The 57,671-nt window shown below is 51.8% G+C and carries 53 protein-coding genes and 6 tRNA genes; 27 read left to right on the top strand and 32 right to left on the bottom strand.

The genetic code is table 11. The annotated features are described in order from the left end of the window. Positions 1 to 10 precede the first annotated feature (10 nt). Positions 11 to 982 (top strand): GlxA family transcriptional regulator, encoded by a 972-nt coding sequence (locus tag N8M53_RS03980; RefSeq protein WP_269579562.1) that lies wholly within the window; start codon positions 11 to 13, stop codon positions 980 to 982. A gap of 144 nt (positions 983 to 1,126) precedes the next feature. Here N8M53_RS03980 and N8M53_RS03975 read toward each other — a convergent pair whose 3' ends face one another. From N8M53_RS03975 to N8M53_RS03960, 4 genes are read right to left on the bottom strand one after another with little or no spacing between them, the layout of a single operon-like run. Beyond that, on the bottom strand, positions 1,127 to 2,878 hold the full coding sequence (locus tag N8M53_RS03975) for a BCCT family transporter (protein WP_269579561.1): 1,752 nt from the start codon (positions 2,876 to 2,878) through the stop codon (positions 1,127 to 1,129). A gap of 29 nt (positions 2,879 to 2,907) precedes the next feature. After that, complete coding sequence (locus N8M53_RS03970) at positions 2,908 to 3,369, bottom strand: thioesterase family protein (protein ID WP_269579560.1); 462 nt, start codon at positions 3,367 to 3,369, stop codon at positions 2,908 to 2,910. After that, positions 3,369 to 4,325, bottom strand: a complete 957-nt coding sequence (locus tag N8M53_RS03965; RefSeq protein ID WP_269579559.1) for an L-carnitine dehydrogenase — start codon at positions 4,323 to 4,325, stop codon at positions 3,369 to 3,371. Before N8M53_RS03965 ends, N8M53_RS03970 begins: the two co-directional genes overlap by 1 nt. Continuing rightward, positions 4,322 to 5,233, bottom strand: coding sequence for a 3-keto-5-aminohexanoate cleavage protein (locus N8M53_RS03960; RefSeq protein ID WP_074213135.1), 912 nt, complete (start codon positions 5,231 to 5,233; stop codon positions 4,322 to 4,324). Before N8M53_RS03960 ends, N8M53_RS03965 begins: the two co-directional genes overlap by 4 nt. A gap of 173 nt (positions 5,234 to 5,406) precedes the next feature. On the opposite strand from N8M53_RS03960, the gene N8M53_RS03955 reads away from it, so the two are divergent. Next, positions 5,407 to 5,634, top strand: coding sequence for an addiction module antidote protein (locus N8M53_RS03955; protein ID WP_269579558.1), 228 nt, complete (start codon positions 5,407 to 5,409; stop codon positions 5,632 to 5,634). Positions 5,635 to 6,011: 377 nt separating this feature from the next. On the opposite strand, the gene N8M53_RS03950 is transcribed toward N8M53_RS03955, so the two are convergent. The 6 genes from N8M53_RS03950 to N8M53_RS03925 form a co-directional block, all read right to left on the bottom strand. Next, positions 6,012 to 7,817 carry an ATP-binding protein gene (locus N8M53_RS03950; RefSeq protein WP_269579557.1) on the bottom strand — a complete coding sequence of 602 codons (1,806 nt, stop codon included), beginning with the start codon at positions 7,815 to 7,817 and terminating at the stop codon, positions 6,012 to 6,014. Continuing rightward, complete coding sequence (locus N8M53_RS03945) at positions 7,818 to 9,011, bottom strand: hypothetical protein (RefSeq protein WP_269579556.1); 1,194 nt, start codon at positions 9,009 to 9,011, stop codon at positions 7,818 to 7,820. It lies immediately after the preceding gene. Positions 9,012 to 9,164: 153 nt separating this feature from the next. Continuing rightward, complete coding sequence (locus tag N8M53_RS03940; protein WP_025674526.1) at positions 9,165 to 9,587, bottom strand: CBS domain-containing protein; 423 nt, start codon at positions 9,585 to 9,587, stop codon at positions 9,165 to 9,167. Continuing rightward, positions 9,584 to 9,934, bottom strand: a complete 351-nt coding sequence (locus N8M53_RS03935) for a P-II family nitrogen regulator (protein WP_069587355.1) — start codon at positions 9,932 to 9,934, stop codon at positions 9,584 to 9,586. The genes N8M53_RS03940 and N8M53_RS03935 overlap by 4 nt, the downstream gene beginning before the upstream one ends. A 9-nt stretch (positions 9,935 to 9,943) precedes the next feature. After that, positions 9,944 to 10,726, bottom strand: coding sequence for a DUF1538 domain-containing protein (locus N8M53_RS03930; RefSeq protein WP_069361068.1), 783 nt, complete (start codon positions 10,724 to 10,726; stop codon positions 9,944 to 9,946). Next, positions 10,723 to 11,448: a DUF1538 domain-containing protein gene (locus N8M53_RS03925; RefSeq protein WP_269579555.1), complete on the bottom strand. Its 726-nt coding sequence runs from the start codon at positions 11,446 to 11,448 to the stop codon at positions 10,723 to 10,725. The genes N8M53_RS03930 and N8M53_RS03925 overlap by 4 nt, the downstream gene beginning before the upstream one ends. A 226-nt stretch (positions 11,449 to 11,674) precedes the next feature. Between N8M53_RS03925 and N8M53_RS03920 the strand changes: the two genes are divergently transcribed. After that, entirely contained in the window at positions 11,675 to 12,571 is an 897-nt protein-coding gene (locus N8M53_RS03920) for a TIGR01777 family oxidoreductase (protein ID WP_269579554.1), read from the top strand. Positions 12,572 to 12,690: 119 nt separating this feature from the next. Here the strand turns inward: N8M53_RS03920 and N8M53_RS03915 are convergent, their stop codons facing one another. Both N8M53_RS03915 and N8M53_RS03910 read right to left on the bottom strand, forming a co-directional pair. Continuing rightward, positions 12,691 to 15,132: an ABC transporter permease gene (locus N8M53_RS03915; RefSeq protein WP_269579553.1), complete on the bottom strand. Its 2,442-nt coding sequence runs from the start codon at positions 15,130 to 15,132 to the stop codon at positions 12,691 to 12,693. Beyond that, positions 15,122 to 15,808, bottom strand: a complete 687-nt coding sequence (locus tag N8M53_RS03910) for an ABC transporter ATP-binding protein (protein ID WP_077479687.1) — start codon at positions 15,806 to 15,808, stop codon at positions 15,122 to 15,124. Before N8M53_RS03910 ends, N8M53_RS03915 begins: the two co-directional genes overlap by 11 nt. On the opposite strand from N8M53_RS03910, the gene tesA reads away from it, so the two are divergent. The 3 genes from tesA (at position 15,807) to N8M53_RS03895 (ending at position 18,565) form a co-directional block, all read left to right on the top strand. Further along, positions 15,807 to 16,421: a multifunctional acyl-CoA thioesterase I/protease I/lysophospholipase L1 gene (gene tesA, locus N8M53_RS03905; protein ID WP_269579552.1), complete on the top strand. Its 615-nt coding sequence runs from the start codon at positions 15,807 to 15,809 to the stop codon at positions 16,419 to 16,421. The two genes, N8M53_RS03910 and tesA, sit on opposite strands and share 2 nt — an antisense overlap. An 11-nt stretch (positions 16,422 to 16,432) precedes the next feature. After that, entirely contained in the window at positions 16,433 to 17,278 is an 846-nt protein-coding gene (locus N8M53_RS03900; protein ID WP_269579551.1) for an SDR family oxidoreductase, read from the top strand. Positions 17,279 to 17,710: 432 nt separating this feature from the next. Beyond that, a complete protein-coding gene (locus N8M53_RS03895; protein WP_269579972.1) occupies positions 17,711 to 18,565 on the top strand; it encodes a co-chaperone YbbN in 855 nt (284 codons plus the stop codon). Positions 18,566 to 18,568: 3 nt separating this feature from the next. On the opposite strand, the gene cueR is transcribed toward N8M53_RS03895, so the two are convergent. Continuing rightward, positions 18,569 to 19,030 (bottom strand): Cu(I)-responsive transcriptional regulator, encoded by a 462-nt coding sequence (gene cueR, locus N8M53_RS03890; RefSeq protein ID WP_269579550.1) that lies wholly within the window; start codon positions 19,028 to 19,030, stop codon positions 18,569 to 18,571. 103 nt (positions 19,031 to 19,133) lie between these two features. On the opposite strand from cueR, the gene N8M53_RS03885 reads away from it, so the two are divergent. Beyond that, positions 19,134 to 21,947 carry a cation transporter gene (locus tag N8M53_RS03885; protein WP_269579549.1) on the top strand — a complete coding sequence of 938 codons (2,814 nt, stop codon included), beginning with the start codon at positions 19,134 to 19,136 and terminating at the stop codon, positions 21,945 to 21,947. 12 nt (positions 21,948 to 21,959) lie between these two features. Then, complete coding sequence (locus tag N8M53_RS03880; protein ID WP_269579548.1) at positions 21,960 to 22,397, top strand: DUF411 domain-containing protein; 438 nt, start codon at positions 21,960 to 21,962, stop codon at positions 22,395 to 22,397. 53 nt (positions 22,398 to 22,450) lie between these two features. Here the strand turns inward: N8M53_RS03880 and N8M53_RS03875 are convergent. The 3 genes from N8M53_RS03875 to N8M53_RS03865 all read right to left on the bottom strand — a co-directional run bounded on the left by N8M53_RS03875 (position 22,451) and on the right by N8M53_RS03865 (position 22,875). Next, positions 22,451 to 22,527: transfer RNA gene (locus N8M53_RS03875), tRNA-Pro, on the bottom strand. 126 nt (positions 22,528 to 22,653) lie between these two features. Further along, positions 22,654 to 22,730: transfer RNA gene (locus tag N8M53_RS03870), tRNA-Pro, on the bottom strand. A gap of 53 nt (positions 22,731 to 22,783) precedes the next feature. Further along, positions 22,784 to 22,875, bottom strand: a tRNA-Pro gene (locus N8M53_RS03865). A gap of 308 nt (positions 22,876 to 23,183) precedes the next feature. Between N8M53_RS03865 and N8M53_RS03860 the strand changes: the two genes are divergently transcribed. Both N8M53_RS03860 and smrA read left to right on the top strand, forming a co-directional pair. Beyond that, positions 23,184 to 23,321: a DUF3149 domain-containing protein gene (locus tag N8M53_RS03860; protein WP_046073685.1), complete on the top strand. Its 138-nt coding sequence runs from the start codon at positions 23,184 to 23,186 to the stop codon at positions 23,319 to 23,321. Positions 23,322 to 23,466: 145 nt separating this feature from the next. After that, positions 23,467 to 24,051 (top strand): DNA endonuclease SmrA, encoded by a 585-nt coding sequence (smrA, locus tag N8M53_RS03855; protein ID WP_077667491.1) that lies wholly within the window; start codon positions 23,467 to 23,469, stop codon positions 24,049 to 24,051. A gap of 69 nt (positions 24,052 to 24,120) precedes the next feature. Here the strand turns inward: smrA and N8M53_RS03850 are convergent, their stop codons facing one another. The 10 genes from N8M53_RS03850 to hemA form a co-directional block, all read right to left on the bottom strand. Beyond that, entirely contained in the window at positions 24,121 to 24,738 is a 618-nt protein-coding gene (locus N8M53_RS03850; RefSeq protein ID WP_077605845.1) for a LysE family translocator, read from the bottom strand. Positions 24,739 to 24,755: 17 nt separating this feature from the next. Beyond that, positions 24,756 to 25,229: a Cys-tRNA(Pro) deacylase gene (ybaK, locus tag N8M53_RS03845; protein ID WP_269579547.1), complete on the bottom strand. Its 474-nt coding sequence runs from the start codon at positions 25,227 to 25,229 to the stop codon at positions 24,756 to 24,758. A gap of 98 nt (positions 25,230 to 25,327) precedes the next feature. Beyond that, positions 25,328 to 27,001 carry a bifunctional UDP-sugar hydrolase/5'-nucleotidase UshA gene (gene ushA, locus N8M53_RS03840; RefSeq protein WP_269579546.1) on the bottom strand — a complete coding sequence of 558 codons (1,674 nt, stop codon included), beginning with the start codon at positions 26,999 to 27,001 and terminating at the stop codon, positions 25,328 to 25,330. A gap of 272 nt (positions 27,002 to 27,273) precedes the next feature. Beyond that, on the bottom strand, positions 27,274 to 28,620 hold the full coding sequence (locus N8M53_RS03835; protein ID WP_269579545.1) for a Na+/H+ antiporter NhaC family protein: 1,347 nt from the start codon (positions 28,618 to 28,620) through the stop codon (positions 27,274 to 27,276). Between the two features lie 252 nt (positions 28,621 to 28,872). Continuing rightward, positions 28,873 to 29,724, bottom strand: a complete 852-nt coding sequence (gene kdsA / locus N8M53_RS03830) for a 3-deoxy-8-phosphooctulonate synthase (RefSeq protein WP_269579544.1) — start codon at positions 29,722 to 29,724, stop codon at positions 28,873 to 28,875. A gap of 31 nt (positions 29,725 to 29,755) precedes the next feature. Further along, positions 29,756 to 30,565, bottom strand: a complete 810-nt coding sequence (locus N8M53_RS03825; protein WP_269579543.1) for a SirB1 family protein — start codon at positions 30,563 to 30,565, stop codon at positions 29,756 to 29,758. Between the two features lie 2 nt (positions 30,566 to 30,567). Then, complete coding sequence (locus tag N8M53_RS03820; RefSeq protein WP_269579971.1) at positions 30,568 to 30,951, bottom strand: SirB2 family protein; 384 nt, start codon at positions 30,949 to 30,951, stop codon at positions 30,568 to 30,570. A 31-nt stretch (positions 30,952 to 30,982) separates the two neighbouring features. After that, a complete protein-coding gene (gene prmC / locus N8M53_RS03815) occupies positions 30,983 to 31,828 on the bottom strand; it encodes a peptide chain release factor N(5)-glutamine methyltransferase (protein WP_269579542.1) in 846 nt (281 codons plus the stop codon). Beyond that, entirely contained in the window at positions 31,828 to 32,916 is a 1,089-nt protein-coding gene (gene prfA, locus N8M53_RS03810; RefSeq protein WP_269579541.1) for a peptide chain release factor 1, read from the bottom strand. Before prfA ends, prmC begins: the two co-directional genes overlap by 1 nt. 11 nt (positions 32,917 to 32,927) lie before the next feature. Then, positions 32,928 to 34,187 (bottom strand): glutamyl-tRNA reductase, encoded by a 1,260-nt coding sequence (gene hemA / locus N8M53_RS03805; RefSeq protein ID WP_269579540.1) that lies wholly within the window; start codon positions 34,185 to 34,187, stop codon positions 32,928 to 32,930. Positions 34,188 to 34,485: 298 nt separating this feature from the next. On the opposite strand from hemA, the gene lolB reads away from it, so the two are divergent. From lolB to N8M53_RS03765, 8 genes are all read left to right on the top strand, one after another. After that, on the top strand, positions 34,486 to 35,076 hold the full coding sequence (gene lolB, locus N8M53_RS03800; protein WP_269579539.1) for a lipoprotein insertase outer membrane protein LolB: 591 nt from the start codon (positions 34,486 to 34,488) through the stop codon (positions 35,074 to 35,076). Then, on the top strand, positions 35,069 to 35,926 hold the full coding sequence (gene ispE, locus N8M53_RS03795; RefSeq protein ID WP_269579538.1) for a 4-(cytidine 5'-diphospho)-2-C-methyl-D-erythritol kinase: 858 nt from the start codon (positions 35,069 to 35,071) through the stop codon (positions 35,924 to 35,926). The genes lolB and ispE overlap by 8 nt, the downstream gene beginning before the upstream one ends. A 32-nt stretch (positions 35,927 to 35,958) precedes the next feature. Further along, a complete protein-coding gene (locus tag N8M53_RS03790) occupies positions 35,959 to 36,906 on the top strand; it encodes a ribose-phosphate pyrophosphokinase (protein ID WP_046073862.1) in 948 nt (315 codons plus the stop codon). 193 nt (positions 36,907 to 37,099) lie between these two features. After that, on the top strand, positions 37,100 to 37,690 hold the full coding sequence (gene pth, locus N8M53_RS03785) for an aminoacyl-tRNA hydrolase (protein WP_077599571.1): 591 nt from the start codon (positions 37,100 to 37,102) through the stop codon (positions 37,688 to 37,690). 24 nt (positions 37,691 to 37,714) lie between these two features. Continuing rightward, positions 37,715 to 38,806, top strand: a complete 1,092-nt coding sequence (ychF, locus tag N8M53_RS03780; protein ID WP_077599572.1) for a redox-regulated ATPase YchF — start codon at positions 37,715 to 37,717, stop codon at positions 38,804 to 38,806. Between the two features lie 267 nt (positions 38,807 to 39,073). Further along, positions 39,074 to 39,150 (top strand) — tRNA-Met (locus N8M53_RS03775). 51 nt (positions 39,151 to 39,201) lie between these two features. Further along, positions 39,202 to 39,288 (top strand) — tRNA-Leu (locus N8M53_RS03770). 17 nt (positions 39,289 to 39,305) lie between these two features. Continuing rightward, positions 39,306 to 39,380, top strand: a tRNA-Gln gene (locus N8M53_RS03765). 62 nt (positions 39,381 to 39,442) lie between these two features. Here N8M53_RS03765 and N8M53_RS03760 read toward each other — a convergent pair. Next, on the bottom strand, positions 39,443 to 40,054 hold the full coding sequence (locus N8M53_RS03760; protein ID WP_269579537.1) for an HAD family hydrolase: 612 nt from the start codon (positions 40,052 to 40,054) through the stop codon (positions 39,443 to 39,445). Between the two features lie 21 nt (positions 40,055 to 40,075). Then, entirely contained in the window at positions 40,076 to 41,236 is a 1,161-nt protein-coding gene (locus tag N8M53_RS03755) for a 2-octaprenyl-3-methyl-6-methoxy-1,4-benzoquinol hydroxylase (RefSeq protein WP_269579536.1), read from the bottom strand. Positions 41,237 to 41,519: 283 nt separating this feature from the next. Here N8M53_RS03755 and miaB point away from each other — a divergent pair, with 283 nt between their 5' ends. From miaB to N8M53_RS03725, 6 genes are all read left to right on the top strand, one after another. Continuing rightward, entirely contained in the window at positions 41,520 to 42,944 is a 1,425-nt protein-coding gene (miaB, locus tag N8M53_RS03750; protein ID WP_077599575.1) for a tRNA (N6-isopentenyl adenosine(37)-C2)-methylthiotransferase MiaB, read from the top strand. A gap of 54 nt (positions 42,945 to 42,998) precedes the next feature. Further along, positions 42,999 to 44,084: a PhoH family protein gene (locus tag N8M53_RS03745; RefSeq protein WP_077771038.1), complete on the top strand. Its 1,086-nt coding sequence runs from the start codon at positions 42,999 to 43,001 to the stop codon at positions 44,082 to 44,084. Then, positions 44,081 to 44,551 carry an rRNA maturation RNase YbeY gene (gene ybeY, locus N8M53_RS03740; protein WP_077599577.1) on the top strand — a complete coding sequence of 157 codons (471 nt, stop codon included), beginning with the start codon at positions 44,081 to 44,083 and terminating at the stop codon, positions 44,549 to 44,551. Before N8M53_RS03745 ends, ybeY begins: the two co-directional genes overlap by 4 nt. Positions 44,552 to 44,569: 18 nt before the next feature. Further along, a complete protein-coding gene (corC, locus tag N8M53_RS03735; RefSeq protein ID WP_077771039.1) occupies positions 44,570 to 45,442 on the top strand; it encodes a CNNM family magnesium/cobalt transport protein CorC in 873 nt (290 codons plus the stop codon). Continuing rightward, positions 45,429 to 46,994: an apolipoprotein N-acyltransferase gene (gene lnt / locus N8M53_RS03730; protein ID WP_269579535.1), complete on the top strand. Its 1,566-nt coding sequence runs from the start codon at positions 45,429 to 45,431 to the stop codon at positions 46,992 to 46,994. The genes corC and lnt overlap by 14 nt, the downstream gene beginning before the upstream one ends. Before the next feature lie 72 nt (positions 46,995 to 47,066). After that, on the top strand, positions 47,067 to 47,645 hold the full coding sequence (locus tag N8M53_RS03725) for a lipid-binding SYLF domain-containing protein (RefSeq protein WP_269579534.1): 579 nt from the start codon (positions 47,067 to 47,069) through the stop codon (positions 47,643 to 47,645). Between the two features lie 115 nt (positions 47,646 to 47,760). Here N8M53_RS03725 and N8M53_RS03720 read toward each other — a convergent pair whose 3' ends face one another. Next, on the bottom strand, positions 47,761 to 48,933 hold the full coding sequence (locus N8M53_RS03720) for a DUF2066 domain-containing protein (RefSeq protein WP_269579533.1): 1,173 nt from the start codon (positions 48,931 to 48,933) through the stop codon (positions 47,761 to 47,763). A gap of 291 nt (positions 48,934 to 49,224) precedes the next feature. On the opposite strand from N8M53_RS03720, the gene N8M53_RS03715 reads away from it, so the two are divergent. After that, positions 49,225 to 50,475 carry a uracil-xanthine permease family protein gene (locus N8M53_RS03715; protein ID WP_077771043.1) on the top strand — a complete coding sequence of 417 codons (1,251 nt, stop codon included), beginning with the start codon at positions 49,225 to 49,227 and terminating at the stop codon, positions 50,473 to 50,475. Between the two features lie 73 nt (positions 50,476 to 50,548). Here the strand turns inward: N8M53_RS03715 and gltX are convergent, their stop codons facing one another. The 3 genes from gltX to zipA all read right to left on the bottom strand — a co-directional run bounded on the left by gltX (position 50,549) and on the right by zipA (position 55,223). After that, on the bottom strand, positions 50,549 to 51,973 hold the full coding sequence (gltX, locus tag N8M53_RS03710; protein ID WP_269579532.1) for a glutamate--tRNA ligase: 1,425 nt from the start codon (positions 51,971 to 51,973) through the stop codon (positions 50,549 to 50,551). 163 nt (positions 51,974 to 52,136) lie between these two features. Further along, positions 52,137 to 54,152: an NAD-dependent DNA ligase LigA gene (gene ligA, locus N8M53_RS03705; protein WP_269579531.1), complete on the bottom strand. Its 2,016-nt coding sequence runs from the start codon at positions 54,150 to 54,152 to the stop codon at positions 52,137 to 52,139. 111 nt (positions 54,153 to 54,263) lie between these two features. Next, entirely contained in the window at positions 54,264 to 55,223 is a 960-nt protein-coding gene (zipA, locus tag N8M53_RS03700) for a cell division protein ZipA (protein WP_269579530.1), read from the bottom strand. Positions 55,224 to 55,532: 309 nt separating this feature from the next. Here zipA and cysZ point away from each other — a divergent pair, with 309 nt between their 5' ends. Together cysZ and cysK are read left to right on the top strand one after the other, a co-directional pair. Beyond that, a complete protein-coding gene (gene cysZ / locus N8M53_RS03695) occupies positions 55,533 to 56,291 on the top strand; it encodes a sulfate transporter CysZ (protein ID WP_269579529.1) in 759 nt (252 codons plus the stop codon). Between the two features lie 181 nt (positions 56,292 to 56,472). After that, on the top strand, positions 56,473 to 57,441 hold the full coding sequence (gene cysK / locus N8M53_RS03690) for a cysteine synthase A (protein ID WP_269579528.1): 969 nt from the start codon (positions 56,473 to 56,475) through the stop codon (positions 57,439 to 57,441). The last annotated feature ends 230 nt before the right edge of the window (positions 57,442 to 57,671 follow it).

Here is a 57,671-nt window from a genome sequence, read left to right as displayed (position 1 = left end):
GTGTGCGGTCATGCGTCTTGAATACACAGGCCCGATGCCAGAATGTATCGGCTTTCTTTTACTGCCCCGCTTCTCGATGATGGCCTTTTTCTCTGCCGTCGAGCCACTGCGTATTGCCAACCAAATCAGTGGCAAGCCGCTATTTGATTGGCAAATGATCAGTGAGGATGGCAAACCGGTGAAGGCGTCTAACGGCATGTCATTGCTGGCCGACAAAGCCATTGATGCGGTGCATGACCTGCCCTCACTGGCCGTGTGTAGCGGCTTTGATCCTGAAGCCTATTTAAGCCGCCCCTTAATGCGCTGGCTGCACCGTCTTGATGCGGCAGGCTGTGCACTCGGTGGGCTCGATACCGGCTGCTTTTTGCTTGCCGCTGCCGACTTGCTCAAGGGTGAGCGAGTCACCTTACATTGGGAAAGCCTGCCCTCGTTTCAAGAGCGCTTTCCGGAGGTGAAAACCTCAGATGAGCTATTTGAGCTGGGACAACGGCGTTTTTCATGCGCAGGGGGCGCAGCGGCGATGGACATGGCGCTGGATGTGATTGCGCGTCGCCATGGCACCCAGTTAGCGATCGATGTCTCTGAGCAGCTAGTGCACGAGCGCATTCGTACTCGACGTGATCAACAGCGAATGACACTCGCCCGCCGTTTAGGCACCCATCGCCGACGTCTGGTCGAAGCGGTGGATGTGATGGAACGCCATATAGAATCCCCGCTGCCTTTATCGGAGGTGGCTCAGCGCAGTGGTATCTCGCTTCGCCATCTGCAACGGCTTTTTGACAGCGAGCTGAACCAGTCACCACGAAGCTGGTATTTGGGATTGCGGCTAGAGCGTGCCCATTATTTGCTAAAAGAAACCGATCTTGATGTGTTATCGGTGGGATTGGCGTGTGGCTTTAGCTCAAGCTCGAGTTTTTCCCGCGCGTTTCGCACCCACTACGGTGTGTCACCGCGCCAGACGCGCAAAGCCCAAAGCCAGTAAAAGAAGAAAGGCAAGATAGATACAAAAGCCGCTCACCCCACTACCTTGATCGGTAACGGAGTGAGCGGATATCGCGTTCAAAGCGTCACAAGGCGACGCCCTAAGCCACTCTTTTTGGGCAGCCCGCTACTTTTTGGCGAATCGCTATTTTTTCGCCGCCACTAGCGAGCGGCGCGATTCACCAAACAGTGAGATCAGCACCCCGGCAGTCATCACTAGGATCACCACGCTCAGTGGCAAGGCTGCCGCGATCAACGCCGTCTGTAGCGCCTTAAGGCCGCCGGCCATTAGCAGCGTCGCCGCCACCAAGCCAATTACCACGCCCCAGATAATACGGAAACGCCGCGGCGGCTCCTCGTCACCCAGAGATAAGATGGTTGTCAGCACCAAGGTGCCCGAGTCCGACGAGGTCACAAACCAGCTCATCAGCAAGAACACCATCAGAGCCGAGAGTATCCAGCCGAACGTCCCGGTACCGACAATGCCATCAGCTGCCGCAAATAAGGCCGCTGGCAGCTCCCAAGCATTAACCAAGTCGATAATGCCGGCACTGCCCACACCACCACTGGCATACAGCTCTTGATAGATAGCATTGCCGCCAAAAATCACCAACCAAACAAAGATCAGTAAGGTAGGCACAAACAATACCCCCAACACGAACTCACGCAAGGTGCGCCCTTTGGAAATACGCGCAATAAACAACCCTACAAACGGCGCCCAGGCAAGCCACCAGCCCCAATAGAAAATAGTCCAAGCCTGCTGCCAATCTACCGTACCCGGCTCATCGGCAAACCACAGCCCCATCGGGATAAAGTTAATCGCATAGTCGAGTAAGGTCTCGCCAAACGCGCCGAACAGCCACAGTGTGGGGCCGCCAATTAAAAAGACGCCAACCACAAACACCGACACCCAAATATTCATCTGCGAGATAATACGGATCCCGCGGCGCACACCAGAGACCGCCGAGACAATCGAGATAAACGAAATTACCGCAATCAACACCAGTTGGGTCGATAAGCCAGAGGCGATACCCATCAAGCGCTCCAGCCCCACGGCCATTTGACTCACGCCAAGCCCGAGTGAAGTCGCCACGCCAAACACGCAACCCAGCACCCCGAGGATGTCAAACAGATGGCCCCAGGCGCCGAAAATACGATCACCGATAAAAGGATAAAGCGCCGAGCGCAGGGCCAAAGGGAGTTGCTTACGGTAGGCAAAATACGCCAGCGACATACCGACAATCACATAGATGGCCCAGCCATGCAGCCCCCAGTGGAACACGGTGACCCGCAGCGCATCGATCGCGCGCTCATAGCCAATGGCCGCCGCGCCCGCCATATCGGCGTGGGGATTGTTGGGGTAACCAAATCCACCGGTGTTATCGAGATAAAAGATGGGTTCGGCCACCCCAAAAAACAGGATGCCAATACCAATGCCGGCAGAAAACAGCATCGAGAACCAGGAGAAGTTACTAAACTCCGGGCGACTGTCATCAGGGCCGAGGCGCACGTTGCCATACTTGCTGAAAACGATAAAACCGCACACGGTCAATAGCAGCATCACGGTGACCAGGTAGTAGCCACTAAAGGTACTTTCAATCCAGGTGCGCGTGGTGCCAAACAAGACACTGGCCGTCTCGGATTGAAATCCTGTGAACAATACAAACGCCAGTACCAATACGGCTGAACAAATGGTCATGCCGCGGTGCATGCCTTGGAAGAAGCCACCTTGCGCAAGCTCGGTGACCATATAATCGGTCGAGGTAGCAGCCTGCTGGCTGTCACCGCGTTGGGGTGAGTTTGGGGGTGTTGAAGTAGCGATAATGATTCCTCCTTGAGCCGGAAGTCGGGCCGGCGATCCCGTAATCCGCCCAGGCTCTGCTGGGCGGGACCTCATGATGGCTCACCATCTCGGTGACGACGCGCTCACTGCCTACTGGGTAGGCCGATGCGACGCCCAGCAAGCTGGGGCCACTCATTGTCGGATGCGGCAGGCAGCCGCTCAATCAAGCTGGCGACAGCATCCGGAAACGGCGCGGGGCGACCGGTTTGCGTATCGATGCCCATCAGCATCTGCTCGCTGGTGGCCAGCACCTCACCTTGGCTATCACACATTTGCATAAACACGTGCAGGCGCTTTTGATCCCGCGCTAACACAGTCACGTCGACCACCAAGGTCTGGCCTTGATGCGCCTCACGTCGATAACACAAATGGGTTTCTAGGGTATAAATGGTATAGCCATGCTGGGTGCGGCCGGCGTCATCCAAGCCAATGGTGGCCATTAGCGCATCGACACCCAGCGAGAACACGCGCGCATACTCGGCATCATTCATGTGCCCGTTATAATCGACCCATTCGGTCGCGACGTCTATCGTTAACAGTGCCATTAGATGCGCCCTTCCAAACCTTCAGCCTCTGGCCAGTACTTCTGCGCCAAGTCTAAAAGCTCGACCAAAAACGCATCACGGCGACGATCTAGCTCAGAGACGGGACGACCCGCGGCTTGGTGTTCACAGCCTTCGACCACTTTATCAATCAGCTCATCGGTGAGCTCTGGCGCTTCGAGTTTGGTCCACGGCAGTTTTAGCGCCGGGCCGAACTGCTCTAGCATATGGCGCATGCCCTGCTCGCCACCGGCCAAGTGGAAGGTTAAGAAGGTGCCCATCAGTGACCAGCGCAGACCACAGCCATAAACCACTGCCGCATCAATCTCTTCAGTCGTGGCCACCCCGTCGTTCACCAGGTGCAAGGCTTCACGCCATAGCGCTTCCATCAAGCGGTCAGCAATATGCCCCTCGATTTCGCGCTTAACCACCAAGGGACGCATTGCCAGCGCTTGGTAAAGTGCATGGGCGCAGTCAATATGATCCGATTGAGTGGCTTCGCCGCCGACTAGTTCGACTAGCGGCAGCAAGTACACCGGATTGAATGGATGCGCCACCATCACCCGCCCTGGGTGGTTATGGCAATCCGTCTGCAGCTCAGTGGGTTTAAAGCCAGAGGTCGATGAGCCAATAATCGCGCTTGGCGCCGCGGCAGCATCAATCGCCGCCAAGGTCTCACGCTTAATATCGATGCGCTCCGGCACATTCTCTTGGATCAGATCGGCCTCTTTCACCGCCTGCTCAAGGCTATCGACAAAGGTTAACCGGGCAGGATCTGCGCCGTCGGCGAGCCCGAGTTTTTCTAACGATGGCCAGGCATTGGCCACAAAGGCACGGGTGCGAGTGGGCGCTTGTGGGTCAGGGTCATAGGCAACCACGTCCCAACCTTGCGCCAAAGCACGCGCAATCCAGCCATTACCAATCACACCGGTGCCGATAACCGCTAACTGCTTGCTCATTGGTCACCTCCTTCAACCGGCTTGCCCGTCTTAGGGTCAACCAGTTTCAGCGCGGCGCGCGTTTGTGCGGGTGTCATAATGCGACCACCAAGGTTTTCAATAATGGTGCTCGCCTTTTCTACCAAGCCACCGTTGGTCGCCATTACCCCTTTTTCTAAATAGAGGTTATCTTCCAAGCCCACGCGCGCATGGCCACCCAGCAACATGGCTTGCGCCACCATCGGCATCTGATGACGACCAATTCCAAACGCCGCCCAGTTGGCGTTTTCGGGCAACTTATTGCGCATGGCCAGCATGGTTTCGGTGTCTGCTTCCGCGCCCCACGGAATGCCTAAGCAAAGCTGAAACAACGGATCGCCCTCAAGCAAACCTTCTTTTTGTAGCTGGCGGGCAAACCAAACATGGCCTAAGTCAAAGCACTCCAGCTCGGCTTTCACGCCAGCAGCCTGCACCATACGGGCTTGCTCACGTAGCCAGTCAGCAGTGTTGATGTACACCATGTCGCCAAAGTTCAGGCTGCCGCAATCTAGGGTACACAGCTCAGGCAATAGCTCGCCCACTGGCGCATGACGCTCGGCTGGGGTTTGCATATCGGTGCCCGGGCCACCACGGCTTGGGTCTTGGGCATCCGGCACCCAATCACCGCCGCCACCGCCAGTGATATTCATGACAATATCGACGTCTGATTCGCGAACGCGCTCCATCACCTCACGGAAGTGATCAATATTGTGGCTAATGCCGCCTGTTTCAGGGTCACGCACGTGAATATGAGCGACACTGGCACCAGCACGCGCCGCCTCAATACAGTTGTCGGCAATCTGTTTTGGCGTAATTGGCACATTGGGGTTTTTGCCCGTGGTATCGCCCGCACCGGTAACGGCGCAGGTAAGAATGACGCTGCGATTCATGTTCGGCCTCTTGTCGCTTGATTAAACTGGCCACAGTGTGTCGGGAATACAGCGTCAAAACTTGACACTAAGCGACATAAAAACAGCAAAAAGAGACATTGTGAGTTACTGGCAGGCTGACGGAATGGCGCAAACAAATCACGGTAGAGCGCTAAACGTGATAGCGGTTACCGATGATAACGACACCCCCATTTGACCCAGCAGAGTTCTTGGACAACCAAGAAGTACTTCAAGCTTACTTAGACGAAGCGGTGCAAACGGGCGATCCCGCATTTATCGCCGATGCGTTGGGTGTGATCGCACGTGCCAAAGGAATAGCTGATATTGATAAGCAAACCGGTCTTTCACGAGAAACGCTCTACCGTACTCTCAGCCAAAAAGGCAATCCCTCAAGGCACTGATCGCGATTGTGAATGCGTTAGGGATGGAGTTGAGGCTTGGTGGTTCGAAGTCAGTGAAGTCATAGTGGCTATTGCGGTGCTGCTATCAAATTTAGAATGTCACTCAGCTGGCCATACTGTGAAATGAACAAGCCCGCACTAAATAATTCGGGTTTTGAGTGGAGTGACACGAAAAGGATAAGTCGGACGTCATTATGGCTTGGCAATGGACAATGCCTTATTATTATTTTTGCTAAATTAGCATATAACGGATTATTCAAGGCATTGCAAAATCTCTTATCTAGTGGCCAATTTTACTCATCCACTACAGTACCCGATGCTCACATGGAAAAGATATAGCAATAGCCGCCAATAACTGGCGGCTTTTTAATAATGGCTTAATCTTCGTTATTCCTCTCCTCGTTAAGTCCCCATAGCTCAACGAGGTCAACGTCATCACTATCAGGTCGACTTCCTTTGTTCTCGATATATTCAACCTGCATGACTATTGGTAAATCGAAGGCTGTACCAGTAACAACACATGCACCTTTGGATAGGTTTGGTATCAGGCTCTTAGACATTTTATCTAATGTGCTTATTGTGTTGTCGATAAGGAACAAATCTCTATCGTTCACTAGCCTATGAATAAAGAAGTTATGCAATTGTGACATTATTGTTGGTGATATGTCTGCGGGTCTTTGACTAGACAAAGTAAGGTAGATTCCAAACTTACGTCCTTCTTTAATTATCTCCTCAAACATCTCTAGTCTGTAATCTTTCCATATTTCTCGTTCACGATTTGATTGATGTGACAAAATGTTATGCGCTTCATCAATTATGAAGTGCAAAGTTTTGTCTGGTGGGGCTTTCACGCTATCACGATGACTTTGATAAAACATTTTGGCAAGTAACAACGGAACAACTTTCTTTACATCCTGATTACAGTCCCTTAGCGATATGACGTTTAGTAATTCAAAATCAGCGTCGATAGTGTCTTGTACTGTGAAAATTTTTCTTAAATCGTAAACGGAGCTTTCGACTCTCTTCAATAGAGGTTGGATGTGCTCAAATTGAATGTGTCCGCGCAAAAGATCTCTAAGAAGTTGAACGTTAATACGGACTATTAACTCGTCAAACTCATCAATTTCCGTAAGATTAATTCTATCTATGAGTGGTGCTATGTGGACATCAAAAGACTCCTGTTTGCCAAACCATATCCAACTTTCATAAGGCCCAATATCTATTACAAACTTGTCGTTACGCCAACCAACTTGGTTTAGCTTCTGAATAAGTGGTTCGTGTTGGAGATGCTTTGCTATTACTTTAAGATGAATTAAGGATTCATTGTTGTGTGCAGTTGTCACGAAGCATAATTCGAAAGTTTTTTTAACATAATTCTTTATGCTACTCGCTAAATTCTTGTACTTATTTCTTCCTTCAATCACTCGATTTATGAATGGTGTTTGTGTGTTGGCAGTTGCTTGAAATAGTAGTGCTAAGATTTCAGTGTTCCACAACTGAGCGCTTGCCAAAGGAAGTTTATCTCCAGCTTTCTTTCCAGTACTCAGCTTGAATGAATTCTTGTTATCAGCATTTTTAATAAGCTGGTTGCCAGTGTATTCACCGTTAAAATCAACTAGTAGAAACTGACTCTTTTCTTTCAGATTATCTTCAAAGTTAGTGAATAATTCAGCGTATAGTTTTGTAAGCGTGTTTGACTTACCGCTTCCAGTGTTACCGAAAATGCCAATATGACTATTAAAGATCTTATTCCAAGGGAGGAATACAGGAAGTTCTTCTTTAAGCATCGTACCAATCTTGAACTTTCCATCGTTTTCCTGACTAAAGACTTTTATAACCTGACTTTCATTAAGTAGATAGGCCTGATCTTTGATCATTGGCATGAGTTTGATGCCGTCTTTGAAATTACCTTGTTCAAAGTAACCTATTGGTTTTGCTTCTACCTTACGGATGTATTGGATCTTGGTGTCGTCTAGCTCAAATCGTTTCTCATCTAGATATTCACCTTCAACGACACAAACGATTAGACAGAAACCACGCTTAATGCCGATGTATTCACGTATAGAAACACCTTTGTACTTCTTTCCATCGTGAAACATAGTTTCCAAGCTTGATTCATCATAGATGCGTAGAGTGACTTGAGTACCACGAACCGCAATGACTTCACCTACGTTAATGCTCATTTAGACATCATCCCTGAGCAAGTCAGCATTGAATACTGCTTTGTTGAATTTAGTGAAATCTAAATTTTCACCGTCGAACTTTATTAGTGTGACGTTTTTATAACCACTAAAGTACCTATGCATAGTTTCATGCTCTTTGTCATTAAAGCAGCAAACGAATACTTGTAGAGTGCTGTTAGACAGTGAACGTTTAATCAAGTTACGGATGTGTTCATCAGCGAATGAAAAAGCAAAGCTAATTAAAATTGAATTTTTCTCTTCCAAACGATAGCTAAGCAATCGAAGCATTTGGTAATAATGCTCTTCAAAGACGGTCTCGTGAAACTTCCACTTAGTTGGATTTACAATAGGAAGTCTATAGTAAGACTCCCAAAATTCATTTCGAACTTCTTCACTAATCTCCACATTAAGGCCTAGTAAATCTTGTGTTGTTTTGTTTTCATTGTTTAGTATTTTACTGAGTTCATCAAGGCTTTCTCTAGCTTGCTCAGGAATGACAACGGCAGTATCAAGGGAGTTGTATTCTACCTTTATAGTATCCCTTGATTTACGCCAATAAACAGAGCCATGTAGATTGATAAAGTTGATTTGTGGAATATCAGATGAGTTTCGTCCAAATATCCCTGATTGACATACGTAATTATTAAAGTTTCGCGCTGATAGCGTTCTTTCGAGGAAGCCACTTGAACCGTCATTGATGTGGAATTCAAGATTCCCTTTCTTAATCAGTTTGTCTGCTACTAATGGTACACAGCCATCGTAGTTAGTAGTAAAAAGGTTACAACGCCTTTGAAAGTCACTTTTCTGTTGCAACAGCCTTACTATAGAGTCAATGAAAGTCGCATAATTTTTGATAACACCTTTTCTTCGCTCTATTTTTTTACAGACTTCACACTGCTCGTCGTTCGTACATTCATCATCATGAGGAATACGAATATCGACAAGATGAAAATCACACACTGGCTTTATAATATTTTCGTAATAGTACATAAACAGCAAAGCATGATGACTTTTATACTTCTCCCCAAGGTTATCTAGCTTAGTTGCGAGCGTTTCAATCGTTTCATTATTTTTGTCATTGTCAGAGTCTTTGAGAGGCAACCATAGAGTCGGGAATAAACCACTGGAGGCTCCCGCACCGATAAGAAAGTTGAGTTTGTGTTGGTAGATCTCGTTTAAGGGTATAGTTGCCATTTAGACTCATCACTGAATTGATAAACTTAATATGTAATAGTAAATCTATTAGATGAAGTCAGTCAAAGAGTAACATTTATAAATAGCGTATATATCCGCTAACATAAGGAGTTGTGCACAAACAACTCCCAAACAAAACATCTACCTACTCCCCTAATCCTTCCTATGCTGGCTCTCTACTTCTTCGGCGAGCATGCCGTAGATCACGATCAGGTTATAACTGACCATACCGAGGACTTGGCCGTTTTCGATAACAGGAGCGCGGCTGATGCCGAAGCGTTCGAATAAACGGGCGCAGTATTTCACATTCATATTGGGGGAGACGCTAAGCGCGGGTTTGGTCATAATTTCATAAACATTCACCCGTGATGGCGCGCGGTTTTTGGCGAGCACTTTTTTGGCAATATCGTTCATTAACACAATGCCGAATTCGTCATGCTCATCGCGTTTATTGACGATAATCGCTTTCACTTCTTGTTCGCGTGCAATGCGGATTGCTTCTTCGACCGTGGTGAGCCCATCAATACACACGGCATGGGCATGCATCACATCTCTTACCGTTTTATGTTGTTTCATAACTCGTCCTTCACCACTTCGGTTAATTCTCGCATTTGGTGGGCCACGCCCACGGCATCTTCCACATCTATTTGCACCGCAATGCCACTGCCGGAGGTGGCATCAAACTCGCCCACGTCATTAATGGTTTCGAGTATGGCGCGTGATAAGTGCTCTTCCACCAGGAAGATGGCCACGTCTCGCTGCACATCCAGCGTCAGCCCTAAAAAGGTTTTCTTTTTCACCAAGCCTTCGCCACGCGCGTTGTTAATAATAGTGGCGCCGGTAGCGCCGGCTTGTCTGGCGGCATCGAGCACCGCATCGGTTTTGGCATCTTCAATAAACGCCATGATTAACTTGAACCGCATAGGCTCTCCTTACGATGAACGCTGTGCGTGCTTTTTCTGTAAATAGGCTGTGATTTGGGCATAGCCCATCACGGTGATCATCGGAAACAAACTGGCAAACGCAATTAAGCCAAACCCATCAAGCATCGGGTTTCTTCCCGGTACGGTGGATGCTAGCCCCAACCCCAGCGCCGTCACCAAGGGTACGGTGACGGTTGAGGTGGTCACCCCGCCAGAATCATAGGCCAAAGGCACGATAAACGGCGGGGCAAAATAGGTTTGGATCACCACCACTACATAGCCGGTGATGATGTAATAATGGAGCGGATCGCCTACCACAATGCGATAGCACCCCAAGGCAATCCCCATGGCGACTCCGAGCGCCACCGAGGCGCGCAACCCATTCACCCGAATCGCGCCGCCCGACACTTTAGCCGCTTTGATTGCCACCGCAATTAACGAGGGCTCAGCCACCGTGGTACTAAAACCAATCGCCGCGGCAAACAGATACACCCAGTAATAGGCTTGCCAGTTAATCTCGCCGCCGGCTTTAAGCGCTGCGCCGACAAAATCGGGAGCGGTCAGCTGCTCGGCCATCGACGAACCGAGCGGGAATAGCGCCAGCTCCAGCCCCATTAAAAACAGGCTTAAGCCCAAGATGACATAAAAAAAACCGAGAAAGATCCGTTTGGGGTTGTTTAGCGCTTTGCGCAATACAAACAGCTGAAAGCCAAAGATGATCGCGATAATCGGGATCACATCGCGCACGGTGGAGAAAAAGGTGTCGAGAAACAAAGTGAGTGGATTGTTCATGCCACCACCATGCCGTAGACCATCACGAAGATCATCGGTGACAAGGAAGCAAAGGCAATCAAGCCAAAGCCATCCACCATGGGGTTGCGCCCTTTAATCACGGTCGCCAGCCCAACGCCGAGCGCGGTGACCAATGGCACTGTAATGGTCGAGGTGGTCACCCCACCCGAGTCGTAGGCAATACCGATAATACTCGGCGGTGCGACCATGGTCATCGCTACCACCAGCAAATAACCGCCAATAATTAAACGGTGGATCGGCCAGCCTTTCATGATCCGAACCACACCCAGCACGATCGCAAAGCCGACCGAGAGCGCTACGGTTAACCGCAGGCCGTTGGCATAGCTGTCTTTGGCCGCTTCGCTGGTGTGTATCATCCCACCGTTAGCGGCGACATCTGCCGCCTCTGCCGCCACTGCGGTGAGTGCGGGTTCGGCAATGGTGGTGCCAAAGCCGAGCAAAAACGCGAACGCCACCAACCAGCCTAAGCTGCCTTTATGTGCAAGAGAGTGCGCCATCGATTCGCCAATCGGGAATAGCCCCATGTCTAAGCCGTATACAAATAGAGTCAGTCCCACGACCACCAGCACTAACCCAAAGGTAATTGAAATCCAGTTGGGCAGCGGTTGTTGCAGGACAATCACCTGAAAAAAGCCAATCACTAGGATGATGGGTAACAGATCGCGAAAGCTTCCTAGCAATGATTTGAATAACGCTTGCATGTAGGCGACATGACTCCCTGCGTAGTAAAATGAAAAACACACCTTTTATGTGCCTATTTATGTTAGCACTCCCAATTTGGCGTGCGAGAGGCAGAAGAGAAAACTGCGCGATCAAACCGATTTTGGTTGCGGTACGTAACAGGATACAAAGCAATCACTTGCGCTAAGTCTAAAACCCTCTTAGCGTTATCTATATCACCCATTACTCGACGTTAGGACATCAGGCATGAAACTCTTAATCACTGGCGGCACTGGCCTGATTGGTCAGGCGTTAATTCCTCGCTTGCTGACCGAGCATCAGGTCACTGTGTTATCGCGCTCCAAGCAAAAGGTCACCCAGTGCTTTGGCGATAAAGTCACGCCGTTAGAGCGCCTTGATGATCTCCCCCACCTGAATGATATTGATGCGGTCATCAATCTGGCGGGCGAGCCGATTGCCGACAAACGCTGGAGTGAACAGCAAAAAGGGATCATCTGCACCAGCCGCTGGGGATTAACAGAAAAACTGGTGGAGAAAATCCATGCCAGCAGCACGCCACCTCACACCTTTATCAGCGGCTCGGCAGTAGGGTATTACGGCGATCAGCAAGATCGCAGCTTTGATGAAACCTTGGTGGTCCATGCCGATGATTTTGCCCAGCATGTGTGTCATCAATGGGAGAAAATTGCCTTGAAAGGCGCGTCGCAACAAACGCGCGTGTGCTTGCTGCGCACCGGCGTGGTGTTGAGCGCTGAGGGTGGCGCACTAAAGCGGATGATGCTGCCGTATAAACTCGGGCTAGGCGGTCCAATTGGTAAAGGCCAGCAATACATGCCCTGGATTCATATTGATGATATGGTCGGCGCGATTATCCACCTGCTCAATACCCCTGAGCTTAAGGGGCCGTTTAACTGCACCGCGCCAGAGCCGGTCACCAATAAACGTTTTAGTCAGGCGCTTGCCCGTGCCTTAAAACGTCCACACGTGTTCTTTGTCCCTACTTTGGCGATTAAAACCATGATGGGGGAAGCCTCGCACTTGCTGCTCGATAGCCAGCGCGCCCTGCCCCACGCACTCGAAGATGCGGGCTTTGAGTTCCAGCACCCCAAGGTGGAAGAAGCCATGCAGTCTTTGTTTAAGTAGCGGCTTTTGCCTTTCGCACAAGCGGTGTTGTTAGCTAGACGTTGTACACAAAAAAGCGGGTATCAACTTTCTTGATACCCGCTTTGCTATGTGTGAAGCGAAGATGCTTACCGCCCCTGTTAACGCCGTTGCGGATCAATCAGTTTGCGCAGCATCGAGGCGACCGTGACAAACACCAACGCCACCGCCAACACCGGCAACACCGCCCAAAGCTCAGGGTGCAGGCGTACCTCCATTTCAAAGCCCCATTTCAGCAGGCCAACCATCGCCGCTTCTGCGCCGAGCACCGCCATCAGGCCAGACACAAAGGCCATCACGCCGTACTCGCTCCATAAGGTGCGCTGAATACGGGTGCGACTCGCGCCCAAGGTGCGATAGAGATTTATCTCCTGCTGACGCTCGCTCAGGCTGATACGCAGCAAGGTAAGCAACAGTAGTAAGCCGCTGATCACCGCCAGCCCCGCTAACACCGAGAGCGACAAGCCAATTTGACGCAAAATCGACTGAATACGGCTGCTCATGGTACGCAAATCAAGTAGCGTAACGGTCGGATATTCCCGCGCCAAGCGATTGAGCAGCGGCGTTTGCGATTCATCGAGCCTGAAGCTCACCAGCCAGTTGGCGGGTTTGTCGGCAAGCGTCTCGCGGTCGAAAATAAAGTAGAAGTTAGGCCGCATATTGCGCCACTCGACTTCACGAATCGAGTTCACCGTGGCGGTAAAGTCTTGGCCGGTGACGCTAAAGGTCAGGCTGTCGCCAATCTCAATCTCCAAGCGCTCGGCAATGTCCGCCTCCACTGATACACCATTCTCGGTTGGCCAGTCTCCGGCAATCACCTCATTGTGCGACGGTAGGCTATCTCGCCAAGTGAAATTAAGCTCGCGGCGCAAGGCCTCATCCGCTTCATCGCGTTCGGCTTCATCGGTGGGGATCTGGTAACGCTCACCGTTTTTGCCCACCAGCCGGCCACGCACTATGGGGTAGGCATCAGAGCGCATCAGGCTGGCGTCGTCGAGTTCACCCACATAGTCTTGTTGCTCACTCGGGGCGATATTCAGCGCAAACACATTAGGCGCATCGGGCGGCAGCATCCGTCCCCAATCAGCGAGCAAATCGGTACGCAGCAGCCAGATGATCGCCAAGAGCATAAAGGAGATCGCCAGCGCCCCTAATTGCACGCTGCTAGCCAGTTTGTTGCGGGTAATTCGGCTAAGGGCCAATTTCACCGAGGGTGCGCGTACCCGTGATTTCACCAACCGGAGCAAACCTAACCCTGCCAGCGCCAACAAGACGATCATCACTGCCATCGCCCCCAGCACTGTCCATAGCAAGGTGTTGTCAAACGCCCACAGTGCAAGCGCTCCCACCGGTATCGCGATTAAGATCGCCGCAGTGCCGCGACGTTGACGCCCACGGGCAGCCTGCGATTGCACGGCGGCCAACGCAGGCGCATCCAGCAATTTAAGCAGCGGCACGCCCAAGGCAGGCAGCGCCACCAAAAGCGCGACACCAGGCGCAAGCACCCAAGGCACCCAGCCATAGCTTGGCAGCGGTGAAGGCAGCACATCAGTCAGCGGCAAGCGCAATAACACTTCAAGTGTGTAACCAGCGGCCAAGCCTACGGCGGTGGCAAGGACAAACAATAAGGTTAACTGCCGTGCCAGCCAGCGTCGCACCCATTGTTGGCTGGCACCTAAGCTTTTCAGCATCGCCACCAAATCCGCGCGGCTTTTGGCATAGTGCTGACAGGTTAAGGTTAAGGTGGCCGCGGCCATCACAATCACCAGCACCACGGTTAACGATAGATATTGACGGCTGCGGTCCAGCATATCGCCAGTGCGATCGGAGGTGTTTTCATCCACCCAGCGCTCACCATCTTGCAGCGTGTAGCTGGCTTTAGCCGCGCTTAGGCTGGGCTCGTCACCGGTTAAAAAGTAGCGATAGCGCACCCGACTGCCTTCACGCACCACGCCAGCGGCAGGCACATCAGCACGATGCATCATCACCGCGGGCATTTGGCTAAAGGGGTTAAACGACAGCTCCGGCTCGGCGGCCAAGGTGCCGCTGACGTTGAGATCGAGGTTACCAATCGATACGGTGTCGCCCGGTTTCACATCCAGCAAACTGAATACCCGCTCAGACAGCCATAGCTCACCGGGTTGAATGCGTCGATCACCGCCAATGGCTTGACCGTTTTGTTCCAACACCAAGTCACCGCGTAGCGGATACCGACTATCCACCGCTTTCACGCTGACCAGCTGCATTTTTTGCTCGCTGAACGCCATGGTGCCAAAACGGGTTTGGGCAGATACCGTGGCGCCAGCTTGTTTAAACGCCTCAATTTGCTCGGTGTTAAGCGGCTGACGAGTACGCAGCACGGTATCGGCGGCAATCAGGTTGCGCCCTTGCTGGGTGAGTACGTTTTCAATGCGATCGGCCAATGCTGACAATGCAAACACACAGGTGATGATCAGCGCCAACGCCACCGCCACTGGCCAAATTTGCCCGTGTAACAGTTCACGCCACGCCCAGCGATTGAGTAGTCCGTTGTTACTCGCCATTCACTCGCTCCTGTAGTTTGCCGCTGTCCATCATCAAGGTACGCTGACAACGCTTTGCCAGCGCCGGATCGTGGGTAACCAACACCAAAGTGGTGCCGTGCTTTTCGTTCAGCTCAAACAATAAATCGATGATGGTCGCCGCGGTTTTTTGGTCAAGGTTGCCGGTCGGCTCATCGGCAAACAGCACCTGTGGGCGGATAATAAAGGCACGCGCCAAGGCCACCCGTTGTTGCTCCCCGCCAGAGAGTTGCGACGGCAAATGGCTTTCGCGCCCTTGCAAGCCCACCGAGGCCAACAGTTGCTTGGCGCGGGTTTCGTCTTCTTCCTCACCGCGAATGGTCAGCGGCAGCATCACGTTCTCAAGCGCGTTCAGTGACGGCACCAGTAAAAAACTTTGGAACACAAACCCCACCGATTCGGCCCGCAGCGCCGCGCGCGCATCTTCATCCAAGGTGGAAAGCTTGTGGCCGAGCAGATCGACCTCGCCTTCACTGGGCGTATCTAGTCCTGCAAGCAAGGTCATTAAGGTAGATTTTCCTGCGCCGGACACGCCCATCAATGCAATCGACTCGCCTGCCTCGATTTGTAGCGAGACATCCTGCAGAATGGTAAGCGGCTGTTCGCGTGTCACGACATGTTTTGCAATTTTTTCGGCTCGAATAACAGGAGAGGCCATGTTACGCATCCTTACTTTGTTGTGTTTTTTGTGGGTGAGCAGTGCCAGTGCACAAACGCTACTTGTCCTTGGTGACAGCTTAAGCGCTGGCTACCAAATGGCGGCTGAACAAGCCTGGCCTGCGAAGCTGCCGCGCGCGCTCAACGACCATGATGTCGAGGTTGAGGTGATTAACGCCAGCATTTCCGGCGATACCACCGCCAATGGCCTGCAGCGTCTGCCTCAATTGTTAGAACGCCACCAGCCCGAATGGGTGCTGATTGAACTCGGCGGCAACGATGGCCTACGTGGGTGGCCCTTTAACCGTATACGAGATAACCTCGAGCAATTGATCACTCAAACTCGCGCGGCCGATGCCACGCCGTTGTTGGTGCAAATTCAAATCCCGCCTAATTATGGCCAGCGCTATGCACAAGGATTTGCTGATATTTATCCTACACTGGCAGAGCAAACACAAACCCCCTTACTGCCCTTTTTTATGGAGACTGTGATCCAAAAGCCTGAATGGATGCGTGATGATGGCATTCACCCGATGCCGGCCGCACAACCTTGGATTGCCGATTTTATGGCGGAAAAGCTCGCGCCTTATTTGTCTGATGCGCCACAATCATGAGTGAGGATGTCATGGAAACGACTTTGCCATTAAACAACGCCATTTTAATCACCGGCTGCTCTACCGGCATCGGCTATGCCTGCGCCAAGGCCTTGCATGAGCAAGGGCACACGGTGATCGCCAGTTGCCGAAAGGCTGACGATGTCAGCCGTTTACAGCAAGAAGGCTTAACCTGTATCCAATTGGATGTATCAGACACGGCCAGCATCAACCAAGCAGTCGAAGCGGTCGAGCAAATGACAGGTGGCAAACTCTTTGCACTGTTTAATAACGGCGCTTACGGCCAACCGGGCGCGCTGGAGGATTTGCCCACCGATGCCTTACGCGCCCAGTTTGAGACCAATGTGTTTGGCTGGCACCATTTAACCCAAGCCTTGCTGCCGATGCTGCTCAATTATGGCGAGGGGCGCATTGTGCAAAACAGCTCGGTACTGGGCATCGTGGCATTGAAATATCGCGGCGCCTATAACGCCAGCAAGTTTGCCCTCGAAGGTTGGACCGATACCTTGCGTTTAGAGCTCAGTGATACGCCCATTAAGGTGAGCTTGATTGAGCCTGGTCCAATTGAAACCGCGTTTCGTGCCAATGCCCTCAGCGCCTTTAAACACTGGGTCGACCCCAATAAAAGTCGCCATCAGCAGGCCTATCAATCCCAACTTGACCGTCTTGCTGCAGACGAGGGCGGCAACAAATATACCCTGCCCGCCGACGCGCTTGTCGCACCATTGACGCATGCGCTGTTCTCGCCGCGTCCCAAGGTGCGTTATCGCGTGACCCAACCGACAGTGTGGATGGCAATCCTCAAACGGATCCTTCCCAGCCGTTGGCTCGATCGGGTGTTGCTCAAAGGCGGTTGATGCAACAGAGAAAAAATCGCCCAAAAAGCGTGGCTACTGTCGCATTTGTAATACTTTTGTCATAGACGAGCACTAGTCTAGTCATCATTGGTGGACAACATCTGTTGGATCAATCCTCACCGATAAAGCAACACCCTCGATAACAATCATAAAGGAGCCGGCTGATGACCTTGCATCAATTGAACTGGCTCTGCTTGAGCGTCGCTTTGTGCGTGGTGCTCGTGTTGTAACTCGCACTTGCTTTGTAATGACTTCGCTTGCAGACCGACGAAACAAGCCACCCACGGGTGGCTTTTTCGTGCCTGTTACGTTTCGCCCCTTTTCGTCTTTCGGTACGATCCGTCATCACTCGCCCAAATACACGCCCAGTTGCTTGAATTTCTGCACGTTTGCCCCCACCCTTAAGGAAAATCCACTTGGTCAGGATCCATGATGAACGCAAACTATATCGTCGAATTAACCGAGCATAATTTTCAGCAAATTCTCGAGTCGTCGTCTCGCACACCAGTATTGGTGTACTTCTGGGCGAACATGATGCCTGAAAGCGTGGAGCTTAAGCCCACGGTTGAACAAATTGCTCACGACAGCCATGGCAGCTTTACGCTGGCAACTATCGACTGTGAAGCGCAGCAGCTGATTGCCGCGCAGTTTGGCGTGCGTGCGCTGCCAACCCTAGCGCTGTTTAAAGACGGTCAACCTGTGGATGGTCTTGCCGGCCCGCAAAATGAAGAGACCGTACGCGAGATGCTTAACAAGCATTTGCCTAGCCCGGAAGATCAAGCGTTTGAGCAAGCGCGTCAGCTCATGGCTGAAGGCAACTACACCGATGCCTTGGTCATTTTAAAGCCACTGGAAACCAGCCACGGCGATAAAGACGAGTATAAACTGGCGATGGCGGAATGCTTGGTCGAAACCCATCAGTTTGATGCGGCGCAAGCGATGCTCGACACCGTACTGATGCAAGACCAAGACGCGACCTACAAAAGCTTGGTGGCAAAAATTGAGCTGCATAACCAAGCGATTGATGCCCCTGAAATTCGCCGTCTGCAGGCCCAACTCGAAGAGAGTCCAGACGACGCCAACGTCGCGTATGAGTTGGCGGTGCAATTTAATCAGATTAATCGCAGTGAAGAGGCGCTGGAGTTACTGATGAACATCCTTCGCCGCGATATGAATCATGCCGAGGGTGAGGCCAAGAAAACCCTGATGGATATTCTTACCGCACTCGGCCAAGGCAATGAAGTAGCGTCGCGTTATCGTCGTCAGCTCTACTCGCTGCTTTACTAACGGTTAGTTTGTCACGGGCAGTTCAGCCCCTGACGCGCAACAACTTGAGGAGCTGGCGTCCAACTCGCCTAGCTCACTGTCACCGCGCAGTGCTTCGATGATCGGGCACTGCGCGTCTCCATCACCGGGACACGCTTTTGTGAGCGCTTGAAGGGTGGTTTTCATTGCCGCCAGTTCTGAGATTTTCTCATCAATTTCTGCCAGTTTACTCTCAGCGCGCGCTTTGACATCGGCACTGCGTAACGACGGATCGCGCGATAACGCCAATAAATCTGCACTTTCTTCCAAGGTAAACCCCACCAATCGTGCACGGCGGATCATTTGCAGCTCATTGATATGCTGCTCGCGATAATCGCGATAGCCATTCTCCGCTCGATGCGGTGGCGTAATCAGCCCTTTCTGCTCATAAAAGCGAATGGTTTTGCTGGTTAAGCCGGTTTTCTCTGCCACTTGTTGAATCTTCATTTTACTCGCTTGACCTTCCAGTAGCTATAAGGTTTACAGTTTAGCCTAACTGAAGTTGCGACAATCGCCAACACCGAATGATGTCGGGCGATAAGGAGAGGCAATGACCACCACCGATACTCACATCACCTATTACACACTGCCGCTGAGTGGTTTAAGCTGCCAAGGCTGTGTGAAAAAAGCGACAAAAGCACTTGAGGATATAGACGGGATTCGCATTGAGGACATTGACACCCAGTACGTGTCGTTAGAAGCCCTGGGTGAAACCGCCGAGTACCCGCTACGCCAAGCGGTCACCGCGATTGAAGCACTCGGCTATCAGGTCGGCTACCGTCACCACCTCACCTTAAGCGGGCTAAACTGCGGCCGCTGCGTGGCCAAAGTCGAAGCAGCACTGGACGAGCAGCCCACGGTGTTTTCTCATTCGGTGAGTAAAACTGAAGCTCACGTCCACACCAGCTTAACTGCTGATACGCTGATTAAAATGGTTGATCAGCTCGGCTATCAGGCTGAGCTTGCCACCAACGATGACCAAAACGCTCACACTGCCCATGACACAACCTCAGACATGGACAGTGATACAGACTCAGGGGCCGAGCCCAGTGACAGTTCACACAACCGCTCCGCCGCTTCTGGCTCTGAACCAGCACATTCATCCAACGATGACACCGCAAAAACAACCTCCCACGCGACCCGTCAGCAATACGTATTATCAGGCATGACCTGTGCCAGCTGTGTAAGCAGTGTCGAAAACGCGATTAGCAGCGTTGATGGTGTGGCTAATGTGAGCGTGAATCTGGCCGAGCGCAGTGCGATTGTAAAAGGTAACGCCGCACCTGATGCCATCGTTGAGGCCGTGGAAAACGCCGGCTATGGCGCAGAGAAAGTCGAGGATGACAATGATCGTCGCGAGCGCCAGCAGCACCAACAAGCCGCGGAATTGAAAAACTTTAAACGCAGCACGATCGCTGGCTTGGGCCTTGGTGGCCCAATTATGGCTTGGGGAATATTCGGTGGCAGCATGACCATTCAATCCAGCCAAGATCAGTGGGCGTGGGGCGCGGTGGCCATCCTTACCCTCTTGCTGCTCGCCACCGGTGGCCGTCATTTCTTCGCCAATGCCTGGCAAGCATTGAAGCACAAACGTGCCACCATGGATACCTTGGTGGCGCTCGGCACAGGCGCGGCATGGCTCTACTCTACTGCGGTGGTACTCGCCCCTGCCTTGTTCCCCGAGCAGGCGCGTCATGTGTACTTTGAAGCCTCAGCGATGATCATTGGTTTAATCAGCTTAGGCCACGCGATTGAGGCGCGTGCGCGTGCCAATACCTCCAAAGCGCTAGACCAGCTACTTGATTTGCAGCCGCCCACGGCGCTAGTTATCGAGAACGGCCAAGAGACGGAGCGTCCGCTTGATGAAATCAAACAAGGGATGACGCTACGGGTAAAACCGGGGGCGAAAGTGCCGGTAGATGGCGAAGTGGTCGATGGTAGCAGCTATATCGATGAGTCGATGCTCACGGGTGAGCCCGTGCCGGTCAGCAAACAACCGGGAGACACCCTGCACGCGGGGACAGTCAACCAAAAAGGGAGCCTGACGTTTAAAGCCACCGGTGTGGGCAGCGATACCATGCTGGCGCGTATTATCGATTTAGTGCGCGAAGCACAAAGCAGTAAACCCGAGCTGGCTAAGCTTGCCGACCGCATTTCCGCGGTGTTTGTGCCAATCGTAGTGGCCATTGCGCTGGTCACAGCGGCTATCTGGTATGTTGTCGGCCCAGAGCCGTCGGTCAGCTATATGCTAGTCACCGCCACTACCGTGCTAATCATCGCGTGTCCATGTGCGCTTGGCCTCGCCACGCCTTTATCGGTCACCGCGGCGGTCGGTCGCGCGGCCGAAGTCGGGGTATTAATTCGTGATGCGGATGCGCTACAAACCGCGGCCAAACTCCATACTCTGGTCTTTGATAAAACCGGCACATTGACACGCGGCCAGCCGGAAGTGACCCATGTAAAAGCGATTAACGGCGACCAAGAGCGGTTAATGGCGATCGCCGCCTCGCTGGAGCAACACTCCGAGCACCCGCTGGCGCAGGCCATTGTTAATTATGCCAAGGCACAGGATCTCTCGCTGCCAACGTCAAACGACTTTAACAGCGAATCTGGCAAAGGGATCCAGGCGCAGATTGATGGTACGCGTTACTTCATTGGCAACAAAGCCTGGATGGACGCACAGGGGATAGAGACTTCCTCCCATCAAAGTGCCATCGATGCCATGACTCAGCGTGGCGAGACCGCCATCTATCTTGCCAATGCAGACAGTGTGCAAGCGCTGATTGGCGTCAGTGATCCTATTCGTGACGATGCCATTGAGGCGGTTGCCAACCTGCAATCGCAAGGGCTTGAAGTGATCATGCTCTCTGGTGACCACCCTGATACGGCCAATGCCATTGGTCGTCAGCTAGGGATTGATCACGTGATTGCTGGGGTGCTACCCGATGAGAAATCGGAACAAATTCAACAGCTGCAACAGCAAGGCAAGCGCGTCGCTATGGTTGGTGATGGCATTAATGACGCCCCTGCACTCGCACAAGCCGATGTGGGTGTCGCTATGGGCAGTGGCAGTGACATTGCCATAGAAAGTGCGCAAATCACTCTAATGCACCAGCACCTCGGCGCTCTCGCCAACGCGATTGCTTTGTCTCAAGCCGCCGTGCGCAATATGAAGCAGAACCTCTTTGGTGCCTTTATTTATAACACCTTAGGGATCCCAGTCGCGGCCGGCATCCTTTATCCATTTACTGGCATGTTGCTCAGCCCAGTTATCGCAGGGGGCGCGATGGCGCTATCTTCGATTACGGTGGTGACCAACGCCAATCGACTACGTTTTTTCAAAATAAAATCAAACGACAAATAACAAGGAGCGATAATGAAGCGTTTACAACTACTTGCAGCGACCGTGGGTCTAATGAGCGCCTCGGCGATGGCCGCGAGCGGGGTGGTGTATAAATCGCCCAGCTGTGGCTGTTGCGACGACTGGGTTGAGCATATGGCGCAAGCCGGTTTTGAGCTGGAGGTTAAACCGTATGACGATATGGCGTCCATCAAGCAAGAAATGGGCGTACCCGCGGAGATGCAATCGTGCCATACCGCACGTATCAACGGCTATGTGATTGAAGGGCATGTGCCAGCCAAAGAGGTGAAAAAGCTACTCGCGACCCATACTGGTTTAGAAGGCCTGGCGGTAGCTGGCATGCCGATCGGCTCGCCGGGCATGGAATATGGTGACCGCCACCAGCCCTACACAGTGATGGCGTTTGATGACGAAGGCAACACACAAGCCTTCCAGCATTATCCAAAACCATAAACACCCTGCCACTATAACGACAAAACCCCAGCCTCTCGGCTGGGGTTTCTTGTTGGTCGGTGAAGAGGGATTCGAACCCCCGACCCTCTGGTCCCAAACCAGATGCGCTACCAAACTGCGCTATTCACCGTTAATGCTTTTTACGTCAACCAAGTAACCTTCGATCACTCAGTTTTAAAATAATGGTCGGTGAAGAGGGATTCGATTGGACCGGCTCCCGGCCCCCGACCAAATTCGCTCTCCACTACCTTAATAGTGGTCGGTGAAGAGGGATTCGAACCCCCGACCCTCTGGTCCCAAACCAGATGCGCTACCAAACTGCGCTATTCACCGACAATGTTCTTTACATCAGCCGAGCAACCCTAGATTACCGAGCTTAAAAATAGTGGTCGGTGAAGAAGGATTCGATTGGACCGGCTTCCGGCCCCCGACCCTCTGGTCCCAAACCAGATGCGCTACCAAACTGCGCTATTCACCGACATCTCTGACAAGTTTTACGAATGGGTGGCAAACTTGTCAAGCAGCTCAGTATGCGTTTAAGTGCATCCTGCCTGCTGAGGTCGCCTATCATACTCAAGCATCGCGAAACCTCAAGCCCTAGCGGCGTATTTTTTCATTCAACCACTTTAAACGGTGAAACTCGCATCAGTTGCGCGCAGTTTGTGATCAGATCGTTGTTAACAAATGTTGATAATTTGTTCGCCATTTCTCTTGATCCTGATCAGTATTCAACCTGCTTCCTATTGGCATCCTGACCCTACATTAACGGACACGAGGGTACAGACTATGGACTTTTGGCTTGATCTACTTTTCGGCAACGCCGTGGGCTTGTCATCCATGATTGTCATCATCTGTACATTTGGCCTGATCAGCTTTTTCGGCGGCTATTTTGTCTACAAGGTGATGACTTCCAAACCTCAATAACCTGTTTTATTGCCTACCTATCTTTAAGCAAACTTGCTTAACCTAGAGTTGCATGGTTGGTCACAGAGTGTGACTCTAGGTTTCTTTTTTTATTTTCGTTTATACTGTCCCAAAATGACTCCACGACGCACATGGCACTGTAGTGATGAGTGATAAAAACGAATTTGAGCTGTTCCGAGAAATGATGTCAGATGTCGCGCCCATCAAGCAGGACACGGTTGAGGATCAAACAGGATCGCATCAGCCCACTGAAGCCCAGCTTGCACGCCAACAAGCCGCGCAGAAGCTGGCAAACAGCGACCCTGAATACCTGTCACTCGAGTACGCGCACATGGTAAAACCCGACGAGGTGATGGCCTACAAGCGCGACGGTGTTCAAGATGGGGTGTTTCGTAAGCTGCGACTCGGCAAATATGACGTCAACGCAAGGCTCGACCTGCACAAGATGTCATTAGAAAAAGCCCGCGATGAAATTCTACGCTTTTTAAAACAATGCCAGCGCATGGATGTACGCACCGTGATCATTGTGCATGGGAAAGGGGAGCGCAGTAATCCACCGGCAATGATGAAAAGCTATGTCTGTCAGTGGCTACAACAAATTTCAGACGTGCTTTGCTACCATTCAGCACTGCGCCACCAAGGCGGCACCGGTGCTTTGTATGTGATGCTGAAAAAAAGCCAAGAGAAAAAGCTAGAGACCCGCGAGCGTCACTTAAGCCACCGCCCCTAGATACAAAAAGACTGGCGAGCTGCCAGTCTTTTTAATAACGCTTCCATCTGCTTCTCTTGCAGCGCCTCGCTATTGCAGCGTCACCACCACACGCACGGCCAGTGCAATCAATACCACACCCGAGAGCTTATCCACCCACGCACCGTGGTGACGTAGCTTGTCAACAATGGCAGGGCTGGATAACAAAAAGGCAATCAAGGTGTACCAGAGCCCATCAATCAATAACGGTGTCAACACAATCACACTGCGGCTAAAGAGGTCTGTACCCACCGCAACAAACTGGCTAAACAAGGCAATGAAAAACAACGCCAGTTTGGGGTTTAACATTGAGATCATCGCCCCATCGCGTGCCGCCTCACCTAAGCTGGCGGGTTGTCCCGCTTCTAGTTTGGCTGCAACCCCGCCCTTACTCAGCAAGGACTTCACCCCTAACCAAGCAAGGTACCCAGCGCCGGCATAGGCAATAATGGTAAAGAGTAGCGGAGACTGCTTAAAAATAACCGCCAGCCCTAACATGGTAATGAGCGCATAGAGGCCAACCCCCAAAGCATGTGCCCATGAAGCGACAATGCCATGTAAGCGGCTATTGGCAAGACTATGCTTTGCCATTACTACCAAACTAGGACCTGGCGACATCGCTCCTAGCATGCAAACCAACGCGAGCGACGCCCAAATGGTAAGTGTCATCTGTGTATCCTTCTTATTTATTCGCCAATCGCGGCATATTGCCCCGCGGTTAGAGACAGCAGATCGTCCGGTGAGAGTTCGATTTCCAGTCCACGCCGCCCGGCACTGACGCAAATGGTCTCAAACTGCTGTGCGGAGCTGTCGACAAACGTCGGTAGCCGCTTTTTCTGACCAAGCGGGCTGATCCCGCCTACCAGATAGCCTGTTGTGCGCTGTGCCACTTGCGGATCGGCCATGGTCGCTTTCTTACCACCCGCCGCTTTGGCAGCGGCTTTTAGATTGAGACTGCCTTTCACGGGGACAACCGCCACCGCCAGCTGCTTGCTGTCACCATTAATACAAAACAATAATGTTTTGAATACCCGAGCGGGGTCTTGCCCTAACGCTTGGACAGCTTCTTCTCCAAAATTAAGGTTATTGGGATCGTGCTGGTACTGATGAACTTCAAACGCAATGCTTTGTTTTTCTGCTAATTTAATTGCAGGCGTCATCGTTTTTGCCACTTGTTTGTAAACCAGTCACTAATGATTACATAAAAAAAGCGGCACCGCATCGGTACCGCTTTTTGTTCTGACAATCTTACAGCCATTTATTTGTAAACGATCTCGCCTTGTGGCGCATAGTCGTTGACATCGATTGGGCTGTTGTCTTCCAGATAGTCTTTCAGTACTTCTGCATCAACAAAGCCGGTATTGACGTTACCAGGGTGATTAGTCAGTTTTGGATAGCCGTCGCCGCCCGCGGCGTTAAAGCTTGGCACGGTGAAGCGATAGGTTTTATCCATATCAATTGGCTCACCGCCAATCTTCACGTCATGGACTTTACCGTCTTCGACAACCATCGACAGACCCGCAAACTGCGCGTAGGCACCCGAATCAACTGGCTTGGTTCCTACCACATTCAGGTAATCCATCACTTCTTTACCGCTCATGTCGGTATAGGTGACCATGTTGCCAAATGGCTGCACTTTAAGCACATCTTTATAGGTGATGTCACCGGCAATGATAGAGTCACGCACACCGCCTGAGTTCATGACCGCAAAGTCTGCTTTGGCGCGCTCCATGTGAGCGGTTGCAATCAAACGACCTAAGTTAGTCTGCTGGAAGCGCACAATGTTGCGATCGCCCACTAACTTGCCATTGCTCTCAGCAATTTTCACGCTCAGCTTCTCTTGGCCTTTGTCTTGGTAAGGCTTCAAGAAATCATACAGTGCTTGGTCTTTTTCAATTTCATCTTGAATAAAGACGCGTTTTTTCTCGCCATCAACCTTAATTTTCTTCTTAAGGTTAACCGGGATCAGGTCATAGCTAACAAGGCTAAGGTCGCCGTTTTGAAATTCAAATTCCGCTTTACCGACATACTTGCCCCACTCGTGGGCTTGCATAATCCACGCGCCATTTTGTTGGTCCGGCGTACAGGCATCACCAGGCTCGAAGCTCTTGTTATACATGTTCGGGCCTTCCATACACACCGGCTCTTGTGAGTGGCCGCCGATGATAAGGTCGAGATCACCTTCATCCATGTAACGCGCTAGCGCCACATCGCCCGGGGCGTTAACACCACTTTTACCGTCTGCGTAGTGACCCATGTGGGTCGCCGCAATGATGATGTCAGGCTTCTCGGTTTCTTTGAGCTTGGCGATCACTTTTTTCGCTTCGGCTTTCGGGTCACGGAAGTCGAGCGAGCCAATGTATTCTGGGTTACCAATTTTGGCCGTGTCTTCGGTGGTCAGACCCACAACCGCAATTTTCAGACCATTGCGCTCAAACATTTCGTAAGCCTGATACTTACGCTCACCGGTTTCTTTGTCGTAAATGTTGGCAGAAAGCATCGGGAAGTCGGCCCACTGCATTTGCTGTTCAAGCACGCTAAGCGGGTTATCAAACTCGTGGTTACCGATAGCCATCGCATCGTAACCAATTTGGGTCATCCCTTTAAAATCAGGCTCCGCTTGCAGCAAATCTGACTCTGGTACACCGGTATTGATGTCACCACCCGATAGCAGCAGCACGTCGCTGCCTTCGGCTTTGGCTTCAGCGCGCAGATCATCAATCAAGGTTTTACGTGCTGCCATGCCGTATTCGCCATAGCGGTTGTGCCAGAAACGACCGTGGTGATCGTTAGTATGAAGAATGGTGAGTTTATAAGTGGTATCTGGCGCCCAACCTTGCTCTTGTGTCTCTGAACCAGAGTTGGCACAGCCTGCCAATGATGCAATTAACGCAGCGCTGACCGCTGCCTTTAAACAAAGACGTTCCTTCATGATCATAGACCTTTTTAGCGATGGATAAACCACCATCGACATCATTGTCGGTGGTTATAAAACGCTATCTAGTCTAAAAGAATTGATGCTATGGTGCTGAGTGATTTCATATTTTTGTTGCTGCGATCACCTTACAACGCCTAGGTAGGGCGACTTTGGTGATCGAGACAATATTTCTAGAGCCTGCACTCTAGACAGTTCAAAAACGGCGCAGCCTTTGCTTACCTATCTAGACAAGAAAAGACAGCGCCGTGATGTATTAACTATAGCGATTAAGCGCGACGTGCTTGCCACCATCGGCGGCTAATCACCGCAATCAATGCGGAGGCTGCGAGGAAGAAACAGTAGAAAGAGTGGCTAACAATCACCAACGGCGACAAACCAAAGCTCGCGCCGAGTAGCAGGATTTGTGCGCCATACGGGATCACGCCTTGTACCACGCAAGAAAAGATATCCAGCAAGCTGGCACTGCGTTTGGCCGGCACCGAATGTTCACTGGCAATGTTTTTCGCCACTTGCCCAGAGACCACAATCGCGACCGTGTTGTTGGCGGTACACAAGTTGGAAAAAGACACCAACAAGGCAATACCAAATTCACTCGCGCGGGAGTGATGCGCACCGCGGTTTTTCTCAAAGCGGGCGATCACACGGTTCACGGCTTGGGTCAAAAAGCTCAATCCGCCTTGGCAGCGCATCAGCTCGGCAATCCCACCAATCATCAGCGACAGAACAAAGATTTCTTGCATGCTGGCAAAGCCTGCTTTTACCTCTTGGCTGAAGGTAAGCAGCGTGAAGTCTGGGGTGCTCATTAATCCCACACACAGCGCCAATGCAATCCCAGCGGTGAGCACTACAAACACGTTTAATCCCGCCAGCGCCAATACAATGATCGACAAATAGGGTAATACCGCCAGGTAGTTAATGCTCTCTGGTGCGTCAACGGGTGCGCTGTGGTTGTTAAATACAAACAGAATAATCGCGGCAACCGCGGCAGGAATGGCTATCCCCACGTTCTCTTTGAACTTGTCACGCATGCTACAGCCTTGTGAGCGCGTCGCGGCAATGGTGGTGTCAGAGATAAAAGAAAGGTTATCGCCAAACATCGCCCCGCTTAGCAGCACGCCGGCCATTACGGCTGGTGCCTGCCCCGTGGCTGTCGCCATGTTCAATGCAAAAGGCGCTAACGCGGCAATGGTGCCCATCGAGGTGCCCATTGCCGTTGAGATGAAAGCGGCAATCACAAATAGCCCGGGTAAGATTAAGCTTTCTGGGATCAGGGTCAGTCCCAAGTTAACCGTGGCCTCTACCCCACCCGTGGCATCGGCGACCGCGGAAAAGGCGCCAGCGAGCAAATAAATCAAGCACATGGCAATAATGTCACCGTGCCCCATACCGCGAATAAACTGTTCAATGGCGGTGTTCAGGCGCTCACGGCTCAAGCCAATAGCCAAAATCACTGCTGGCAGAATAGCAACGTGCGCAGGAAGCTGATAAAACGCGTAGTCCGCACCTTCTAGGGTAAAATACACGCCCGCCCCGATAAAAAGGGATAAAAATAAAAGTAGGGGGAGAAGTGCGAGCGCCGAGGGCTGCGGTGTGGTGTTTGCTGATGTTGTCATGGCAGTTTTTGTAATACCTCTTTTAAAACTGTGATCAAGGTTACAGACCTCTAGCCGTCCAGTCAACAAATAGACGTCTAAACATCTAAATATCTTGATTGCTTGTCTATATTGCTGACGAGTTGCTCAGTTAATAGCATTGGATTCGCACTTGGGTGCCACGCTGCCACTTCGTCATGCCTGCCATGTCGTGTGTCCGCAGATACAAAAAAAGCTGCCATTTCGGCAGCTTTTTTGTGTATTGACACTCGTTTAACGAATGTCGATGTCTGCAAAGCTTTTGATAACATCATCCAGCGACTTCATTTGTGCCAGGAACGGCTCAAGCTTGTCCAGTGGCAGCGCTGACGGCCCATCACAACGGGCATTGTCTGGGTCTGGGTGCGCTTCAATAAACAAGCCGGCAATTTTGGTGCCTAGACCCGCACGCGCCAGATCAACCGTTTGCTGACGGCGTCCACCCGATGCCGCGCCTTGTGGATCACGACATTGCAGCGCATGGGTGACATCAAAGATGATCGGGCTGCCGTTAGAGGCTTTTTTCATCACATCAAAGCCCAGCATATCTACCACCAAGTTATCGTAACCGTGGCAGCTACCACGCTCACATAAGATCACCTTCTCGTTACCGCACTCGGCAAACTTATCGACGATGTTGCCCACTTGGCCAGGGCTCATAAACTGGGGTTTTTTAACGTTGATCACCGCATCCGTTTTGGCCATGGCCTCAACCAAGTCAGTCTGGCGCGCGAGGAAGGCCGGCAGTTGGATCACATCGGCCACTTCCGCTACGGGTGCCGCTTGATATTGCTCGTGGATGTCAGTAATCACTTTGACGCCGAAGGTGCTTTTTAGCTCTTCAAAGATCTTGAGCCCCTCTTCCATGCCAGGGCCACGGTAGGAGTGCACTGACGAGCGGTTCGCTTTATCGAATGAAGCTTTAAACACATAGGGAATGCCAAGCTTGTCGGTGACCTTGACGTAATGCTCACATATTTGCATGGCCAAATCGCGTGACTCCAGCACATTCATGCCAGCAAACAAGGTAAACGGGCGATCATTGGCAACCGGTGTATCGCCAATGTGAACGGTTTTTTGCGTCATACAGGTATCCTTAGTCATGCGTCATCACGCATCAATGTAACGTCGGTTGCTCTTCGTTAAGCGCTTTTACTTGCATTTTTAGTAGCTCTGCTGCCGGGTCATCGGGGCATTGCTCAATAAAATACTCGTAATCAGTCGCCGCCACACGATCGCAATCCAATTGTTGGAAAATATAGCCGCGGTCACGAATTTCGTAAGGATCATCAGGGCTAAAGGTTAGCGCCAGCTCACTACAACGCAGCGCCATGGCATACTTTTCTTCCCGTAACAAAGCACTTTTCGCCACGGTAAGCCAACGGCCGATAATGGTGGGGTTGTCACTTGGCTGCAAGTGCGACGCTTCAAGCTCGGCAAGTGGCCCTTGGCTCCCTTTGAGCCAGCCACGCAAAATGCGCTCGTTAACACGTTCGCCGTTAAACGGGTTGATGAAAACGGGGGCGTCTTCTAACTCATCAATACGCAGCACGAGCTGGCTGGGAAACGCCATTGGTTTAACGGGCAACGACAAGCGCTCGCACAGGTATAAAAAGACGGCGCCCAATGAGGCCGGGATCCCAGTTTTTCGCTCTAACACCTTATTAATAAAGACGTTATCCGAGGAAAAGTACTGTTCGATATCGCCTTTAAATTGCCACTGGTGATAAAACAGACGACACAAGCCATCTAGGCGTAACGCCATATCAGGCTCGGCACCAAGCTGGTGCTCTGCTTCGTCGGCAAGACGATCTAGGGAGGCTTTCACTTGATGCACATCGACAGACGGGTCGATGGCATGGTTGAGGGTTGCAGCCCCTTCAGCCAGTGTCAGCGCGTCTAGTTGTTGATCGGTTAATGGCATCATGCTTATCCCATTACGTGAGGAACTTTCATAAGGGCAAGGTTAGCCGCAGCATACGCCCACCCTAGTGCGCCTAAGAAGGCCACGGTGCGGAATAGCTTACCTCGGCTGTAGTGCAAGGCGACAAAGCCCAAAGCAATGTAAGCTAAGACACAGGTCAGCTTTTCAGTCAGCCACGCGCCAGATTCGGTGAAGGGAATAAACCCGGTCACAAAAATCAGCGCGACACCGGTGCTTAGTAATAGGGTATCGACCACATGCGGGGTGACCTTGACCCATTTTTTATTCATCATCTCACTGCCACGCATCACCCAGATAAATCGGATCACGAATAACGAAAGGCTTAACACCACGGTAAGTAAGTGGGTGTGCTTGAGGGCCATGTAGATCATAACGATTCCTGCTTCCTATCAGTGTCAGTTAAAGTCGCTGTGCCAAGGTGACTCTATCGAGCCCAGCGTAGTCTTGTTGTGTTTTGGCATCGGGCCAGCCGGCGTCTTTCCATGCCGCCCGGACCGCTTCGCCTTGGTTGTAACCATGCTCAACCATCAACCACCCCCCGTCGACCAAATACGTGGGTGCGGTTTTACCAATGTGACGAATCGCGGCTAAGCCACTTTCTTCGGCTACCAAGGCACTGGCGGGTTCAAAGCGAACATCTCCCTGATGAAGATGTGGATCATCGCTGTCAATGTACGGTGGATTACTCACAATCACGTCAAACCGATTCATATCGCTGAGTGCGCTGAACCAGTCACTTTGAATAAAATGTGCGTTAGAGAGGTGGTTGTCGTGCGCATTTCGGCTTGCCAAGGCAACCGCTTCAGGCATCAAATCAACCCCCACGACTGTGATATCGGGGCGCTCACTCGCAATAGCTAAAGCCACAGCGCCCGTTCCGGTGCCCAAATCCAGTACACGACAAGGCGTCGGAGGCAGCACCGCCAGCGCTTGCTCTACCAGCAGCTCGGTTTCAGGGCGCGGGATTAAGGTTGCGGGTGAGACACTGAGTCGTAGCGTCCAAAAATCGCGATAGCCCAAAATATACGCCACAGGCTCACCTTGGAGGCGACGAGCAAACAACTGACGAAATTGCGCCAATTGTGCTGCGGTGAGTTTGCGCTCTGGCCAGGTGTAAAGGTAACTACTTGGCTGTCCTAACACATGGCAGAGCAACGCTCTTACGTCGACGCCTGCAGAGCCGCCCGATAAGGCGGTCAGCTCTGTGGTGCTATCGGCCAGTAATGCGCTGATCGTCGCTGTCATTATTGCTGCTCAGACAAGGCGGCAAGTTGGTCGGCTTGGTGCTCTTGAATCACCGGGTCGACCAAGCTATTAAGATCGCCTTGCATCACATCGTCGAGGCGATACAAAGTCAGGTTGATTCGGTGATCCGACACCCGCCCTTGCGGATAGTTGTAGGTGCGAATACGGTCTGAGCGATCGCCCGAGCCCAACAGGTTGCGGCGCGTTGACGCCTCTTCTGCGGCGCGCTTTTCTTCTTCTGCCTTAATCAAACGTGCCGCCAATACCGACATCGCTTTGGCGCGGTTTTTGTGTTGCGAGCGCTCATCCTGACATTCCACTACAGTGCCGGTCGGCAAGTGAGTAATACGAATGGCAGAATCTGTGGTGTTGACGTGCTGACCACCGGCACCGGATGCACGGAAGGTGTCAACTTTCAGATCAGCTGGATTAATCTCAGGGGCTTCAGCTTCTGGAATTTCTGGCAAAATCGCCACGGTACAAGCCGAGGTATGCACTCGCCCTTGTGACTCCGTGGCGGGTACCCGTTGTACGCGATGGCCGCCAGATTCAAACTTAAGCACACCATACGCACCTTCACCGGCAACACGGGCAATCACTTCTTTAAAGCCGCCGTGCTCCCCTTCACTGGCACTAATAATTTCCAGTTTCCAGCCGCGCTGCTCAGCATAACGGCTATACATGCGGAATAAATCTCCGGCAAAAATCCCGGCTTCATCTCCACCGGCACCAGCGCGAATTTCCAGGAAGCAGTTCCGGTCATCGTTCGGATCTTTCGGCAGCAGCAGGATTTGGAGCTGATCGGTCAGTGATTCAATCGTTTGTTCAGCTTGCGTCACTTCTTCTTGCGCCATTTCACGCATTTCTGCGTCGTCTTCGTTGGCCATCTCTTTTGCGGCCGCCAAGTCTTCTTGCGCTTGCTTGAACTCAGTGAAGCACTTGATCACCTCTTCCAGCTGCGAATACTCTTTCGACAACGCGCGGAATTTGTTCTGATCATTAATGATGTCTGGGGTGCCGAGCAGGTGCTGAACTTCTTCGTAACGCTCAGATAGCGACTCTAGCTTGGCTAATATTGATGCTTTCATATGTCTCTTCGTTAGTTGTCACTGTCCAGCCCCAGACAAACACGCATCACCGCCAGTTTATCTGGCTCACCATTTTGTGCAGCTTGCTGCATCGCCTGCGTGGGGGGATGGATCAGTTTATTGGTCAGACGGTTACTCAGCTGGCGTAATACGCTTTCTGCGTCAGCGCCATTGGCTAGAGCCTGAATACTTTGCTCCAATTCCGCCTGTTTAATGTGTTCAGACTGTGTACGGTATTGCTTGATACTGTCTACTGCTTCGCGTGAGCGTAACCAGCGCATAAAATCAGCACTTTCTTCGGTCACAATCGCTTCGGCTTGAATCGCCGCGAGTTTTCGCTGCTCGCGGTTGTGCTCCACAATCGACTGTAAGTCATCCACGCTGTAGAGATACGCGTCCGCGAGGCTGCCCACGTTTTCATCAATGTCACGCGGCACGGCAATATCAATCAGCAACATGGGTTGGTGACGCCGCTGTTTCAAGGCTTTTTCTACCATCGCCTTTTCAATCAATGGCATGGGCGCCGCCGTCGAGCTAATCACAATGTCAGCGTGGCAGAGCTGCTCTTCAAGGGCATCGAGCCCCGCCACTTTAGCGTCAAATTGCTCGGCAAGTGCCTGCGCGCGTGATTGTGTGCGGTTAGCAAAAATAATCTGACTGCATTGGTGCTCTTTTAAATGCCTGGCCACCAGCTCAATGGTCTCGCCAGCGCCCACTAACAAGGTGGTTACGTCTGATAACGACTCAAAAATCTGGCGCGCCAATGTGCAAGCGGCAAAGGCCACTGATACCGCATTGCCGCCAATCTCGGTCTCGGTACGGATCCGCTTGGCCACCGCAAAGGCTTTATGAAATAATTTCTCCAATGAGCCAGAAATCATCCCCGCTTCGCCGGCACTGGCGTACGCTTGCTTGACCTGCCCCAGTATTTGCGGCTCGCCTAACACCAAGGAGTCTAACCCGCACGCGACCCGCATCAGGTGCTTCACCGCAGATTGCTCTTCATGGTAATAAATACTGGCCATCAGGCTATCGCTACTGAGCTGATGAAAGCGCGTTAGCCATTCAACCAATACTCCGACACCCGGCTGGTTCAGCTCCGCATAAATCTCAGTGCGGTTGCAGGTTGAAACGATCACGCAACTGCGCACCTGTGGGTGCTCGGAAAGCTGCCCTAACGCCTGCTCAAGTTGTTGCGGCGAAAAGGCGACCTTTTCCCGCAGCTCGACGGGGGCCGTTTTGTGATTAATTCCGAGAACTAACAGGCTCATGAAGCGTTGTTACCGACAGCACCAGTAAGGATTGGAGCGGAGGATTTTACTTGATGCCCCCCACGAATTAAAGCGAACATTGTATCGCAGCATTTTCGTGGCACGGAAATGTGAAGCCTCGCGAGATCGATGTAAAGGTATACAGCAACAAACATGCCTTCATTTTCTCCACACAACCAAGCGCTTGACTGGCTTCTCTCCGTCCGGCGCTTGTGGCAAAGTAGCGTTACACAGCAATTGGGGTCGGCTAACGACAACAAACGGTCGGTTGACGAAAACAAAAAGGATACTCGGTTTGATGTTCTCCTCTATACGCGTGAGCGTCTTGGCACTGTTTTTAGCGCTACTCGCGGGGTGTGCCACGGCGCCAGCCCCGACCACGGAATGGCAAAGCCATCACGATGCCCTTGGGTCGATAGATAGCTACACGGCACGGGGTAAGGTCGCGTTTATTGCCCCCAGCACGCGTTTTTCTGCCAATTTGTACTGGCGGCACTCGCCCGCCCAATCTCAACTGCGACTCACCAACTTTCTCGGCACCACCTTGCTGTCGTTAACCATGAATGAACAAGGTGCGGTCTTAATTGATGACCAAGGTAAGCGCTACCAAGATACCGATCCGGCCCGTTTGGTCACCTATTTGACCGGTGCCCATTTACCCATCGACGCACTTGCGCCTTGGCTGATTGGGTTACCACGCGCACAAGATAGTTTTTCGCTGGGGCCAGACAACCGTGTCGCGATCCTCAAAGGGGCGAAAGGTTGGGACATTGACTATCAAGATTACAGCGCTGATACACAGCCTGCGCTACCCACACGTATAACTCTGACCCGAGACCAGCAAACCGTTAAGTTGATGATTTCTGATTGGACGCTCGATAATGACTAAACCCACCTTTTGGCCCGCGCCTGCCAAACTTAACTTATTTCTCTACATCACCGGCCGTCGTGACAATGGCTATCATGAGCTGCAAACCCTGTTTCAGTTTCTTGACCATGGAGACACACTGGCTATTACGCCAAACGCAAGTGGTAAGATCAGCCTCAGCCCCGCAATAGAGGGAGTCAGTGAAAACGACAACTTGATTGTCAAAGCCGCGAAAGCGTTGCAGCAGCATACAGGGTGCCAACAAGGCGCACACATTGACGTGGAAAAACGCCTTCCTATGGGCGGCGGCCTGGGCGGTGGATCATCCGATGCCGCCACCACACTGGTTGCACTCAATCATTTATGGCAAACCCAAGTCAGTCAACAAACGCTGGCACAACTGGGCCTAACGCTGGGCGCTGATGTACCGATTTTCATTTATGGCCAGGCGGCAGTGGCTGAAGGCATTGGAGAGGTCTTTACGCCAGTTGCGCCACGCGAGAAATACTACCTGGTGGTGAAGCCTGACGTATCTATTTCCACCGCTGCAATTTTCACTCACCCAGAGTTGCAACGAAACACGCCAAAGCGCACAGTTTCTGCGCTAATGGCACAAAATTACGAAAACGATTGCGAAAAGATAGCCCGTAAACAATTCCCCGAGGTTGATAAGGCTGTTTCGTGGCTGCTAGAATACGCGCCGTCTAGGATGACTGGGACAGGCGCGTGCGTGTTTGCCGAGTTTGACACCGCACAAGATGCCCAGGCCACACTCGACACTATGCCTAACTGGCTGACAGGGTTTGTTGCACGTGGGTTGAATCGTTCACCCCTACTCGATGCGCTGCAGCAACAAACCGTCGGTCAGTGACTACTAAATGGATGCAACCCGAGGTTTCCACCGTGCCTGATATGAAGCTGTTCGCTGGTAACGCGACACCCGTTCTCGCCCAACGTATCGCAAACCGTCTTTACATGTCACTGGGTGACGCCACTGTAGGCCGTTTTTCTGACGGTGAAGTGTGCGTTCAGATTAACGAGAATGTGCGCGGTAGTGACGTGTTCGTCCTCCAGTCCACCTGCGCCCCGACCAATGACAACTTAATGGAATTGGTCGTCATGATAGACGCGTTTCGACGTGCATCGGCTGGCCGCATAACCGCTGTTATCCCTTACTTTGGTTATGCCCGTCAAGACCGCCGCGTCCGCTCCTCTCGTGTTCCTATCACCGCAAAAGTCATTGCAGATTTTCTTTCTAACGTGGGTGTTGACCGCGTCCTTACCGTTGATCTCCACGCTGAACAAATCCAAGGCTTCTTCGACGTGCCTGTCGATAACATCTTTGGTACCCCTGTTCTGCTTGAAGACATGCTGGCGAAGAACTTGGAAGATCCCGTGGTTGTGTCTCCTGACATTGGCGGCGTGGTGCGCGCACGTGCCACTGCGAAGCTGCTGGATGACACTGACATCGCCATTATCGATAAGCGCCGTCCACGTGCCAACGTCTCACAAGTTATGCACTTGATTGGCGATGTTGAAGGCCGTGACTGCATCATCGTTGATGACATGATTGATACCGGTGGCACCCTGTGTAAAGCTGCTGAAGCGCTGAAAAACCGTGGTGCTAAGCGCGTCTTCGCGTACGCGACTCACCCCGTTTTCTCTGGTGATGCACCGAAGAATATCGCTGAGTCTGTGATTGATGAAATCGTGGTGACTGACTCTACCCCACTGAGCGCCGAGATCCAGGCCACTGGCCGCGTATCGCAATTAACGCTCTCTGGTATGCTGGCCGAAGCGATTCGCCGCATCAGCAACGAAGAGTCGATCTCTGCGATGTTTAACTCGTAAGTTAGCCACTAGGCATTGAGTTAACCACAGCAACAGCGCCTAAGCGCCCTGCCCTTGTGCAGGGTGTTTTTTTATCTGCCATTTGCCGGTGCTGGCTCGACCCTTTAGTCACAACAATGGTAGGATATGTCGCCTTTTTGCGTGGGCGCGATGCTCACCGGCTACGATGAGTAGACAGATAGCGAGAAACGTCGTGAGTAATCAGATCCGCTTATTAGTTGGATTGGCCAATCCAGGGCCAGAATATGCCCAAACACGCCATAACGCGGGCGCTTGGGTCGTGCAAGAGCTTGCGCGGATCCACAATGCGCCGTTGAAAGAAGAAAAAAAATTCTTTGGTTTGACGGGCCGTATCAATGTCCACGGACACGATCTACGTTTGTTGATCCCAACCACGTATATGAATTTGTCCGGGAAGGCCGTGCAAGCACTGGCGAATTTTTACAATATTCCCGTCGACGCCATCATGGTGGCGCATGACGAACTAGACTTACCACCCGGTGTGGCCAAGTTTAAACAAGGTGGTGGGCACGGTGGCCATAATGGCCTGCGTGACATCATCAGCAAACTGGCAAATGATAAATCATTTTATCGACTCCGGATTGGTGTTGGCCATCCGGGTCACAAGGATAAGGTGGCGGGATATGTGCTTACCAAAGCCCCCGCCAATGAGCAGAACCTGTTAGAACAGGCCACTGACGAGGCTGTTCGCAGCCTTGAAATACTGCTCAAAGACGATCTTGCTAAAGCGCAAAATCGTTTACATACCTTCAAAGCACAGTAATTTTGATTAAAGGGTTACCATCTCATGGGTTTTAAATGTGGCATCGTGGGCCTACCAAACGTAGGTAAATCCACACTATTTAACGCACTGACCAAAGCGGGCATTGACGCCGCTAACTTTCCATTTTGTACCATCGAGCCAAACACGGGCGTGGTGCCTGTGCCTGACTTGCGCTTGGATGCGTTAGCCAAGATTGTGAACCCACAAAAAGTGCTACCGACCACCATGGAGTTTGTCGATATCGCCGGTTTGGTCGCGGGTGCATCACGCGGTGAGGGCCTGGGTAACAAATTCCTGGCCAACATCCGTGAAACCGACGCCATTGGCCATGTGGTGCGCTGTTTTGAGAATGACAATATTGTCCACGTATCAGGCAAAGTCGACCCTGCTGATGACATTGCCGTGATTAACACCGAACTGGCGCTCGCCGATTTAGAAAGCTGTGAGCGCGCGATGCAGCGCAACGCTAAAAAAGCCAAAGGTGGCGATAAAGACGCCAAGTTTGAGCTGACGGTACTGGAAAAACTGCTGCCCGTGCTCGAAGAAGGCAACATGTTGCGCTCGGTCGAGTTGAGCAAAGAAGAAGCCGCTGCGGTGCAGTATCTTAACTTCTTGACGCTCAAACCCACCATGTACATTGCCAACGTTAACGACGATGGCTTTGAAAACAACCCATACCTCGACAAAGTACGTGAGATTGCCGCGCAAGAAGGTGCCACTGTGGTAGCCGTGTGTGCGGAAATTGAAGGCGAAATTGCCGAGCTGGACGCTGAAGAAGCAGCTGCGTTCTTAGATGAAATGGGCCTTGAAGAGCCGGGCCTAAACCGCGTTATTCGCGCCGGTTACGAGCTGCTTACCTTGCATACCTATTTCACTGCAGGGGTGAAAGAAGTACGTGCGTGGACGGTGCCGATCGGCTCTACCGCGCCACAGGCGGCAGGTAAAATCCACACCGACTTTGAAAAAGGCTTTATCCGCGCCGAAGTGGTTGGCTATGATGATTACATTGCTAACAATGGCGAAAGCGGAGCCAAAGATGCCGGTAAGTGGCGTCTTGAAGGCAAAGAGTACATTGTTAAAGACGGCGATGTCATTCACTTCCGTTTCAACGTTTAACGCGCAAGCGTTAAGCCCCATGGGTGTGTTGTCGAGACCCCACCCTAATAATTTTGAGCCAGCCTACGGGCTGGCTTTTTTATTTGAATCGCACTAGCCACAGGCTAAACGTAAGCCTTGGACGCATATTGTTGGCAAAACCAGCACAAACTGGTGATTATTGCAGCCAACGAGATGAAAATCATAAAAAAATGGCCAGCCATACTTGACGCTCTAGCTCTCTATCCGCATAATCCGTTCCGTCTTAAGGCTTTCGCCTTACAGCGTGGCTACGTAGCTCAGTTGGTTAGAGCACATCACTCATAATGATGGGGTCACAGGTTCGAATCCCGTCGTAGCCACCATTTATTTTTGTAATTTGGCAGCGTTTTTTATTGCCGAGTTACCCACCTTTTGCGGAGGTGGCGGAATTGGTAGACGCGCTAGCTTCAGGTGCTAGTGTCCGAAAGGACGTGAGGGTTCAAGTCCCTCTCTCCGCACCAAGTTAGGCAACGCCTACTGGGGTATCGCCAAGCGGTAAGGCAACGGGTTTTGATCTCGTCATTCCCAGGTTCGAATCCTGGTACCCCAGCCATATTAAAAAGCCCACATCATGTGGGCTTTTTTGCGTTTAGAAGCTCATGTTTACCGCATCCACTACACCACGATTCCCAGCTTGGCCAGTTCTGCGCGACCTTGCTGTACATCGGTAAAGGGGATGCCCGCCATGCCGAGCGCTTTGGCACCCTCGACGTTCGCAACCCTGTCATCCAAAAACACACAAGAAGCTGGGTCGAGGTGGTAGTCATCTAACAAGCGTTGATAAATGGCGGGGTCGGGTTTTAAGCACCCTACTTCGGCTGACACGATGGCACCATCAAACAATGACCAAAACGCATAGCGCTGTTTTAAGAACGCCACGATTTCGCGCACATTATCGGTTAACGCATAAACCCCATATCCAGCCTCTTTGGCCGAGCGAAGCAAATCAACACTGCCGTAAAGACAAATTTGAGTCTGTTTGATGTAATAAAACAGCGCCTCAAGTTGTGCGGGGCTAAGCGCCGTATCATCGGCAAAACGTTGCTTGGCTTGCACCTCGGTGAGCCTGCCACGATTCAGCGCTTGCCAAGTATCGCTCTGGAAGATTTGATTGGCATAAGCGTGTGTATCCACCGCGTCCCCCAACGTTAGGCGGATAATTTCTTCTGGTGACCAACGCACGATCACATTGCCAATATCAAAAATAATGTTCTGGTAGCCCGTCATTTCACCTCCTTGTCACCAAGACTAGAGCCCTAGTGCATACTTCAACACCTGCTTTTTCACCGGACCACTGTGTTCAGCCAGTTTAAACACCGCATTACGTGCCAGTTTTAAAGGCGTCACTTGGTTACTGAACGCGGCATAAAACACATCCATCCCGGTTTGCATCATCATGTTATCGGTGCGGCGTGCTTTTTCGTATGCATTTAACGTTGACTCCACTTGCCATTCGGAGCCCGCATCGGCACACGCATCCAGCAATGCGGCAACGTCTTTAAAGCCTAAGTTCACCCCTTGCCCTGCCAGCGGGTTGATGGTGTGGGCGGCATCACCAATTACCACGACGCCATTGCGATGGTACTGCTGCGCATGACGGCGTGTTAGTGGAAACGCGCCCCAGTTGATTGGGGTGACGTCGCCCACTTGAGGTGGGAAATGGCTCACTATCTCGGCTTTAAGCTCTTCGGCATTGAGCTGGCACAACTGTTTAACTCGCGCTGGGCTGTCGTACCACACTAGCGAGGCGTTGTGGCCACAAAGCGGCAACAGCGAGCGCGGCCCGGTGGGGAAAAACTGCTGCCAGGTAATGTCCTGTTGGGGGGCGGCCGTTTCGACATGGATGAGCATACAATGCTGACGATAATCCCAGCTGGTAAGGCCTATTTGCGCGTAGTCTCGCACTTTGGAGTGGGCACCATCCGCGCCGATAAGCCAAGGGGCACTCAGAGTGTCACCACTGTCTAAGTGAATTTGATGCAGTTCGCCTGTTTGCGTGATGTTGGTGATCGAGGCCGGTGAGACGAGGTGCAAATTGTCAAAGCGATCAAACTGTTGCCACAGACCCAGTTGAATCAAGCGGTTCTCGACCATATATCCTAATTGTGGCAAGTCGAGTTGGTCAGCACTGAAACACACACGGCTGTCTTCCGCTTCCCAGGTTTCTAGGCGGCAGTACGGGCAAACACGCATGGCTTCAACACTGGCCCACGCACCGAGATCCTTGAGCAGGCTCACGGAGGCATGAGAAATCGCCGAAACGCGCAAATCCATCGGTTGTGAAGGTTCAAAAGGCGCTGGCGGCTGGCGCTCAATTAACGCCACCTGGCGACCTTGGCGAGCAAGCCCAAGTGCCGCCGCTGCGCCAACCATGCCACCGCCGACTATAATAACTTCAAATTGATTCATGACCGTCTCTTTGTGCCGTTGATGCAAGCATTCTACTGAAGGTAAACGAGAATTCGATATCAATCCGATCAAAGTGAGGGCAAATTCGCTTTTCCGAGCGGGCCTTTGTCGCGTTCGCTCAAACGTTTAGCCGGATCGACGTGATTTCTCCGAACCTGTGATCTGGTCAGCGATATTGGAAAGCAGTACAATACGCGGCTTGCCCAGCTGATTGACTGATTAAAAACCATACAGCTTGAAAGGGTAATGTCGTCCATAAGATTAACAATGAGCGTGAAGTTACATGGCTAAGAAACTGCTGATCAAAACCTGGGGTTGCCAAATGAATGAGTATGACTCATCCAAAATGGCAGATCTGCTCAATTCTGCCGGTGGCTATGAGCTGACCGAACAACCAGAAGACGCAGATGTTCTCCTTCTCAATACTTGCTCGATTCGAGAAAAGGCACAAGAAAAGGTATTCCATCAACTCGGGCGTTGGAAAACCCTCAAAGACAAAAACCCAGAGCTGGTGATCGGCGTCGGTGGCTGTGTGGCAACCCAAGAAGGTGACCATATTCGTGAGCGTGCGCCTTTTGTAGATGTGATTTTTGGTCCACAGACCTTGCACCGCCTGCCAGAGATGATCAAGCAGTCACGCTCGGATCATGCACCAGTGATGGACATTACGTTCCCAGAGATCGAAAAATTCGATCGTCTGCCAGAGCCCCGCGCAGAAGGGCCAACCGCCTTCGTCTCAATTATGGAAGGCTGCTCAAAATACTGTACGTTCTGCGTGGTTCCTTACACCCGTGGTGAAGAAGTCAGCCGCCCGCTCGATGACGTATTGTTCGAAATTGCACAGCTGGCCGAACAAGGTGTGCGTGAAGTTAACTTGTTGGGACAAAACGTGAACGCCTACCGCGGCGACACTCATGACGGTGATGTGTGCACGTTTGCGGAGCTGCTGCGTTATGTCGCGGCCATTGATGGTATTGACCGTATCCGTTACACCACCAGCCATCCGGTGGAATTTACCGATGATATCATTGAGGTGTATCGTGATACCCCTGAGGTTGCAAGCTTCTTGCACCTGCCGGTACAAAGCGGCTCAGATCGGATTTTGACCATGATGAAACGCCCGCACACGGCGATTGAGTACAAATCAAAAATCCGTAAATTGCGTCAGGCGCGTCCGGATATCACCATCAGCTCTGACTTTATCGTGGGCTTCCCGGGTGAAACCGAGCAAGATTTTGAAGCAACCATGAAATTGATTAAAGATGTCGATTTCGATATGAGCTTTAGCTTTGTTTACTCGTCTCGTCCAGGCACGCCGGCTGCCGATATGCCTGACGATACCCCAGAGCAAGTGAAAAAAGAGCGCTTGTACCGCTTGCAACAACAAGTGAACAGCCAAGCCATGCGCTATTCACGCATGATGCTGGATACCGAACAACGTATCTTGGTTGAAGGCCCATCACGCAAAAATCTGATGGAGTTGCGTGGTCGTACCGAGAACAACCGAGTGGTCAACTTTGAAGGCTCTGTCGATTTGATTGGCCAATTTGTTGACGTCAAAATAACCGAAGTGATGCCAAACTCGCTGCGCGGCGAGCTGGTTCGTACCGAAAAAGATATGGACTTGCGTGTCGCCGTCTCGCCAACCGAAATCATGGCGAAGACGCGCAACGAAAACGAGCTTGGTGTTGGTGTTTTCACGCCATAACGCGTTCATCAATTCAACGGCGCCGGCTAACCGGCGCCGAAAGCGAGGATAATCTTGTCTAAAATCATCTCTCTTGACCTGAACCTAGAACCTGCCGACAACACCCGTCTTGCCAACTTATGTGGCCCGTTTGACGATAATATCAAACAGCTTGAGCGCCGCTTGGGTGTTGAAATTAGCCACCGCCACAATGCATTTACTGTGATGGGTAAACCCCATACAGCCAATGCCGCGGTCGATATTTTAAAGCGCTTATACGTCGACACTGCCCCCGTGCGTGGCAGCTCTCCAGACATTGAGCCCGAAGCGATTCATTTGGCGATCAAAGAGTCGGGCGTGTTGGAGCAAAACACCGAGTCGAGCATTCCTTACGGTAAAGAAATCAACATCAAGACCAAAAAAGGGGTGATTAAACCGCGTACGCCCAACCAAGCGCAGTATATCGCCAACATGGTCAACCATGACATCACCTTTGGTATCGGCCCTGCGGGGACGGGTAAAACCTACCTTGCTGTCGCGGCTGCGGTTGATGCGCTTGAGCGTCAAGAGATCCGTCGTATCCTCCTGACCCGTCCTGCGGTTGAAGCCGGTGAAAAGCTAGGCTTTTTGCCCGGTGACTTGAGCCAAAAGGTCGACCCCTACTTGCGTCCGCTTTACGATGCGCTATTTGAAATGCTCGGCTTTGAACGGGTCGAGAAATTGATCGATCGTAACGTGATCGAGGTGGCACCTCTTGCTTATATGCGTGGCCGAACCTTGAACGATGCCTTTATTATCTTGGATGAGAGCCAGAACACCACAGTCGAGCAGATGAAGATGTTCTTGACGCGGATTGGCTTTAATTCACGGGCAGTGATCACCGGTGACGTGACCCAGGTCGACTTACCGCGCAATGCGCGCTCAGGCCTGCGCCATGCGATTGAAGTGCTCGCGGACGTTAACGAAATTAGCTTCCATTTTTTCCAAGCGGATGATGTCGTCCGCCACCATGTAGTCACCCGCATTGTTCAAGCGTACGACAAATGGGAAGCGGAAGACGCCAAAGCCCGTAAAGAGGCCGAGGCACGTCGCAGAGAAGCACGTGAAGCCCAGCAAGTTGCTGCGCAGCCTGCCACCACTAACTCACAGGATCCGTCATGAGCTACTATGTCGATGTGCAAATTGCCTGTGAGAACGAACAAGGCTTGCCCAGTGACGATCAGCTCCAAGCTTGGTTTGAACAGGCCGTGCGCACCGCTCGGCCCCAAGCAGAAGTGACGATACGCATCGTCGATGAGGGCGAGAGCCAAAGCCTTAATCGCGATTATCGCGGCAAAGATAAACCCACAAATGTGTTATCTTTTCCGTTTGATGCCCCTCCTGGGGTGGAGATTGATTTACTCGGTGATTTAGTCGTGTGTCGCCAAGTTGTTGAACAAGAAGCACAACAACAAGGTAAAGCACTGATGGATCATTGGGCACATATGGTTGTCCATGGTAGCTTACACTTACTGGGTTACGACCATATTGAGGATGATGAAGCCGAGCAAATGGAGGCGCTGGAGCGAGAGCTTCTCGCCGCTATGGGGGTCAGTGACCCTTATGCTAACGACTTCGTCGAGCGTTAACTAACTGAATGAAACTGAATGAACGACGATAATTCGCAAAACTCAGACGGTCCGAGTAGGAAGACCTTCTTCGAACGGCTGGGTCAGTTTTTCCAAGCTGATCCAAAAGACAGACAAGAGCTGGTGGACGTGTTCCGAGACTCAGAGCAAAACGCCCTGATCGATCACGACACACGGGACATGCTGGAAGGTGTGATGCAAATCTCTGACATGCGTGTGAGAGATATCATGATACCCCGTTCGCAGATGGTAATCGTTGAACGATCGCAGTCATTGGAAGCGATCATTAATATTATTATTGATGCCCAACACTCTCGTTATCCTGTGATCAGTGATGACAAAGACCATGTTGAAGGCATTTTGCTTGCGAAAGATTTGTTGCGCTATCTGCGCCCAGATGCCGAAGACTTTGACATCGAAAAAGTGTTACGCCCCGTGGTGGTGGTGCCTGAGAGTAAACGCGTCGATCGTTTGCTCAAAGAGTTCCAAGAAGAGCGCTACCACATGGCGATTGTCATTGATGAGTTCGGGGGCGTGTCAGGGGTTGTGACCATTGAAGACATTCTCGAAGAGATCGTCGGTGAGATCGAAGACGAGTACGACGACGAAGAGGAGCAGGAAATCCGCCAGCTCAGCCGTCATACGTTCTCGGTCAAAGCCCTGACGACCTTGGAAGACTTTAATGAGCATTTTGGCGCCCAATTCCAAGATGATGTGGTGGACACCATCGGTGGTCTGGTGATGACCAGCTTTGGCCATCTCCCTGATCGCGGTGAAGAAGTCGACATTGGTGATTATCACTTTAAAGTGACGGCTGCCGATAGTCGTCGTATCATTCAGCTACAAGTCACTATCCCAGACAGTAGCGAAGTTAACAGTGAAAACGCCTAACCGTTTATACCAAAGTGGGCAGTCATTACTGGCTGCCGCTTTTGGTGCCTCCGCCACCCTTGCCTTTTCCCCCTTCTCGTACTGGCCATTTATGCTGGTTGCTTTGTGGGGCTTATTCACCCTGTTACAAACCGCCTCGCCCAAGCGCAGTGCTTGGCTAGGATTCTGCTGGGGGCTCGGCCAATTTACCACTGGCGTTAGCTGGGTTTACGTCAGCATCGATCATTTTGGCGGCATGCCTGCCATTGCCGGCTTGTCGTTAATGGCATTGCTGATTGCTTACCTCTCCCTCTACCCGGCGTTATTTAGCGCATTGCTCAACAAACTGCCCATTCGCCAGCCCGGTATCAAGTGGGTTCTTCTCGCCCCCGCGCTATGGCTGGTGATTGATTGGCTTCGAGGCTGGGTGTTTACCGGCTTCCCTTGGCTATGGCCTGGTTACAGCCAAATCGACAGCCCACTGGCTGGCATTGCCCCGGTGCTCGGGGTACAGGGGATCACGCTTGTCTTGGCCGTACTGGCTGGCCTGCTCGCGAGCATCACGCCTCGCTGGGGACATTGGCGAGGAAAAGTACGTCATCGCGCCATTGCCGCAGGATTAGGGCTGGTCGCGGTCAGCTATGGCCTGGGTACGATTCAATGGGTAACAAAAACCGACCAACAGCAGCAAATTTCGTTAATTCAAGGCAATGTACCGCAAGCGCTGAAATGGCGCCCCGATCAACGCTGGCCAACGCTGATGAAGTACCTGGATTTCACCCGCCAGCATTGGGACAGTGATGTCATTATTTGGCCAGAAGCTGCCGTTCCCGCACTAGAGCGCGAACTGCCCCGCTTTTTCTCTCAACTTGATCAAGCTGCCAAGCATAACCAAACCACGGTGATCACTGGCGCACTCGACCAAAATGAACAGGGCGCGTACTTTAACAATGTACTGGCACTGGGCGCAGGCACTCCGGAATATCGCTATCCAGCGCCTACCCAATACAGCAAGCATCATTTGCTACCGTTTGGCGAGTTTGTCCCCTTTGAGGCGCTATTACGCCCGCTCGCGCCGCTGTTTAATCTGCCGATGTCATCATTTTCACCGGGCGAGCCGATTCAGCCCGCGCTGCCTGCCAACGGCTGGGACTACATTACCGCGCTTTGTTATGAAATAGCCTTTCCCGCGCAAATCCGCGACAACTTGAACGCGGGCAGCGACGCCATTATTACGCTATCGAATGATGCGTGGTTTGGTCGCTCGATTGGCCCCTGGCAACACCTTGAAATTGCACGAATGCGCGCACTTGAATTTGGCTTACCAGTGATACGGGCCACCAATAACGGCGTTACTGCCTTGGTGGATGAGCACGGCAAGCTCCAAGCGACGCTACCCCAGTTTGAAACTCAGGTGCTGACCACGCAAATAACCAGAACGGAAGGCATCACGCCTTATCGTCAATGGGGCAATACGCCGCTGTGGCTTTGGGTCATGATCAGTGGCGGTCTGGGCGTCATTGTCTGGCGTCGCGATACCCGTAAGCCAAGCAAAATCTCAACAAACCTCTGACATTGCCAGCAAGAGACTGACGTAACCTGATTGTGCTTTTGGTCATTTAGATTAAGCCATAAGGAGATAACCATGTTACGTCGTTCTCACCGCTGGTTTGCGTTGGTCATTGTCGCATTGACGGCATTGACCGGTTGCGCGACCAGCTCGCAGCAAGATCAGGTGCGTCAAGCCAACCTCGCGCGCGAACAGTTTAAGCAGTACCCACAAACCCAACCTTTCTTTGATAACGCCTACGGCTATGCCGTCTTTCCTTCTGTCGGCAAAGGGGGCTTTTGGGTAGGCGGTGCCTATGGTAAGGGCGTCGTATATCGCCAAAATGCGCCGGTCAGTGCCGCAGAGCTCAAACAGGTATCAGTCGGGCTGACCTTTGGCGGCCAAGCGTTCAGTGAAATTGTTTTCTTTAAAGATAAAACAGCGTACGACCGCTTTATGCAAGGGCAAGTGGAACTCGGTGCGCAAGCGTCAGCCACCGCACTAACGGAAGGAGCATCCGCGCAAACTGGCACCTCTGGCACCTCAGCCTTCGCCAGCAATCGTCAATCGCGGGCTTACTACGTGAATGGGCTCACGGTGTTTACCCACGCCAAAGGGGGGTTAATGGTTGAAGCTGCGCTGGCTGGACAGCAGTTCTCCCCTGCCAGCTGGTAATTGCTGACGGGGACTGAGAATAAAAGCTGTCAACGTATTTCAGGACGGGACAGACCCATCAAAAAGGCTAGCCGTGTAGGCTAGCCTTTTTTTGGGTGCCGTGATTGGGCAAGCCTTACGACTGCCAAACAAACCACAGACGCTTCTCCGCCGACGGTTGTGGCTCGGGAGCAGCCGTTTGTGTGCTGTTGCTCTCCCCCTGTTCGCCCGCCTTCTCATCTTGTTCCAGCTCAACAGCTGTCTGTGTGGTATGTTGCGCATCGCTGGCGGTTGGCGATGTGTTTGCGGTATAAGCCTCTTGCTCCTGAGAGGTCATTAAGCGCACTTCTCGGTTGGCGGTTAGCTCTTTAATCAGTGCTTGCTGTGACGCGGCCAACTGCGCATCGAATACCAGGGTGTCATCATTAAGCTGGCGTAAATGTACACCTTGTACCGCATTTAGGTTTGCCAGTGTTTTCTCGAGTGCGACATAATCATTGCCGTTATTAATACCACCGACCGCGATCACGACAGACGCGCTGTCTTCGTTTTGATCAAGGATAACGCCAGTTTGCTCCGCGTAATAATCGGCCAGTGAGTGAATCATTGTGGTGGCATCGCTTGCCTGCCCACGGGTTTGATTGGTTTGCATTTGGTTTGCATCAGGGAAAAGCTGCCAGCGAATACCTTGATCGGTCAGTTTGGCAATCACAATGCCGTCTGGCTGGTAACGCTCACTGGCTTGTTCGACCGGTTGGATAAACCCGCCCCACAAATCACTGCTCGAAATCGCCATCAGGTCATCAAAATCACCCACAGGGATCAGAACAGGTAACCCACGCAATGCCGCTGCCTCACGCAGCTTATCTATCACTGGGCGCTCACTTTGCTCCCAAATAATTTGCCGCTCCGCACCGCGGTCATCCACCAGCCACACCAGCACCGATGGGCGTGGGCTTCCCCACAAAGGGAGCCCTGCTTTGCGCAGTATGTCGTGCACCTGTTGGCTGTCAAACCCGACTTCTAATGTGCGCTGTGTAGCGCCATCCGCCCCTTGATCACGCTCACCGTAACCGAGCTGAGTGATTAAGCTATCTACCTCTTGCAGCGCTTGTTTAACTGCCGGGTTGTTTGACAGGTTTCGCTTGCCGGACACCTTGGTCAGTACGGCACTTAGCCCTTGTCTTTTTGCCGCTTGTTGGGACGTTTGCGCGCCATTATCAAGCGGAATGCTGGCGTGATAAAGGTCGTTTGCCAGCGCGCTAGGCAACCATAAACAGGCAATGAAGGCCAACACAAATCGATTCATAGTTTTTCCACATGGATAAATGGGATTCCAGCGATCATAAGCTGACAGCTCTAGGTTCAGCAATCCTTAATGGTAAAAAAGATAACGCAAACACGATAAAGTTATTGTCTCCTCGTCCACTGCCGGCGTCCCCCAAAAGCAGATATCGATAACGCACAAAGTCTGTTCCCGTCCCTTACGATGAAATCCGTTACATCATTTATTTGCTATCGATCTCACATTTAAAAACATGACAGGAATCACAGAAACGCTTTGTGCTAGCATTGCGCGATTTTTTTCGGAGGTGAGATCATGATGCAAGTTTTACAAGGGGCACAAATGCTGTTCGTCGCATTTGGAGCCTTGGTGTTAGTGCCGCTGTTAACCGGGCTCGATCCCAACGTCGCACTCTTTGGTGCCGGAATAGGTACCCTAATCTTTCAAGTTATTACCCGCCGCTCTGTTCCTATTTTTCTCGCCTCTTCTTTTGCCTTTATTGCTCCCATTCTGTACGGCGTTAACAATTTCGGTATTCCTGCCACCATGGGTGGGCTGATGGCCGCCGGGGTTATCTACCTCATCATGGGTGCCATTATTCGCGTGAAAGGCGTAGACATTATTCACAAATTGCTTCCTCCCGTGGTGGTAGGCCCTGTGATTATGGTGATTGGACTTGGCCTGGCGCCCACCGCCGTCAATATGGCGCTGGGTAAAAGTGGCGACGGCAGCGAGCAACTCATCGCCGGGGATATCGCTATCTGGATCGCTTTACTGTCACTGCTAACCACCATTGCGGTCAGTGTCTTTGCCAAGGGCTTTTTCAAACTGGTTCCAATTATGGCCGGTATTGCGGTTGGCTATGTGGCAAGCCTGGTGATGGGAATTGTCGATTTTACCCAGGTGGCCAATGCTAGCTGGTTGATGATGCCCGCCTTTACCTTGCCAGAATTTAACATCAACGCCATTTTATTTATGATCCCCGTGGCCATTGCGCCCGCGGTGGAACATGTGGGCGATATGCTGGCGATTTCTAATGTCACTCGTAAAGACTACCTGAAAAAGCCCGGTCTGCACCGCACCATGGCAGGTGACGGCGCGGCCACTATCGCGGCCTCCATGTTTGGCGCTCCACCGAATACGACTTACAGTGAAGTCACCGGCGCGGTGATGCTCACCAAAGCATTTAACCCTAAAATTATGACCTACGCGGCGATCACCGCCATTGTGCTGGCGTTTGTGGGTAAACTGGGAGCACTGCTACTGACCATTCCTTTACCGGTGATGGGCGGCATTATGATCCTATTATTTGGCTCTATCGCCACTGTGGGTCTTAATACCTTGATTCGCAATCAAGTAGACCTTCACGACTCGCGCAACCTCGCGATTGTCGGCGTCACCTTGGTCTTTGGGATCGGCGGGATGGCCTTTGGCATCGGCGATTTCAGCTTACAAGGCATTAGTTTATGTGGCTTGGTCGCCATCGTGCTTAACTTGGTGCTGCCTCGTCAAATGGGCGAAAACCACATCGTTGATAGCGCGCAGATGGAAGAAGAGTCGCATTAAGACAGGCGATGACAAACTAAAAAAGGGCGCCGCAGCGCCCTTTTTTGATTGTGCCGTGGTATGTCCACGCTCGTTAGCTTTGTGCAGCACGCGCTTCAACCACTTTGATGGCTTGTTCGATACGCGCCACCACGCGGTCTTTACCAATCAGGTGCATCACCGCATCCACCGAGGGTGATTGACCACCGCCAGTGACTGCAACACGCAATGGCATACCGACTTTACCCATACCAACATCGAGATCGGCACAGGTATCCGCGATCACGGCTTTTAGGGCGTCCACCGTCCACTCATCCAACGCTTCAATCTTGCCTTTGGCCACTTGCAGTGGCTCAAGCGCCACTGGACGCAGGTGCTTCTTGGCTGCAGTTGCCTCAATCTCATCAAAGTCTTGATAGAAATAACGGCTTTGCTCGGCCAGCTCAACCAAGGTGTCACAACGCTCGCCCACCAACTGGATCACATCAGTCAGAGCCGGCCCTGAGGACGCATCAATGCCTTGTTGATCAAGGTGCCACTGTAAGTGCGACGCAACCTCAGCTGGATCGCCATTTTTGATGTAATGGTTGTTCAGCCAACGCAATTTTTCCGTGTTAAAGGCAGAAGCTGACTTACTGATCGCTTCTAGGGAGAAGAAATCAATCATTTCTTCCATCGAGAAGATTTCTTGATCGCCGTGAGACCAGCCCAGACGCACTAAATAGTTACGCAGTGCTTGTGGCAAGAAACCTTGGTCGCGGTATTGCATGACGCTCACCGCACCATGACGTTTAGACAGCTTGGCACCATCATCGCCAAGGATCATCGAGCAGTGAGCAAACTCAGGGACAGGCGCACCCAGTGCTTCATAAATGTTAATCTGACGCGGGGTGTTGTTAATGTGGTCTTCCCCACGCACCACTTGGGTGATCCCCATATCCCAATCATCAACCACTACACAGAAGTTGTAGGTTGGGCTTCCGTCGGTACGGCGAATGATCAAGTCATCCAGTTCACTGTTCGCAATTTCAATCCGGCCGCGGATCTTATCGTCAAACACTACCTTGCCGTCTTTGGGGTTGCGGAAACGAATGACGTGTGGGTCGTCAGCGTTTGCTTGGCTGTTGGCCGTAATCACCTTGGGATGATTGGCATCGTAGCGTGCTTTTAAGCCATTCGCTTTTTGCTCTTCACGAATTTCTTCTAGCAGCTCTTTAGGGGCATAACACTTGTAGGCTTTGTCTTCTGCCAACAGCTGATCAACGAGCTCATTGTAGCGATCAAAGCGTTTCGTTTGGTAGTACGGCCCTTCATCCCAGTTTAAGCCAAGCCATTCCATGCCCTCTAAAATGGCATCAATCGCTTCTTGGGTTGAACGTTCGATATCTGTATCTTCAATACGCAATACAAATTGACCACCTTGGCTGCGTGCTGCAAGCCAAGAATAAAGTGCGGTACGCGCGCCACCAACATGCAAAAAGCCGGTTGGGCTGGGGGCAAAGCGGGTTTTAATCGTCATTAGGATCCCTATCCCAGTGCTGAGAATAATATGTAACGGTTAGTTTACCAGTACAGGTAAATTCCACAATCAGGCCATGTCCAGACACGGAACATGGCCATGTAAACTATCGCGCCTGTGCGCTTCGCTTACACGGCGAAGCGCACAGCGTGATGGGTACAAGCTACTGATTGAGCATGGCAATCATCTGATCTTCATCAAGCACAGTAACGCCCAAATCTTGCGCTTTGGTCAGTTTGGAGCCTGCCGCCTCTCCCGCCACTAACATGTCGGTTTTCGCCGAGACACTGCCGGTAACTTTTGCGCCCAACGCCTGTAGCGCCGCTTTGGCATCACTGCGAGACATTTGCGACAAAGTGCCCGTCAGGACAATGGTTTTACCGGCTAACGGTTGAGCATCTGGCTCAGAAGGAGCACTGATTTTCGGCCAGTGGATCCCCGTTGCCAGTAAGGCTTCTAGCACACTCTGGTTGTGCGGCTCGGCAAAGAAACGGACGATGTGACCCGCGACAATCGCACCGACATCCGGCACGTTAATAAGTGCATCTTCATCGGCTGCGCGCAACGCCTCAAGGGTGTGAAAATACAACGCGAGATTTTGCGCGGTTGCCTCACCTACCTCACGAATCCCCAACGCATAAATAAAGCGTGGCAAGGTGGTGGCTTTGGCTTTTTCCAATGCATCAACCAGGTTTTGGGCTGACTTTGGCCCCATTCTATCCAGCAGCGTCACCCGACCGGGGGTCAAGGTAAAGAGATCAGCAGGGGTTTCTATCAGCTCTTTTTCGATTAACTGCTCAACGATTTTATCGCCCAAGCCGTCAATATCCATGGCCTTACGTGACGCAAAGTGTTTGATTGCTTCTTTGCGCTGCGCCAGACAAATCAAACCACCGGTGCACCGTGCGACGGCTTCACCCTCAATACGCGTCACCGCTGAATCACAAACTGGGCATGCATGGGGAAACACGATTGGTTTTGCCTGCTCAGGACGTCGGCTTTCCACCACGCCGACAACCTGAGGGATCACGTCACCGGCACGGCGGATCACCACGGTGTCACCAATATGAACGCCTAATCGCTCGATTTCATCACCGTTGTGCAAGGTGGCGTTACTGACCGTCACTCCGCCCACGAACACAGGCTCAAGCTTGGCGACTGGCGTAATCGCCCCTGTGCGACCCACTTGAAACTCGACATCGTTTAGGGTGGTGATTTCTTCTTGTGCCGGGAATTTGTAAGCAATGGCCCAACGCGGCGCGCGCGCCACAAACCCTAACCGTTCTTGGCTGGCAATGCTGTCCACTTTGATGACGACGCCGTCGATTTCGTAGGGCAGCGCATCACGGCGCGCCATAATGTCTTGGTAGTAGGCTTTCACGCCCTCTAGCCCTTCCACCCGTTTCACTTCTGGACTGAGCGCTAAGCCCCATTTTTTGAGCTTTTGTAAGCGCTCACTTTGCCCTTGGCCGAAGGGAGTCGACATCACACCCACCGCATAGGCATAGAAACTCAATGGTCGGTTGGCGGCGACTTTAGGATCCAGTTGGCGTAGGCTGCCTGCTGCCGCATTACGCGGATTGGCAAAGGTTTTATCGCCTTTTTTAAGCGCAGCCTCGTTAAGTGCCTCAAAGCCCGCTTTCGGCATGAAGACTTCACCTCGCACTTCAAGCCGTGTTGGCCAATCCCCCTTCTGTAGCGTGAGGGGAACATTGCGAATGGTTTTGACGTTGTGGGTAATGTTCTCGCCCGTAGTGCCATCTCCTCGCGTCGCGGCTTGAACCAGCTCACCATTTTCGTAAATCAGGCTCACCGCTAACCCATCGAGTTTAGGTTCACAGGTGTAGGTCACGGCCTGCTCTGCGCCCAGCGATAGGCGCTCTTTCAAACGACGTTCGAAGGCATCCAAATCCGCCGGCTCAAAAGCATTATCGAGCGACAACATGGCAAGCTCATGGGTCACGGTTTCAAAGGCACTCAGTGGCGCGCCCCCGACTCGCTGACTCGGTGAGTCGCTAGTTACCCATTCAGGGTGTGCCGCCTCAATGGCTAATAAGTCTTGCATCAGGCGGTCGTACTCGGCGTCGGGCAGCTCTGGGCTATCTTCAACGTAATACCGGTAGGCGTGATAGTTAAGCTGGTGCTTTAAATCATCGAGTTGTTGTTTGCTGTAAGCCATGTTTGATTCGTCGTCTGAGCGGAGTCGGTTGCGGGCAAGTATATCGATAAATCACAGATAGCGGGAGCCATGTCCCGCTGTCTGCTTAAACCATAGTCGCGTGTGTGCAGGCTATTTGACCATGAAGACTTTGACGCGCTCGCGATATTCATCCAATCGTGACGGGGTCATCATGGTGCGTGCGTCATCCAGCACTAAGCCGCCCAATTCATCCGCGATTTGCTGGGCCGTTTGTAGCATGAGTTTGAAGTTTTGCTCAGGCTCACCGTAACACGGCAAGGTCATAAAAAAGCTAATGCCCGGTGTTTCAAAGCTTTCACTATGGCTGACATCGAAGGTACCGGGTTTGACCATATTCGCGACACTGAACAACACTTTCCCGCTACCAGACAAGTCAGAATGGCGGTGGTAAATGCCCATATCGCCAAAACGGAGGCCATACTGTTCCAGAGTGGGAATAAGCTCAAGCCCAGTGAAAACTTGGTTATTGTTCGCATGAACATGTAACACCAGTACTTCGGTATCATCGGTCGGGGCTTCATCCTGTTGCTGCTCGCCCGTGTCTTGCGACTCTGGTTGCAAAGGCGCATCGGCATCAACGGCTTCACTGGCGGGTGCGTGTGGCACTGGCTCGTCAGTCTCTTCGGCAGGTGAATATACAGGCGCTGGCTCATCGCTCTCTACATCCTCAGAACTCGACGTTGTGGTAGAGAAAGATGGCTCATCATCCGTCGCCGACATGGAGGGATATACCGACTCCTGCGGCTCAGAGGCCGTCTCAGTTTGGCCTGCAAATAAGGGATCCACATCAGGTTTCTCGCCAAAGCTCATGGCAGGCTCTTGGCGCGCAGGCTTGTCGCTCTCGCTTTTCGTGCGACTGACGACTCTGACTGCGCCAATACCATCTTGGTCAAACTTTTGATCGTCACTGTCATCATCCAGCTTTCCCAGCGGCTTTTCGCCAAACTTGGTCGTCTTTTCTTTCTTGTTTGTCCAGAGGCCATGCAAAAGCAAAGCTGCGATTGCTAGTGCTCCTAACACAATCAGTACAAGGCGCAATTCCTGCATCATCGATTCTCAAATCTATCTATGTTCAGCGTTTTGATTAGCTTATGTCACAACGCCAACCAGTTTGCAAAGGGTAGCGCGATCATAAGCGGGGCCTGTTGGCTGACGCAATGCGTTAATCGTCAACTTAGTTAACTGTATCAAAAGTTGGGGACAATTTAACGAATAGCGACACACAAATCGTTAAACTTTCCCATTATTAGGCCGTTGTCATCCCAGCGATTCCCCCCGTAATATAGCGCACATCGTTATTTTTGTATCAACCGCTTGCGTGCGGCTTGTTGTGACCAACATTGTTATCAAGGAGATATCATGGCGAATTATGCTCGCCCCCGCCCTCAAAGTGGCGCTGGCTACTTGTTCCAGGGTTTTTCATTGATGATGGCACCCGGCTTACGCCGCTTTGTGATCATTCCTATTTTGATCAATGTGTTGCTGCTGGGCGGCGCGTTCCTTTATCTATTATCACAGTTTGGTGACTGGATAGACCATTGGATGGCTAGCCTACCCGAATGGCTCTCTTGGCTTTCATTTCTCATATGGCCTTTAGTCGTGGTGGCGATCTTTGTGGTGTTCTCCTACGTGTTTAGCACACTGGCTAACTGGATAGCGGCACCGTTCAATGGCCTGTTGGCCGAACATGTGGAGGCAAAGCTGTCAGGAACGCGGGCACCTGATGATGGCTTGGCTGGCATTATTAAAGATATCCCGCGGGTGATGAAACGAGAATGGCAAAAGCTCGCTTACTACATCCCCAGAGCACTCGGCTTTTTATTGCTGCTGTGGATACCCGCGATCGGACAAACCGTGGGGCCTGTGATCTGGTTTTTGTTTAGCGCGTGGATGATGGCGATTCAATACTGTGATTACCCGTTCGATAATCACAAGGTGTCGTTTCCCGCCATGCGCCAGACCTTAAACCAACAGCGGGGCGCATCGCTAAGCTTTGGCGCAATAGTCATGTTATTTACCATGACACCCTTGCTTAACCTGCTGGTGATGCCTGCGGCAGTATGCGGCGCAACCGCCATGTGGGTGGATAAGCACAAGGCCTCGTTGGGGCGGAATTAGCCTGTTTAGCCGGTAATGTTCTACGCTAAAGCTCACATCGACGATGTGGGCTTTTTTCGGTTAACCAATCAGTTATTGGTTAATGTCACAATAAGATATAACCAACCGATCCTTTCAAAACCATGCAGCAGAGATATGCTTGGAGTGTTATTAAAAATCGGTGTCATGAAGGAACGATACAATGGGCAAGATTTACGAAGATAATACACAAACCATCGGAAACACACCGCTAGTTCGCCTAAACCGCGTGGCAAAACCAAACGTGTTGGCCAAAGTTGAGGCACGCAACCCAAGCTTCAGCGTTAAGTGCCGTATCGGTGCCAATATGATCTGGGATGCGGAGAAAAAAGGCACCCTCAAACCCGGTATCGAATTGATTGAGCCAACCAGTGGTAACACGGGGATCGCGCTCGCCTATGTCGCGGCGGCACGTGGTTATAAGCTGACCCTAACCATGCCGGAGTCAATGAGCCTTGAGCGCCGTAAGCTGCTTAAAGCCATGGGCGCGAAGCTGGTGCTCACCGAAGCGCCAAAAGGCATGAAAGGGGCGATTGCCAAAGCCGAAGAAATCATGGCGGCAGAGCCAGGTAAATACCTGATGTTGCAACAGTTCGATAACCCAGCCAACCCTGAAATCCACGAAAAGACCACAGGGCCTGAAATCTGGGAAGACACTGACGGTGAAATCGATGTATTTGTTGCCGGTGTGGGCACAGGTGGCACGCTAACCGGTGTCAGCCGCTACATCAAAAACACCAAAGGCAAAGCGATCACCACAGTGGCGGTCGAACCTGCCGAGTCACCAGTGATTGCGCAAACTATCGCGGGTCAAGACGTGCAGCCTGCCCCTCACAAAATCCAAGGTATTGGCGCGGGTTTTGTGCCGAAGAACTTGGATGTGAAGCTCGTTGACCAAGTGGTCTCTGTCAGCTCAGACGAAGCCATTGCGATGGCTCGCCGCCTGATGGAAGAAGAAGGCATCTTGGGCGGGATTTCTTCAGGTGCAGCTGTGGTTGCAGCCAACAAAATTGCCGAACTTCCCGAGTTTGCAAATAAGAAGATTGTCACAATTTTGCCAAGTGCAGCAGAGCGTTATCTCAGCTCGCCACTGTTTGCGGGGATGTTCACTGAGCTGGAAACCGAGCAGTAACAGCAGGTTAGCCAACCAGCCTCCACACCCCCCTATTCGCAAAGGCCCAAATCGGGCCTTTTTTGTTTGATTTTTATATTAAGCTTTAGTAAAACACATCTGCCTTTTTATTTTCCGCATCAAAATAAAAGCCCTCGCGCCTAATGAGTGGAAGGTCAAAAATGGCAAAAAGATGACACGAAATTGACATGGATTAAGCTATCAGGTCGATTTCTTGGTTAGGTTAGCGT

Source organism: Salinivibrio kushneri (genome assembly GCF_027286325.1).
GTDB classification, from domain to species: domain Bacteria; phylum Pseudomonadota; class Gammaproteobacteria; order Enterobacterales; family Vibrionaceae; genus Salinivibrio; species Salinivibrio kushneri_A.
Note: the sequence above shows the minus strand (reverse complement) of the source record. Positions and strands in the feature narration are given on the sequence as shown.

Coding starts and splice junctions, on each gene's coding strand:
- N8M53_RS03715 (WP_077771043.1), top strand. CDS start 49,225: ATGATGCAAGTTTTACAAGGGGCACAAATGCTGTTCGTCGCATTTGGA.
- N8M53_RS03860 (WP_046073685.1), top strand. CDS start 23,184: ATGGACTTTTGGCTTGATCTACTTTTCGGCAACGCCGTGGGCTTGTCA.
- N8M53_RS03925 (WP_269579555.1), bottom strand. CDS start 11,448: ATGCAAGCGTTATTCAAATCATTGCTAGGAAGCTTTCGCGATCTGTTA.
- N8M53_RS03930 (WP_069361068.1), bottom strand. CDS start 10,726: ATGAACAATCCACTCACTTTGTTTCTCGACACCTTTTTCTCCACCGTG.
- N8M53_RS03910 (WP_077479687.1), bottom strand. CDS start 15,808: ATGGCCTCTCCTGTTATTCGAGCCGAAAAAATTGCAAAACATGTCGTG.
- N8M53_RS03920 (WP_269579554.1), top strand. CDS start 11,675: ATGAAACTCTTAATCACTGGCGGCACTGGCCTGATTGGTCAGGCGTTA.
- ychF (WP_077599572.1), top strand. CDS start 37,715: ATGGGTTTTAAATGTGGCATCGTGGGCCTACCAAACGTAGGTAAATCC.
- N8M53_RS03960 (WP_074213135.1), bottom strand. CDS start 5,233: ATGAATCGCAGCGTCATTCTTACCTGCGCCGTTACCGGTGCGGGCGAT.
- N8M53_RS03980 (WP_269579562.1), top strand. CDS start 11: ATGCGTCTTGAATACACAGGCCCGATGCCAGAATGTATCGGCTTTCTT.
- ybaK (WP_269579547.1), bottom strand. CDS start 25,229: ATGACGCCTGCAATTAAATTAGCAGAAAAACAAAGCATTGCGTTTGAA.
- N8M53_RS03915 (WP_269579553.1), bottom strand. CDS start 15,132: ATGGCGAGTAACAACGGACTACTCAATCGCTGGGCGTGGCGTGAACTG.
- corC (WP_077771039.1), top strand. CDS start 44,570: ATGAACGACGATAATTCGCAAAACTCAGACGGTCCGAGTAGGAAGACC.
- N8M53_RS03965 (WP_269579559.1), bottom strand. CDS start 4,325: ATGAGCAAGCAGTTAGCGGTTATCGGCACCGGTGTGATTGGTAATGGC.
- tesA (WP_269579552.1), top strand. CDS start 15,807: ATGTTACGCATCCTTACTTTGTTGTGTTTTTTGTGGGTGAGCAGTGCC.
- lolB (WP_269579539.1), top strand. CDS start 34,486: ATGTTCTCCTCTATACGCGTGAGCGTCTTGGCACTGTTTTTAGCGCTA.
- cueR (WP_269579550.1), bottom strand. CDS start 19,030: ATGAAGATTCAACAAGTGGCAGAGAAAACCGGCTTAACCAGCAAAACC.
- kdsA (WP_269579544.1), bottom strand. CDS start 29,724: ATGACGCAAAAAACCGTTCACATTGGCGATACACCGGTTGCCAATGAT.
- N8M53_RS03895 (WP_269579972.1), top strand. CDS start 17,711: ATGAACGCAAACTATATCGTCGAATTAACCGAGCATAATTTTCAGCAA.
- zipA (WP_269579530.1), bottom strand. CDS start 55,223: ATGATGCAGGAATTGCGCCTTGTACTGATTGTGTTAGGAGCACTAGCA.
- gltX (WP_269579532.1), bottom strand. CDS start 51,973: ATGACGATTAAAACCCGCTTTGCCCCCAGCCCAACCGGCTTTTTGCAT.
- N8M53_RS03955 (WP_269579558.1), top strand. CDS start 5,407: ATGATAACGACACCCCCATTTGACCCAGCAGAGTTCTTGGACAACCAA.
- N8M53_RS03975 (WP_269579561.1), bottom strand. CDS start 2,878: ATGAGGTCCCGCCCAGCAGAGCCTGGGCGGATTACGGGATCGCCGGCC.
- N8M53_RS03850 (WP_077605845.1), bottom strand. CDS start 24,738: ATGACACTTACCATTTGGGCGTCGCTCGCGTTGGTTTGCATGCTAGGA.
- N8M53_RS03720 (WP_269579533.1), bottom strand. CDS start 48,933: ATGAATCGATTTGTGTTGGCCTTCATTGCCTGTTTATGGTTGCCTAGC.
- smrA (WP_077667491.1), top strand. CDS start 23,467: ATGAGTGATAAAAACGAATTTGAGCTGTTCCGAGAAATGATGTCAGAT.
- miaB (WP_077599575.1), top strand. CDS start 41,520: ATGGCTAAGAAACTGCTGATCAAAACCTGGGGTTGCCAAATGAATGAG.
- N8M53_RS03970 (WP_269579560.1), bottom strand. CDS start 3,369: ATGGCACTGTTAACGATAGACGTCGCGACCGAATGGGTCGATTATAAC.
- ligA (WP_269579531.1), bottom strand. CDS start 54,152: ATGGCTTACAGCAAACAACAACTCGATGATTTAAAGCACCAGCTTAAC.
- N8M53_RS03885 (WP_269579549.1), top strand. CDS start 19,134: ATGACCACCACCGATACTCACATCACCTATTACACACTGCCGCTGAGT.
- N8M53_RS03940 (WP_025674526.1), bottom strand. CDS start 9,587: ATGAAACAACATAAAACGGTAAGAGATGTGATGCATGCCCATGCCGTG.
- hemA (WP_269579540.1), bottom strand. CDS start 34,187: ATGAGCCTGTTAGTTCTCGGAATTAATCACAAAACGGCCCCCGTCGAG.
- ybeY (WP_077599577.1), top strand. CDS start 44,081: ATGAGCTACTATGTCGATGTGCAAATTGCCTGTGAGAACGAACAAGGC.
- N8M53_RS03945 (WP_269579556.1), bottom strand. CDS start 9,011: ATGGCAACTATACCCTTAAACGAGATCTACCAACACAAACTCAACTTT.
- cysZ (WP_269579529.1), top strand. CDS start 55,533: ATGGCGAATTATGCTCGCCCCCGCCCTCAAAGTGGCGCTGGCTACTTG.
- N8M53_RS03825 (WP_269579543.1), bottom strand. CDS start 30,565: ATGATGCCATTAACCGATCAACAACTAGACGCGCTGACACTGGCTGAA.
- N8M53_RS03900 (WP_269579551.1), top strand. CDS start 16,433: ATGGAAACGACTTTGCCATTAAACAACGCCATTTTAATCACCGGCTGC.
- N8M53_RS03755 (WP_269579536.1), bottom strand. CDS start 41,236: ATGAATCAATTTGAAGTTATTATAGTCGGCGGTGGCATGGTTGGCGCA.
- N8M53_RS03935 (WP_069587355.1), bottom strand. CDS start 9,934: ATGCGGTTCAAGTTAATCATGGCGTTTATTGAAGATGCCAAAACCGAT.
- N8M53_RS03760 (WP_269579537.1), bottom strand. CDS start 40,054: ATGACGGGCTACCAGAACATTATTTTTGATATTGGCAATGTGATCGTG.
- ushA (WP_269579546.1), bottom strand. CDS start 27,001: ATGAAGGAACGTCTTTGTTTAAAGGCAGCGGTCAGCGCTGCGTTAATT.
- N8M53_RS03950 (WP_269579557.1), bottom strand. CDS start 7,817: ATGAGCATTAACGTAGGTGAAGTCATTGCGGTTCGTGGTACTCAAGTC.
- N8M53_RS03835 (WP_269579545.1), bottom strand. CDS start 28,620: ATGACAACATCAGCAAACACCACACCGCAGCCCTCGGCGCTCGCACTT.
- ispE (WP_269579538.1), top strand. CDS start 35,069: ATGACTAAACCCACCTTTTGGCCCGCGCCTGCCAAACTTAACTTATTT.
- prfA (WP_269579541.1), bottom strand. CDS start 32,916: ATGAAAGCATCAATATTAGCCAAGCTAGAGTCGCTATCTGAGCGTTAC.
- cysK (WP_269579528.1), top strand. CDS start 56,473: ATGGGCAAGATTTACGAAGATAATACACAAACCATCGGAAACACACCG.
- N8M53_RS03880 (WP_269579548.1), top strand. CDS start 21,960: ATGAAGCGTTTACAACTACTTGCAGCGACCGTGGGTCTAATGAGCGCC.
- prmC (WP_269579542.1), bottom strand. CDS start 31,828: ATGACAGCGACGATCAGCGCATTACTGGCCGATAGCACCACAGAGCTG.
- N8M53_RS03725 (WP_269579534.1), top strand. CDS start 47,067: ATGTTACGTCGTTCTCACCGCTGGTTTGCGTTGGTCATTGTCGCATTG.